We start from the raw sequence: 57,671 nt of genomic DNA on the forward strand, positions 1-57,671 counted from the left end.
CGAAGGATATAACATCCACGGAGAGATACTGGCTCCCCTATCAGGTAAAGATACCCCCCTCTCACCGGGGGAAGGCACCGAGTTATCAGAATCGAACCCCAACCTGTTACTCGCCACGGTCGCGGGGCAACCTGTCGAAACTAAGTCGGGTATGCAAGTTGACGATGTTCTCAATATTAAAGACGTCGACGTCGGTTATGGTAACGTCGAGTTTAAGGGCAGTATCTTAATCACGGGTGATGTTCACGAAGGTATGGAAGTAAAGAGTAGTGGTGATATCACCGTCATCGGCTTTGTCGATTCGGCCTCTCTTTACGCAGACGGCGATGTTATTGTCAGTAAAGGGATCATAGGGAGACAGCTCAAAGAGAGAGAGCTCTCCACTAAGATTAAAGCCAAAGGGCAAATATGTGCTCAATTCATCCAGTACTCAGATTTGGATGCCGAAGGCGAAATCCTGGTGACTAAGCAGTTACTACACAGCCATACACGAACTAAACAAAGACTCACGGTAAGCGATGCTAATAATCGCAGAGGAGATCTCGTCGGCGGTGTAGTCGAAGCCGCGAAGGGGTTAAAGGCTGTGGTCATAGGAGCAACCGCGGGAACTAAGACCGAAGTATTCTGTGCCATGAAGCAGACTGAGTTAAAGAAAGAGCTTAAAGAATTAGATCAAGCCGTTAAAGCTATGGTGGTTGCTAAATTAGACATTGAAGCTCGCCTTAAAAAGTTGCCTCCAAAGAGCGAATGGCAAGATGACGAGATGATGGTAGAACAAGTGAAGATGATGCTGGAGGAAAAAAGTCGCATCACAGAGGAGCGGGCTAAGGAGGAGGTTGAATATGAGCTTATCAAGCAAGAGGTCGAAACCTATTATCATGATAACCGCATAGAGGCTCATAAACATATCTTCGCCAACGTCGAGCTTCATATCGGACAAGCCTTTAACCGAACCCAACGTGAACATGGAACCTGTATCGTATTCAATGAAAATCAAGAAATTAAATTCGATTACAGTAACCGCAGTTAACTAAACTCCTGAGAGGTTGGTGCACAGGCACCAACCTCTCGCTTCCCCTAAGTTTTCCATGCATAATCTCCTCCTGAAATACACATGTCGGCTGAAGTTAAGAGATTATCTGTGGAACTACTAAGAATTGATTGTTTGGGAAAAGAGCTGAGACTGGAAGGTTCTATGGCTGGCTGGCAACAGCTTTTCTGGGGAGACACCTTAGTCTCGGTAAAGCAGGCGAGTGCCGATAATGAAGGACTTAAAACCCACAACTTTGAACTAACGAGCCAAGCCCCGCACCCCATACAAGCAGGCGAGCCTGACGCAGCGCCACTCAATGAAGAGATCATGACTTCGACCAAGATTAAGATAAGCCTTGAGATCGATCTGATGTGGCAGCCTTTTAATATCGACTATCGACTCATTAAAGATGAGGTCGTAATCGCAAAAGGAAGCCGAAACAGTAAAGATATCGAGCGTCAGATCCCAGTAAAACCGATTCAAATAAAAAAACAGTTCAGCTTAGTCGGGCTGGCGTCCCTTGGCTTTAAGTTACTCAAGAGTGCCAAAGTCATCAAGGTCGTACTAGCGGGCGCCAGTATAGCTGCCTACTCCTGGCTATTTTCTTTCCAGTTTGCACTCGCCCTTATCGCCTGCCTGATGTTTCATGAATATGGCCATATTCGTGCGATGAAGCACTTTGGAATGAAAACGAAAGGGATCTATCTCATCCCGTTTATGGGAGGCTTGGCCCTCAGTGATGAGAAGATAAATACCCGTTGGCAAGATGTAGTTATCTCGATCATGGGGCCCAGCTTTGGCTTACTGATGTCAATCATCTCTTTACTGGCTTACTGGCTAACCGGAAATGTATTCTTTGCCGGACTCGCGGCATTCAATGCACTATTAAACCTATTTAACCTGTTGCCCATTCTCCCCCTCGATGGCGGCCATATACTAAAAAGTATCAGCTTCTCCATGAACAGCATCATGGGACTCGGGGCCTGTATCACGGGAGCCGCGATCGGTGTATACCTTAGCTATACTCTAGGCTTAGCGCTATTAGGCTTCTTATTGCTAATTGGTAGTTTAGAGATCGTTTTTGAGTGGAAAACCCGTCACCAGAGCCACCTCTTGCCTTTAGACAGATATGGTCAGATATTCTCAACCCTATGGTACTTTCTAACTGTAGGTGCTTTGGTGGCAATCATCTGGTATCTGGCAGGTTCCGGTGACGACATGCTTGGGTTACCACTGAAAATTCTGCAAAGTTAATAAAACATTGAGAAAGGAAGCTAAGCTTCCTTTTTTATGACTTTATGAAGAGTTAAAAGATAAGTTTCAGGCATAAAAAAACCTGCTAAAAAGCAGGTTCTTATCTCTCAAACGAGAGTTTCTCTAATAAAGAGTATTTGATTGGTACCGGAGGACGGACTTGAACCGTCACGCTCGAAAGCAACGGATTTTGAAAAGAACACCTCTAAAAATACTTAGTAATATCAATAAATAAAAACCAGATGAAACACCTTTGCAAATTCTTTGCAATAACATGCACATCTAATTGTGATGAAAAAGTGAGCAAGCAAATCAAACGTCACAACACCTCAGATATAGTTCATGTGTATCTTCTGAATAACTATAAATATAATGTTTCACACACAATGAGTAGATAAGTCCATTGCTCGAGGTGGGAGAAATCCTTTTCCCCGGGGGAGCGCATTGGGAAGTCGGCCTACTTTTTAAATACTTCAGGTAATTGGTATTGGTTTTTTAATACTGCTTCACTTGGCTCATATAAGCGCATGTGCAGATAGAAGTCATCTTTAGGCGCGGGTAACCAGTTACAGTTGGCTTCGGTTGGTTGCTTATGTTGGATACACAGGGTTAACGTACCGTCTCGGTTATAAACTAATTCGTCAGGTCGATTACTTGAAATGGAGTAGCGATCAATTGGATTTTCAATCATATAGAGATCTTTCGCATCATACATGGTCACTGACCAAAACGCTTTTGCTGGTGCATCTGCAGGCATCGTCATTCTGTATTCATACTTACCATCTAATTGTTGCTCATTAGAATCGGTATATCGGTTCGGATACAGGGCTCTCTCTTTGGTGTTTAGGCCTGCTGCTCTAAAGTTAATACTGGCACGGCTGAGGTAGTCTGTTTCATATACTCCGCCTTCATACATCATCGACCAGCCGTTATTTTTAACCCCCAAGTCACGACCTGCATAAGAGATTATTTGCTGTGCAGAGCTTAATGCGCGCATCAGGCCACGCTTTTGTGCTTCAGATAGGTTCTCCTCATCGAACGGTTGAGCCAGTCCAATATTGATGTACTTGAACTGATCTACAATGGGTGAATCTGATGCAATCGGATTACTGCGTAACTCCTGGTCAATGAGTTTGTACCAATCCAGCCCTTCAGGCCGGGTCATCGGAGGAATGCCGCCCGTAGCTTGACTTAGCTGTACAGGCTCTTGAGGTTGGCCTAGCTGAGTTAACGGGTAGTTAATGAAGCCAGCATTTACCTTGTTCGCCGCTTTTAAGTCTCGCTCTCCTGCAACGCCAACTCTTTGAATATACCAGACAAAAGGAGTGCGCGATTCAATTACTCTGTCGATGTCTTCAGGGACATCACCCTTCCATCCTTTATTGACTAACAGAAATTTACCGCCTTGAGTGCCGACATTTTCGGTAATTAAATTCTCGACCGCTTCGGTATAATTATCCAATAGCTGCACGATAAAATAACGGTTATCAGTCACCGGTACTTCAATGACTAATGGGCCGGTGTCATTGAGGTTGATGTGCGATTGAGAATAGAGTGTATCGTTATTAACTGTCGGCACAATTCTGCTTTCTGGCCCTGATAGCTTAAGGGTTTTCCCCATCTGGTTCATTGGTGCCATGCCATTATTCAGCGGGACAGATGTTGTAGTGGATGTCTTTCTAACTTGTGAGGTTGTTAGCGGACCTGCACCATATATAAAAGCCTGAATACCTAAGTTGTAGGCTAGCTCTTCTTCAGGATCAATTGTGTTTGCCGTTACTGCTGACGTGCTAAATACACTCATTGCAGAGCAGATAAGTGGATAGAGAATTCGTTTCTTCATAGTAAGCCTTGCGTAGTTAATGGCGATGGCCAGAGTGTATGAGACAAGGCTTTAAAAATGTTAAATAGTGAATATCAAGAATCTTAATACTGCGAATCGACATACATAGACTCTTGTTTTAAAACGAATAAACATTCAAGCCGTTGGCGTGAAGAGCTAATGGAATAGCTGAGGGGTTTTCAGGCTATTGTGACAGACTTTATTAATCTCTATTTTAAAATAAAGATGTTTGGAGACCTGTATGAATCACCTTAATTTACCGTTTAGTTTGTTCATTAAATCTGAAGGAGCAAAATGTAATTTAGATTGCAGCTATTGCTACTACTTAAACCACTTAGATGAAGCAGATAAAAACTGCTCAATGAGTGAAGAGTTAATGGAACAATTGATAAAAGAGCACATAAAATCACAGCCAAATAAAGCGGAAAAGGTCGATTTCATTTGGCATGGCGGTGAGCCAATGCTTAGGGGGTTGGAGTTTTACCAAAGCGCAGTGAAGAAACAGCATGAGTCGACCACCCGAAAAGTGGTGATGAACACCATGCAAACTAACGGCACCTTGATTAATGAACGCTGGGCACAATTCTTTTCTGACCATAACTTCATGTTGGGGGTCAGTATCGACGGCCCCAACCTGCTTAACGACATTGCTCGGATCGATAAGAAAGGTCACTCCTCTTTCGAGCGCACAATGCGCGGCATAAAGCATCTTAAAAACTTCAATGTTGAGTTTAATACCTTAACCGTAGTGAATAATAAAACCTATCGCCACGCCAAGCATATCTATCCATTTTTGAAAGAAGCTGGCAGTGGTTATATGCAGTTTCAACCTTGCGTCGATCATGAACTTGATAGCCGCTCAGAGTACAACTGGTCGTTAACAGGAAAGCAGTGGGGCTTGTTTCTCTGTGAGCTTTTTGACCTCTGGAGCGAAAAAGATGTAGGCAAAGTTTATATCCAGTTTTTTGAAAACTGCTTGATGATATTGATGGGCTATAAAAGCCAGATGTGCCACCACAGTAGGACCTGTGGCCAGCAGTTGATGGTTGAAACCGATGGATCAGTTTATAGCTGCGATCATTATGGTTATGACGAGTTCAAGCTCAGTAACAGCGAGTCCAGCTTAAAAGCGATGGCAAACAGTGAGAGGCAAGTTACCTTTGGCGCGGCAAAATATGAAGCATTGAGTAACAAGTGTCGCGATTGTGATTTTCTCGACATATGTAACGGCGGCTGCCCTAAAAATAGAACGCTAAAAACAGCGCAAGGTGAGAATCATAACGTGCTTTGCGAGGGTTACGAGATCTTTTTTAAACATGCTTTGCCTAAGATGCTGTCGATGGTCGATGCGATGAAACAGGGCTATTCACCTGCTTTCTTCCCCATTTTTTAAACATTTGGTAGCGAGTAAATATCGGCAATCCGGCATTTATCAATAACATGAGTATGTTATAGCGGCAAAATGTTCTTATAATGAATTTTTAAATGGAATCGTAATGGTTGTCATGTCGAACGATTATAATTTATTGCGCTTGCTATTGGTCTTAAATGAAACAAGACAAACAGTGCAGGCCGCCAAAGCTTTAAATGTGAGTCAGCCAACCATTAGCGTTATGCTGAAAAAGCTACGTGAGCAGTTTAATGATGAACTATTCGTGCGCAGCAAAACTCAACTTGAGCCCACACCAAAGTGTTTAACTATCATTGCTAAACTACCGGACTTACTTGAGCAGATGGAGCAGTTGTACTTAGATGCAGAGGTGTGGAATATTGCCGATATGTCTGGCGAGCTCAAGTTGCTGCTTCCCTCCCCGTTGATGGCTGTTATCGGTGCGCCGCTTATTGGTAAGCTTACTAAGCTCGCCCCTAAACTCACCGTTGAGTGTGCTCATTGGGGCCACAATGCCGTACAACTTCTAGAGCGCGATCCTAAAGCTTGGGGAATATCTTACTTGCCGATGGATACCAATAAGGTTTTATATCAGCGTGACCTTGGTTACGACAAGTTCATGTTAATTATGCGCAAAGGCCATCCGCTTCAAGACAATACGCTTACCGAAGTTCTCAACTATCCAATCTGCGTTAATACTATTCCAGGTTACACTGAGCCCTCAAAGGCTGAAATGCTGATTAAGAAATATGACCTCGATGGACATATTAACTTGCGCTGCAGTGACATGAGCATGATGCTCAAACTGGTTAAAGACAGCGACTTTATCTGCGTGGCTACTGAAAAATGCGCTACAGTACTGGGAAATGACTATCGCTATGAGGGGTTACCTAAAGAGCTTTATAAGGATACCTTCAGACGCTCGTACGCCTTATTTACCCATCAACGAAATCGACATAATCCATTAACGGACTGGCTAGAGCATGAAATCTTAGCCTTAATGAACCAATAGCATAAACCTAGCCCTTCAAATTCGCATGCGCCGATGATTTCCAAGGCTTAAATCAGTACGGCGCAGGCTCCAACCTTCCCCTTCAATAAGCTGTAACTCGTATATTTACAGCCAGTTCTCCCCATCGATTCAGGCTATTAAATAACGTAATAATCACTATCACCCCTTTTTTATCCGTTTTTATTTATCGTTTAAAAAAACGGAGAAACACTATGATTAAAAGCCATTTAGCTAAAGTCGTACTGGCTATCGCCATTGCAACGTCACCAGTTTGTTATGCAGAGCAAAGTTCGCAAAATACTCAGTCAGAACAGACATTAACCATCCAACAAAGTTTACTCGGTGAAACCTACAGCTTGGGTGTAAATGCCTATCTGTGGGGTTCAGCATTGGTAAGAATGGAGCAGATCTCCCGCCAATATACCGACATCAGCTCGCCTCAAGCAGATACCAGTTATCGCGCCCCCTTAAACGAGTTTGGACACGCCAGAAGACTCAGTTCACCGGCAGACAAAGACATGCCAACGGCGAACCGAGATACCTTGTACTCAAGTGCAGTATTGGACGTTTCTGAGGAGCCAATCGTACTATCCGTGCCAGATGTTGAAGATAGATACTTTGTCATCAACATGTTTGATATGTGGCACAACCTATTTCAATACGTTGGTACTCGTGAAACTGGCAGCCTCGCCAAAGAGTTCCTTATCGTGCCACCTGGCTGGAAAGGGGAAGCGCCTCGCAACACTAAAGTGATCGAAGCACCGACAGACAAAGTCTGGTTGTGGGGCCGCACACAGGTCTTAGGTGAGCAAGACTATGCCAATGTACATGCCGTACAAGACAAATATGAGCTCACACCATTAAGCGAGTATTTAGGTCGACCAGCCAAGCAAGTCGCTACCGAACTTAGCGCAAGACCAGGGCAAGAGGAGGATGCGCTACGCTTCTTCACTGAGCTGGCAGAGTACGTCAAACAAAACCCTCTTGATGAGCGCCAACAGGCACTGTTTGGTCAGTTTGAAAAGATTGGTTTAACTAAGCAAGGTTTTGACGTCACTAAACTATCTCCAGAAATGCAGCAGGTGTTGGTGCAAGCCATGACTGATGCCCAGCAGATTATCAGTGCTCAAGTGGCAAACCCGAATACGCTCGAAGTCAAAGATGGCTGGTTCTATGCGTTTGAACTCGATGATTTTGGTGATGACAACGCCTTAAGATCACTGATTGCCGGACCGTACCTTGGTGGGCAAGGACCAAACGAAGCTATCTACCCAATCACCTACACCGACGGTAAAGGCAAGCCTCTGAATGGTGGTCAAGGCTACAAGATGAGCTTTGATAAAGCCCCACCAGTAGGTGCTTTTTGGTCACTGACGGTATACGACGCCAAAACCAAACTCTTGGTCAGTAATGAGATAAAGCGTTACAGCGTCAATAACCTCACCGATCTCGATAAAAACGCCGATGGCTCATTCGACATCCATCTGCAGCATGACAACCCCGCTGGAGACAAATCCGCTAACTGGTTACCGACGCCAGAAGGCAATTTCTATGTACTCGCCAGGCTCTACATTCCATCGAAAGAGATCCTTGAGATGAAGTGGACAGTGCCTGCGATCCAAAACCTTAAATAACGTTTCTCATTACTCAGTTAAATAGATCTAGGAGCCATTATGGTTAACAAATTAACCAAGTCAGCGATCGCCTTAGCAGTTGTTGCCTCTACCGGTGTGTCAGCAGCATCAACTCAGCCTAACGTCGTTGCCATCATGTTAGATGATGTCACCACCATGGATATCTCCGCATATCACCGCGGTTTAGGCGCAGTCAGTACGCCTAATATCGACCGTATTGCCGAGCGCGGCATGATGGTAAGTGATTACTATGCTCAAGGCAGTTCAACTGCGGGTCGCTCTGCCTTTATTACTGGCCAATATCCTATTCGAACCGGCTTAACCTCTGTCGGCCAACCAGGTTCGACTCGTGGTTTGCAAAAAGAGGACCCAACGCTCGCAGAGATGCTAAAAGACAAAGGTTATGCCACGGTGCATGTGGGTAAAAGCCATTTAGGCGATAATAATCCCCACCTACCAACAGTGCACGGCTTTGATGAGTTCTACGGCTTCCTGTATCACCTAAACGTGATGGAGATGCACGAGCAGCCTGAGTTTCCAAAAGACCCTAACTTCAAAGGGCGCGGTCGCAACATGATCCATACCGTCGCGACCGATAAGTTTGACGATACTGTTGACCCCCGTTTTGGTGTAGTCGGTAAGCAAACAATTAGCGACCAAGGTGAACTGGGTTCTAAGCGGATGCAGACTGTCGATGGTGAGTTCTTAGATTTTGCTATCAACTGGCTAGAAAAGCATGAAGCGACGAATGACGACCAGCCATATTTCATGTGGTACAACCCAACGCGTATGCACCAGAAAACCCATGTGCGCCCTGAGTACCAAGGTGCTAGCCAACATAATACCTACTATGACGGTTTAGTTGAGCTCGATGATCAAATTGGTGTGCTTCTCGACAAGCTAGAAGCGACCGGAGAGATAGACAACACCATCATCCTATTTACCTCCGACAACGGCGTGAATCTGGACCATTGGCCTGATTCCGGAGCGGCGTCTTTCCGTGGCCAAAAAGGTACCACTTGGGATGGCGGCTTCCGCGTACCTATGTTAGTGAGCTGGCCAGCTAAGATCCCTCAAGGAGAATACACCGATGGTTTGATGTCTGCCGAAGATTGGGTGCCAACGATTATGGCTGCGGCGGGTGACGCGAATATCAAGCAAGACTTGCTAACAGGCAAGAAGATTAACGACGAAACCTACAAGGTGCATATCGATGGTTATAACCAACTGGATATGTTGACTGAGGGTGGCAAGAGTAATCGGCATGAGTTCTTCTTCTATAACGAGAATAGCTTAAATGCATTCCGTGTTGATGAGTGGAAAGTACACCTTAAAACCAAAACCGAATGGATTGCCCCTGCAGATGAGTGGCCATTGGGCATGATCCTCAATATTAAAGCGGATCCGTTTGAGCGCTCTCCTGATACCCGCGGTTGGTTCCTGTGGATGAAAGAGAAGACTTGGGTACTGCCAAAGCTACTAAAAGCGGTTGGTAAGCATCAGCAGTCACTTCAAGCCTTCCCTCCTCGTTTAACAAACGGCGGCATTGGTATGAACGACAAGTCTGTCGTTGAAGAAAAGAGCAAAAAATAACCATAGCAGGTGCGCTCAAGCGCACCTCATTCTTGATTTGCAGGGGATATATAGATGGTTAACAGAACATTGCCGGCGCTAATGGCACTCGTGATTTCACAGCTTGTTTACGCTGAAGAGCCCGCTGATATGACTGACCCTATGTCGGTCTATACCGGTGGCGAAATTGTAGCGGGCAACAAAGGGCTGGGCGCGACGTTTCAGTTTGGTATTTCCAAAGGGGATTGGGGCGCACTAGGTAAATTAGAAGCTAAAAATAACTTCGAAAACTATCGGGTACGTTTTTTTACCCCAAATAAGAAGACCGGCACCGGACTTTTTATCGATGCAGGGCATGATTTCTCTGTTGATGGACTCACTAGCAACTACGCCACAGTCGGGGTGATGCAGGTCTTCCCGCTTTCCGACAAAGTTAAATTATACAGTGCATTAACCTACGGCAAGAGTTGGGAGGCAAATGACCAATTCAGAGAAACTCGCATTATCTCCAGTGTTAACTACTTCAAATATGACTTTGCCGAAAAGTTCTTTTTACAGATCGCACCGCAATACAGCTACGGCTTAGATGGTGAAGAAACAAGAAGGTTTTCCGCCGAGTTTCAAATTGGTTACAAGGTCGATCAAGACAACGTTGTAGTGATCACGGGGGATAGTGATAACAACGCCTGGATAACGTATCGCGCCCGATTCTAATGAATATCGCTATGTCACGTAAGACTGTTAAGCCTGTCTCTTAACTGTACCCATTCATAAGGCCGCAGGTATTAGATGGTCAATCCTGGCATGACTACCCACATCCTCCACACAGTAAAAGGTGGAGCTTGGAGCAAGAGATGATTGACGTAAAAAACCACAAATTACTGTTAGCTTTAATGGGCTCATCGGTATTGTTTGGCTGTAAAACTCAACAACAAGAGAGTGCTGAACAGGAGCCTAGCCTTATTCGACCTGCAAAGGTCATTACAGTCGAGGCTGCCAACCCTAATAGTGAGAGACGATTTTCGGCAGTAATCGGGGCAGAGCAAAGCACAGAGCTTGCATTTAGAGTGAATGGGCAAGTGGATTTACTGGATGTAGTAGAGGGGCAAAAAGTCAAAAAAGGAGAATTAATCGCTACACTTGATGATACCGATTTTACCATTCTCGTCGACAATGCTTCAGCCAAATATGATCTGGCGCTCGCACAATATAAGCGTATTCAACGACTCACAAATAAAGGCTTAGCGTCAAAATCTGAGGCGGATACATTACTGGCACAAATGCTGGTTGCAAAAGCCACGTTAGAACAAGCAAATCAAAGTCTTAAATACACCGAGTTGCGGGCACCATTTGAAGGGGTTGTGGCAAAAAACCATGTAGAGCAGCATGACCATATCGCCGTGGCTCAGCCGATCCTCTCATTCCAAAATGAATCACTTCAAGAGGTGAGTTTCGATCTCCCTGAAAAATTAGTTGAACGCTTCGACCCTGGGAAACTTATCAATTTCAATGCAAAAGTGGTGTTGGATGCCTACCCCAATACACAGATAGAAGCTCAGTTTAAAGAGATGCAAAAGAACAGTAGCCATGGCGCACTCAGTTATCGCGTGACTTTCTCTATGTTGTCACCTGACTCCCTGCGAATTCTCCCGGGTATGAGTGCCGACCTATCATTGAGCCTGCCACAAAACTTAGCACAAGCGGAGCTGGTTAAAGTGCCGTTAGCAGCTGTGTTTAGTGATGAAAAAATTGCGCTAGGTGACTCGAAGTCATTTGTATGGGTAGTCGATGATAGTAACCAAGTTGCGCAACAGGAGGTTGAGTTTAACCGCATTGAGCATGACGGTGCCGTTATAGCGGGTGGGCTGAGTGTTGGTCAGCGCATTATTGCCGCAGCACCGACTCGTATGGCACAGGGGCAGGAAATCAAGCCAATGGCACGTGAGCGAGGCCTGTAATGGATACCGGTATCGAAAAGGAAAGTAGCGGCATTGCTGGTTTTTTTATTAAAAATTCCGTCATTAGTTGGCTGATTATCGTTTTACTGGGCGTCGGCGGGTACTTTGCCTTTCAAGACTTAGGTCGACTGGAAGATCCTGAGTTTACTCCGCGTTCAGCCATGATAGTTACCAGCTATCCTGGCGCCTCGGCGGAGCAAGTCGAGGAGGAGCTTTCGCTTCCTATAGAGAACGCGCTGCAACAACTGCCCTATGTTAAATACATAAAGTCGGTTAATACAGCGGGGTTAAGCCAAGTCGAAGTGATGATGGAGTCGCAGTATACCGGCAAGTACCTGCCACAGATCTGGGATGAAGTTAGGCGCAAAATTGGCGACTTAAAGGGGCTTCCCCCCGGCGCCGGTACACCTGTGGTAAACGATGACTTTGGTGATGTATATGGCATGATTTGGGGCATTTCGGGTGAAGGGTACAGTTATGCCGAATTAGAGTCCTATGCCGATTATCTTCGTCGTGAGGTGGTGACGATAGAGGGGGTTAGCAAGGTAAGTGTTGCGGGTACCCAGCAACAACAAGTGTTTATTGAGCTTTCAAAGCGAAAGCTGGCGGCGCTAAACATCCCGGTGAGTCACATTGAGTCGCTATTAGCTCGGCAGAATGTAGTTTCCAATGCGGGCCGAATCAGGGTGCAAAACGACACCATTCGTCTGTCGCCAACAGGAGAGTTCTCCAACGTTGGTGAGCTTAGAGAGCTGGTGGTCAGTCCCAAAGGAAGTGATGCCCGTATTTATCTGAGCGATGTAGCCGATGTGAAAATGGGTTACGCCGACACACCGATTAAGATGATGACCATTAATGGTCAACCTGCACTCGAATTTGGGGTCTCTTTTCTTAGGGGTCAGAACGTGATCACCGTGGGAGAGCGAATTAACACCTTAATCGATTCGCTAGAAAAGTATCGCCCAGTCGGAATGGATTTGGAGCTTATCTACAACCAGCCAGAACAGGTTAAACAAGCGGTAGATGGATTTGTTGTCAGCCTTATTCAAGCCGTTGCCATTGTCATTGTAGTGCTTTTACTGACCATGGGGCTCAGAAGTGGCTTCATTATTGGTACCGTTTTAATACTCAGTGTTATGGGTACCTTTATGGCCATGGAGCAGATGGCCATCGATCTGCAAAGGATTTCACTAGGTGCACTGATCATTGCTTTAGGGATGTTAGTCGACAACGCCATCGTTGTTGTTGAAGGCATACTCATCGGCATGCAGCGCGGTAAAACACGCTTCGATGCGGCGGTGGAGATTGTAAAACAGACTCAGTGGCCCCTACTGGGTGCCACCGTTATTGCGGTAACCGCATTTGCCCCGATTGGTTTATCTGAAGATATTTCGGGTGAGCTGGTTGGTAGTCTGTTTTGGGTGGTTCTGTTTTCATTAACGCTTAGCTGGGTCACCGCAATCACCATCACGCCATTCTTGGCCGACAGGCTGTTTAAGTCGATGAAAGTGGCTACAGACGGTGAGATGGTCGATCCCTATAAAGGTGTCATATTTACCAGTTACCGCGCGATCTTAACGGGCTGTATTCGGTACCGCAAAACCACCATGTTGCTGCTCATTGTGTTGCTGCTCGGCTCAGTAAAAGGCTTTGGCATGCTGAAAAATGAGTTCTTTCCACCAATGAACCTGCCGAAGTTTATGGTTGATACCTGGCTGCCATATAACTCCGATATTAATGCCACCGCTGAACATATGAGAAAGATGGAGCAAGCCGTACTCGCACACCCAGAAGTTGAACAGGTCTCCTCCAGCATAGGTGGTGGGCATGTTCGGTTTATGCTCGCCTATAAGCCAGAGAAGCTCTACAACAACTACGGTAACTTGCTGATCACGGTGAAAGATGTTGCTCGCCTCAAAGAGGTGATGAGTGATGTAGAAGAGATAGTCGAGCAAGATTTTGCTGGAGCTACCTATAACTTTAAACGCTTCGAGATGGGACCTGCACCCGACGGCCGAGTAGAAGCGAGATTTGTGGGCCCCGATCCTGATGTATTAAGAAGCTTATCGGCGCAGGCAAAAGCGATTATGGAACATTCTCAAGATGCATCGGCCATCAGAGATGATTGGCGTGAGCGTACTAAAGTTATCCGCCCGCAATTTAATGATGCTGCGGGTCGGTCGCTCGGGATCAGTAAGGCGCAAGTTGATAGCGTGTTGCTGGCAAATTTCTCGGGAAGAGCCGTGGGATTATACCGAGATGGTAGCGATCTATTGCCCATCATTATTCAGCCTCCTGAGCAGGAGAGAATGGATATTGGCGGTATTAATGAGCTACAGATCTGGAGTCACGAGTTAAGCCAGTACGTCAATCTTGGCCAAGTGCTAAAAGAGGTACAGGTGGAGTTTGAAGACCCGGTCATTATGCGACGAGACCGCAAACGCACTATTATGGCGATGACTGATGAAAGTCCGATGGGCAGTAGTACCACTGCGTCGGTTTTAAACTCATTTAAAGCTGAAGTCGAAGCTATTGAGCTGCCCGAAGGCTACAGCTTAACTTGGGGGGGAAAGTATGAGTCATCTCGCGATGCCATGATTGCCTTGAGTGAAAAACTTGGCGGCGGCTATTTAGTCATGATGCTGATAACCATCTTTTTGTTTGCCTCCTATAAAGATGCAGCTGTTATCTGGACTGTGGTGCCATTCGCTCTTATTGGGGTTGTTATAGGACTCTACTTTGCCAACATGCCTTTCACCTTCTTGGCACTGCTGGGAACCATGAGCCTATCGGGGATGCTGATTAAAAATGCCATTGTGTTGGTTGAAGAGATAAAGCTACAGCTCTCCCAGGGTAAAGAGGCCTACCTCGCTGTTGTGGATGCGTCAGTGTCTAGGGTTCGTCCGGTAAGTATGGCTGCAGTTACGACTGTACTAGGCATGATCCCATTGATTTTTGATGGTTTCTTCCAGGCGATGGCTGTCGCCATCATGTCGGGTCTCACCTTCGCCACGATATTAACCCTCATAGTGATCCCTGTGATGTACACCATGATCCATAAAATCAAAGCGCAGTAGAACTGCGCTAATTGAGTGAGTATAAAATGAATAGAAGTAAAATCCTTTTAGCACTCTCTGCAACAGCAGTGATAAACACAAGTAGCGCCATGGCAGCAGGGCTTAGCCTGTCTCAAATCGGCACCGCTGACAGTGTAGCAACCGCTGGTGTTGCTGGAGTCACCAATAATTCCGATGCCGCAGCAACAATCACTAATGCGGCAGGTTTATCAGGGATAGAAGATTCAAATATGATGCTGGGTGGTCAGTTATTAGATGTGCGCTCTCATTTTGAACCCGAAGAGGGCGAGAGCACCCGAAGCAGTGGCTTACAGTTTATCCCACATCTGTCCTATGCAAAGCGGCTCAACGAAGATTGGGTGGCAGGCATAGCGCTGCACTCGCCCGGTGGCTTAGGCGTTGCTTACAGTAATGGTATTGCCGGTGGCGCACAAAATATTATTAAAGAGAACAAAATTACCATGCTAAGCCTAACCGCTTCAGCTGCGTACCAAGTTAATGAACAACTCGCCTTAGGCGCCAGTATCATCACTAACTATGCCGGCGTTGAAGCATCGGTGTTCGATCGCACTGTGACAGGCAAACAGTTGGCACCAACATTTGCACTTTCGGCTCAATATCAGCTGAGTGAGAAAACACGCATTGGCGCAAACTATCAACATGGTAGCGAACACGATATCGAATTTGATGAAGCTATTCTCGGCATTCAAGGCATGGCCATCAATTGGCCGGCGACGTTTGACATTGGCATCGATCACCAGCTTACCGAGAAATTGAACATTATGGCGAATGCCAAATGGCAATCTTGGAGTGACTACGATGCTAACTATCAAGACACCTATTCAGCCGGTATCGCTGCCGGGTATCAAGCGGGGGACTGGCTGTGGCAAGCGGGCTTCAGCATTGATAGCAGTCCAGTTGATGCCGAATATAGAGATGTGGTGCTGCCACTCGATAAACAATGGCGATTAGGAATAGGCGCTGAAAAAACCTTAGCTTCAGGGGCTAAATTGGGGATCGCATATCAATATCAGAACCTAGGTGATGCCGAGATTGCTTCTCAAGGGAGAGAGTTGCTTCGTCCATCAGGAGAGTACAGCGAGAATCGGGTGCACTTCATCACTTTATCTTATCAATTCTAATTCTTGGCAAGCCGAAGGACGGTATGATGACTGGACTTCGGCTTATCAAATTTCAGGCATAAAAAAACCTGCTCAAAGGCAGGTTCTTATCTCTCAAACGAGAGTGTCTCTAATAAAGAGATATTTGATTGGTACCGGAGGACGGACTTGAACCGTCACGCTCGAAAGCAACGGATTTTGAAAAGAACACCTCTAAAAATACTCAACAATATCAATAGATAAAAACAACACAAAACACCTTTGCAAATTCTTTGCAAGAACAAGCTTTTCTCATTATGATGGTTGTATGAGCAAACAAATCGAACGTCACAACATCTCAGACAAACTCTATGTCTACCTTCAGAGTAACAGTAAATACTGGTACTGCCGCTTCGTGCTGTACGGTAAATGGTACGCTAAGGCCACAAAGAAGACAGATCTGAATGAAGCCAAAGCGATGGCTCACCGTATTTATATGGATTATGAAATACGAGCCGAGACCAATACCTTAATCGACAGTAAACGCTTTAAAGATGTGGCGGAGAAAGCCATCGACCAGATGCAGAGTGAATTAATGCATGGCGGTGGTAAGGTCATCTACAAAGATTACATAGGTGCCCTGCGTAAATATCATATCCCCTACTTCGATCGCATATTCATTACTTCCATTGATCAAGAGAAGATCCGTGAATTTGATAAATGGCGGATTGAAGAGTTCAAACGTATACCTGCTAAGTCCACAATCCAAACACATAACGCTGCTCTTCAGATGGTCTTCAAAGAAGCCATTGTCAGGAAGTGGATGATCCCCATGCAAGTCCCGGTACTCAACAGCGAAGGATTAACCAGCCAACGCCGTGCAGCATTTTCCAAAAAAGAGTACGAAAAAACATACGATGCGATCATGAAGCTCGAAGAAAATAGCCGCAAAGAGAAAACACGCCAAATCAGAGAGCTGCTATTAACTTATATGGAGTTTGCCGTTCACACTGGTATCAGACCCGGCACTGAGATGGAGGGCTTAACTTGGGGTGATATTCACATGGAAACCGATGAGCACAATGTTGTTTTCTACGTCACCGTAACAAAGGGCAAAACAACCAAACACACAGGCACAAGGGAGATAGTTTGTCGTGATGAAATCTTCTCTTGTATTGAAGAGCTGCGTGAACGATTTCCAGACCGGAAACCATCAGATAAGTTATTTAGGCTTGCCGATGGCTCAACGACTAAAGAGCTTGGAAAGGCGTTTGATAAGGCATTAGTTGATGTAGGATTAAAACAATCAGCACATGGTGTCCGAACACTTTATTCATTACGCCACACCTATATCACTTGGCAATTGATGTCCGGTGAGGTGAGCATGGAAGTACTGGCTAAACAATGCGGTACAAGTCTGCAAATGATTGAGCAGCACTACAGCCATGTAGTTCCCAAGATGTTCACTCGCGAACTTTCAGGTGTTGAAGTTAGAAAATCAAAACCTAAAAAAAGAGCTCCCTCACCAACCGCTTTAGCAAAAAACAATGCAAGGCTAGTAAAACAGTTTAATGAGTGGAAGCTTGAGTATAAAAAACGTGGCTGTATCTAAATACTTTAGATAGCCTTGGAGAGTCGGCTGATAAGACAGCTGAGCCAACTCATCAAATACTATTCTATTTAGCTTCATAGTAAGCAATCGCTAATATATGTAACAGATGGTGAAACAAGCCACCATGGTTACTTGTTGATCACCACATAAATTTTAAGCAAGGGTTACTGCCTAAGAAATCCTGGACTATTCAGGTGCAGGGCTCGGCAGCGGTGACAATTTTTTCAGATAGAGATCCATGGCTGATGGGCAAGCAAGGCCGTATGTTCTAATTGCTCTTTCATATCTCCCAGTATCTTTATCTTTATCTTTATCTTTAAAAAGTTGGATAGCAGCATTAAGATATGAAATTATGTCATATAGTTTTTTCGTCGGAGGAAAAGGCACTGTCGCTAGGTCTACGGCCAAAGATGTGTTGTCAGTATACGTAAAATCATAATAGGCAGAAAATGCTATATTTTGTAACGTCTTAAGTTTTGGTATGACTTCATTATCGTACCGTTTCTGGGTTTCCTCATTAGCATTGCTATATTGATCGCTCATTCTGAATTCTGTACTGCAGCGGGAGCTAAGATCTCCAACTCCTTCGTAATCAGTATCATATGCAAGCGATATGGCGACTTCTTTCGCAATATCTTCTCTGTCGTCACCACAAGCCACCAGACTACTAACACAAAGAACCAAAACACCAACCTTTACCAATCCCATTCCCTTCATAAGAACTACAACTCCATATAAGTTAAACCTTTAAGCTGAAAGATAATCCTATCATGTTTTCATATAAATCTGCTGATTGGGTAATCCCCAAAAATAAGCTCTGTGTAACAGAGCCAATCATCAATTACATCTGTAGCTATTACTGTCAAGTTTGACCACACCTTTACCATAATGGCCAGACACCGAATGAATCAAATCGATAATTCAAAAAACGTGGCCAAAATTAGTTGACCACTACACCTATATCACTTGGCTGCAATTGATGTCTGGTGAGGTGAGTATGGAGGTTTTAGCCAAACACTGCGGTACTAGTGTTCAGATGATTGAGCAGCACTACGGCCATGTCGTACCCAAGATGTTCACTCGCGAACTGTCTGGTGTTGAGGTTAGAAAGTCTATTCATAAAAAGGCCACTCGATCGCCAGCTCCTTTAGCGAAAAGCCATGCAAGGTTAGCAAAGTAGTTTAATGAGTGGGGGCGTGAGTATAAAAAACGCGGCTGTATCTAGTTAGCCTATAAGAGTTGGCCGATATGACAGCTGAGCCAACTCATTAATTTCGATTCCATTGGGATTCAACATAAGTAACCACTAACTTTTGTAACAGGTGGTGTGCCAGATAAGTATGGTTACCAGTTTACCACTCACAACAGAAACCCACACAACAAACCCCTGGGAACTTATAAAAAACACCATGGAGCTGTTTACACCAAGTTCTATTAAAGGTATTATCTTTTCAAATCATTATTTAAGGGATAAAAAAATGTACGATTCAAAAGACGGAAACCCAACCCCAATATCTGGTAGCTTGGGTGATATATTAGGTGCTGGCTCAGGGAATGAACTTCCTATCATGACTCAAATAGCTCATAACATGGGTAACCGTACATTTTTATTTTCTCTGCCTATGAAGAGCTTCTATGAACGTTCTATGGTGGCAAATGAGCGTGGGAAAAATGGTGATGTAGTCGCACAGAGACCTTTGAATGTTCCTCATGCATCTAAACTTGCTAAATACATGCTCAAAGGTTTGGTACATGCAGCATCATTTAGGCGAGAATTAGAAAAAAAGCCTGAATCAGAGGATTTAGCGAGCTTAGCAAAGCTCTTAGGTAAACAACCTTATGTATCTATGCAACCATTAGTATGCAACCTGAGAGATATAGACCCAGGTTTAAGTAACCTTCGTGGGGAAAGAGTCTTAGCACAAACAACTGGTGATACGGTTGGCTTTAAAGTTTGGTTATCTCAAAACCATTTACTTTATGTTGTTGATGGTCAGCATAGAAGAAAAGCTATGGAATTACTTTTCGATTTCTTAAATCAATCTATCACGAACCAATCACTAGGAATAAAGAACAACCTTTTAATGCCTATTAAAGGTCAGCTAGATGCAGGCATGGTAAGTGCGTTACAAGAAATTCAGCAGGTGGCTAATACCTTTGCTACAGTTCAATTGGAATGTCACTTGGGGCTTGATATTGACCAAGAAAGACAGCTATTTCATGACCTAAATAATTTAGGTAAAAAAGTTGAAGCAAGCTTAGCCCTACAGTTTGATAATTCAAACCCTGTTAACGTCTTTATTAAAGAAGAGTTAATTGATGACGACACTACATTAAGTTGGGATATTATAGAAAAAGATGTCACTGATTGGCATGATGATCAAGGAGCTATTAGTAGGAAAGATTTAGTATCAATAAATGCTAGGCTTTTCTTAAACAAAACTAGTATCGGCGGGGCTATGCCAGCTCAAGTAGATCCTAGAAAAGAACTGGTATCAAGTTTCTGGAAGCAAGTTTCTCAAATACCTTTCATTGGTGTACCCGGTGCAAAAATGAATACGGTTGCAGCTCAGCCTGTTGTACTTAAAGCTATAGCAAAATTAATTTATGATTTCGCATTTGGCAAGAAGTCAAACTCGCAAGATCTCGACACCTTGCTAAATAATCTTACCAAAATTGATTTCTCGCACAGTAACCCTATGTGGCGTTACTATCAGCTAACCTCTGATGAAGTTGAAGCACTAGAGTTATCAGGACTAAAGGACTACCTCCCTACAGATGATGAAGGTAAGAACCGAGATATTGGTCAATTTGATAATCTTGCCAACACAATGAGATTCGGCGCTAAGCATAATGATATATTCCCCATCATAGGCGATATGATTCGTTGGAATTTGTCACTACCAAATAGACACATTTAGTACTTTCTTATCGGTTAGGGCTAAACCTCAATTAGCCCTATCCTAAAATCGAAATGTGCATATAGAATTTTTAACACAACCCCTTCCCTTATGTGTCATTGTTGACTCTATCTTAAAACGAGTTAACGATAATAGATATTACTATTAAGTTGGCAAGCCATTGGTAAACCTTGCCTTTATTAATAATAATCTCATTGCAAATCAGCATTACTAATGGCACCCGCGAGCCTGAAACCTGGTTAAAAATGGATCTTCCTATGTACACCAAAACAAATTGATTTTTACCTATGGTGTTCTGAATATTAAACTCGAAACGATTGCCATAAAGTCAGAGGAGAAGATAAGCTTATTGATGTTTCGAATAGTGTAGCTTTTTATTAATTAGCTTGGAGAGCAGAGTGATGAAGAGGTCTGATTACGAAATAGTTAGCAATGAACTTTCACATATAAAATCTACTACAGAGGGCACTATCAGAGCACTAGAGCTGAACCTAAAATACATCAATACAATTGAGGCTCAACTCAGAACCAGTATTGATAAGAAAGCACTTATAGCGACATTAACTCAACCCTCTCTAAGCCGTCCTGACCCGAAAAAGCAGCCAAGTGACTTAATAAAAATCAAAGAGGTCACCCAAATTACAAGCTTAAGTCGCTCTACCATTTACACTAAAATTAACCAACAAGACTTCCCACAATCAATTTCACTAAGCAGTAGATCTGTAGCTTGGGTACGAAAAGAAGTAGAAGACTGGATTCAACAAAAAATGGTTGAAAGGCTAAACAAATAAAAACAATGTAAAGCCCAATTACAGGCGGAACTTGTGAAACTAATCCAACTTAAGATTACAAACTAAATACTCTAAAGCTACCTATATTACTTGGCAGTTGATGTATGGTGAAGTAAGCATGGAGGTACTAGCCAAACTGTATGGTCGTATAAAAGTGCTTATTTTTCAAATGCTAGTTATTTTCATTAGCTACTTGGCCCTAAATATAAAGCATTTAAGCCGCCAAGTGACTGTAAAAAGTATCTCTGTTTTAGAATACGAACTACTTTATAAGGGGCATTAATTACTGGGCGCCCAGCTAAGACAACATAGGTACCGCTCGAAAGATTTTCAGGTGCTACTCCCTCAGAGACCAACAGAGCTTTTGAACCAGCAAGAAAAAACTCATAAACTCCCTGCTCAAGAATGCGTGGAGAGCCTCCTGACTGCCGCTCCATTATTCCCGAATGGGTAGCAATATCTTGGCTAACAACAACTGTCTGTATTTTTACCTGTTCTTGGTTTACTACGTTTTTCGCTGTTGCCTCTAACTTTTTCTTCAATTCCTCAGCAGCAACTACATCCATTTTTCGTAATTGTCCAAGAGGGTGCGTACCCTCGGGCATCATAACCAAGTGCTTTTTCCCCTCGATATAAAGCCACTCTACCTGTGGCAAACAAGCCATGATGGTTTCTGGCTGATTACGGCTAGACCCGGAACCGCCAAAAACACTATCTACATGAGCAAAACCCTCTTGACAAAAAGCGTCCCAAATACGTTTCAAATCATTGAACGGACGTGATTTATTCTTCCCCTTGGATGTTGTCAACCAAACCCGTTTGGCTTTTCTATCGACTTGAGTAAGCTTTATTTCTGCACCTGGACGGATACTTTTCAATTCTAAACCGACCATCGATTCAACTTGGCCTATAACATCATCAAACGTCATGTCGAAAGTTACCTCTTGTTAAATGACGGTGGAAACTTAAGTACTGAAGCATCTTCATTGGCTTCTTCTATTGCGGCAACATCATCGAGCCACTGCCGTAAAAAAGTCTCAGTCTTTGGGTCTTCCCCACCAACCTTACAGAATGAAACTTTGTAAGGCAGGCGGACACGGACAGGGCGACCAGGCAGCGGGCCACCATCTTCTCCCAGCGAGTCTTTTAGACTGATCCCTGCGGCAAACCTTCTAATATCAGAAACAAAATCTAAGACAACAACCTTATCTTTTCCAGGGCTTAATCGAAGTCCCCTTCCTAACTGCTGAATGAATATTCGCCTACTGTGAGTAACCCGTTGAAATACAATGATGTTAACATCTGGGACATCAATCCCTTCATTAAAAATGTCAACGGCACACACCACTTGTATCGCTCCATCATTAAAATCGCATAAGATTCGGTTTCGCTCATAACCTTCAAGTACCATTCCCCCCATTGTTCTGGAGTAGATAGCTTCAGCACGGCAGAACCCTAGCGCATTAATCCGGTCACGCATCGTTATAGCGTGATCGACCGTCCCACAAAAGACAATGGCACGGGGAACCTGCTGCTCAAACCATGCCTTTTTCAGTTCAAGGACAACGGCATCATCCCATTCGGAAATAAATAGGGTCCGGTTGATTTTCCTAGGTGAAAAGTTATCACCTTTCAAATCCCGCAAGGCATTCCAGTCAATATTGTCAGTAAACATCCGGTAGTCAACATTCGACAAGAAACCACTTTTCAGCCCTTTAACAAGATCAATGCTAACAATTGGGTTACCGAATACACCCGTCAAATCGGTTTCATCGGGCCGCCACGGCGTCGCTGTTGCACCAACAAGGAAAGGACCACCAGGGCGACCTGCATCTGCAGCATACAAAATATCGGCATACATCCCGTCGTCCCCTACGTGATGGCATTCATCAACAAAGACAACATCGAACGGCGGTAGCTGATGCCCATTTTGTACATATGACGACACGGTATTGAGGCAGGCAAAGACAAACGGAACCCGCTCAAGCTCATCCGCGCCGGGACGTTCATAACCATTCCATACCAGCGTTTCCTGCGATGTTTTCAAGTATGGCCAAAACGAGCGCTCGAGCTGGTAAACAAGATCGTTGGTGTGGGCTAGAAAAAGGACCCTAACCTCTTCCCCTAACAATATTCGACGAAGAAATTCAAATGTGACATGCGATTTACCAAGGCCTGTTGCCATAACGACCAGTGCACGATTTGCTTCAGGTCGATGGTATTCATGGACCAATAGCTGAATAGCGTTTTCCTGGTAGTCACGACGCTCAAACACTTCGCTCGGGCAGCCATAAGGATAGTCATCAGAAAGGTGTGACGTATTTTTCACCAGCTGGTCTGCGCTCCATAATTGAAGCGGGATCCCCTGCGCCATCAAGGCCTGCTGCTGCCTTACAGCTTTCTCCTGAAAGCCGTTCAGAGCCACTATTACAGGTACATCGGCACGGTAATAACGCAAAGACTCAAGAGTTGTATCGACCACATCAACACCGATCCTAGTTTTCCAATGCTTAACTTGGATAAGCCAACGCTTTCCGCCTTTGTGAGCGATAACATCCGCCCCTTTGTCGCGGGTCTGACCAACCAGCCTTACACCGGAAAAGCCTTTATGGGCCAGATAACGGCAAACCAGGCGCTCAAATGCCTGCCATGAGCCATAAATACTTACTTCGTTAAAAAACATCCTACCCCTCAAGCCCTTTTTTTAAGAACTCCAAGCTAGCACGAGTCCTTTTCACCAAGACCGGATCAATGTTCTGAGAGCCTAGGAAGCTGGCACAATCTTCAAGGCAGTTCAGGTATCTATTTCGCGTCTGCTGCCTAATATCATCCATTATGGAGTCCTGAATGCCCGCAATAGATGAGAACCGATCGCCCCAAACTGCTCCGTCAAAAAAGTACGCCGTATACTTATCAAAAATAGAAACTATAGTGCTGACACCAATAAAGCGCATAAAGGATCCATCAGATTTTAACTGCTCCATTTTCGATATGTCTTCACCTTTGTCGATGAGATTCCCGACTAGCACCTTCTTGTCTTTTTCAGCCAGCTCCTCAAAAATTTCTTCAGAAGAACTGACCAAAATACCAGGAAGGCGAGTAGACAGTTCAGCAAAAAGTGACTCTACATCTTCCCTAACGCTCACCGAACTATCTGATAGTGATTCTGACCAATATTTATTTAAGATTCCCCACTCAAGATTGTTCAGGGAATGAGCTGGCTGGAACGCTGTGCCTGTAAGGCGACCATTAGAGACATGTTTGTAATATGCCACCTCACTGGCAATAATTTCTTCAGGCTTAACTGCTAATGATTTAAACAGCGGGTGTGTTTTATCAACAAAGATTTCTACGGCTTCACCTTTGCTCACAATAGCCGGCAATATCGTACCTTTATCATTAAGAACCATTGGCCTATGTACTGAATAGCACTCAACATCAATCGGCTGGCTATTGCTATCATCCGCCAGCCTAATCGAGCACCCCGATATAGAAAGTGACTCGTCATAGTCCGAGTTTGCCTTTAGGTACTCCGGCGAGAGCTTATTGGGGGTACCGCGGGCAGAGTCACATTTGGAGCAGTTTTCAGCTATAGCTAGATTTTTCGTATTACAGACTAGGCATAACCAAGGCTCTACAACCTCGGGGATTTGAGAAGAACCGCATAAATCGCATGACAGGGCGGATAACGGAATTTCTCCTTCACACGCGAAGCAGGGTTTACCAATCAATATGGCATCGCATACAAGGCACTTCTCGGCAGACTGGAGGTTCTCAGCCGAACATTCCGGGCACTCAACCAATGACTCGACAGGTTTAGTATCAGCCCCCTCAACCAAACTCCACCATTCATCATCATCAAAATAGCCAGGTACCCCTTCATTAAACTTTCTGAGATATTCTTCTTCTGTTTTGCGTGGAATACGCTTCGCTGTATTCGCCGTTTCATCCCAGTACCCCATATAGAGATCTTTCTTACCAAACTGACGAACACGGCGAAAGCCTTGGTATAATGTATAGATCGGGGAGTCGTTTGAAACCCCATTGGTCTTGCCAGGCTGAAGTGATGTTTCACCACGGATGAAAGAAACAGCAGCCTGCCACTCGGGGCTGCTACGTTGGAAATCTTGCTTCATGAAATCTACCGGAACGTGGTCCATCTGGATCTCACCTACAATACGACCATAGGTACCATCTATCGGGTAGTCCTTGATCGATTTACCGAACTCATCAATAAACTCAAAAAAAGCGGCTTTTTCGAGCAACCTGATAGCCCTTCCGTTTCTGATCAAGTCAATTCCAAAATGGGACTCATCATCATAGCGCTGTATCCCAACCCAGCCCTTAACGGTTTCATCAATAGTCCTTAGCGACAATGAGGAACACACCGGGCATACATCACTTTCCTTGGAGACGAGCGCAAAGCATTCAGTACAACGGCTCTGTTTATCGATAACTACAGAAAATTCACGCTTTGCATAAACCCGCCCACTCCCTTTGCGCTCGACGAAGCGTTTGCTGCCCCAAACACAGTGATGAAAAGGCTGGCAAGGCTCTCCATTAACAACAATATTGACGAATTTTTGCTTCAGCAAAGTGGAATAACGACGGCCAATTTCTGACCTAACCTTCGGACGGCCGTAGCTAATTAGCTTTTGGATGAAGCCTGAGTTCGCGTTACCTTTTGGCCACCAATTCGATACTTCAATAATCGTACCGTTTTCAAAACCATCAGGTTTATCTACCAATTCAGGAATAACCTCAAAGCTGGCCTGCTCCTGAATGGCAATAAGATCGACAACAACTTTCAGTGCCTGTGTATCCCCCTTACGGGCTGTTATCACCGTTGTCCGACTACCGAGCTTACCCGTAGCAATATTGAGCCCCATCCCGAACAGGCCAAGGCTATCGTATGGGTTGTTGCCAGAAAAGCCTGCTTTTAATGCTTTTTCTGCCATTTCAGGAGACATACCTATACCGTTATCACGGACACGGATAGTCCCCAGGTTATCCTCCAGTTCCTTGCGGGAAGGAAGATCTACAATGGCCATCGGGTTCGATACCTCAAAACCCGAGTTTCTTGATAGGGAAAAGGAATCAATGGCATTGTCTATCAGCTCAGAAAGCGCATCCATTGGCTTAAGCGGTGTATGGGTTAAGGCAATAAGAACTTTTGGATCCGGCGTCAGGTCAAAAGACTTCATTTATTTAATTCCTCGAGAAAACTTAAAATAGCCCCTGAAATAGCAGCAGATAGCTTCACAGGAACACCATTCCCTATCGTTTTGAACTTGTTAGTTAGTGTCATTTCTTCAGGGAACCTATATTCATTTGGTACAGACTGGAGCAACATTGCCTCGCGCACAGACAGTCGCCGTGAAAGCGTCGGGTGCAAATGCACCTCATTGTTGCCATAAGCCGCTGTAGGGCTGTATCGATAGCGATGAAGACGCTTGAAGCTTTTGCGGGAAACATCACCTTCAAGAACTTCGCCTATTTTACTACTTTTGGGAGATAGCCACTCATCGCTGTTTGGCAGCAAAAATCGGGCTTCGTCACAAATATACGTTCCGACCATCAATGATGCTGGGCAGGGAGGTCGATTGGGTACACATCCTTTTTCAACAGGCTCATTGGGCCAGCTAAAGCGATACTTGGCGCCATTGAATTCAGGTACTTCTGGCCAGGGAAACCAATTTTCATATATTTCAAAAAAAGCATTTGTCGCGTAATTGCGTAACTTAGGAACCGTACTCGATATCGAGACAAGCTTCTTTAAGCGTGACGATGATACTAGGGGACGCAGATAGGTCTTCCGGAAACCAACAATAAATACACGCTCACGGTCCTGAGGGACCCCAAAATCAAGCGCGTTGAGTATTTTTATGTCAATGACATAACGACTGGTTAATTTGTCCAAGAGGTTGGCCAAAAACTCTCGATGTTTGCTTGTGCGCAACAGTCCAGGTACGTTTTCAAATAAAAAGAAGGCAGGATTAATTTCAAGAATACGATTTACATACACTTCAGATAGTTTTCCGTTGCTACCTGTTTCCCCACGATTTTTACCTCCAACCGAGAAGTCCGGACAAGGCGGACCGCCAATGATCCCGAACAGCTCTGGTACCTTACAGCTACCAAAGGCCTCACTCAGAATTTCATTCGGACCAATTTCCAATATTGACCTAACATTTTGAATTTTAGCTAAATGGCCGTGATAACCTAACGAAGATATACCCATCTCAAATCCATTAACAAAAGGTAAATGATTTTCGTTATGCCACAAAGTATTGAACCCTCTTTGCAGGAAACCTATATCGAGAAAGCCAGCGCCTGTAAAAAACGATAACAAAGGGATACCATCTAGCTTCATATAAACTTTAACGTTTTGAAAATATAGTTCATATTAATATGTCTTTGGTTATGCAATTGCAAGTCATTGCTCTTAAACGGTGAAAAAACCAGATTACTCTAAAGTGAGTCAATTTACGGCAGCCAATTCTCCTGCAGAAACCAGTAAAGCAACTACGTATAATTGTATTACAAGGAAAAACATCTCATTTCTACTTACTTACGATTTAACCTAGCTGTACATACTTGTTATAACTGATAAATTTAAGGTATAACTGTATCTATTCACTATAGAAAGGGAGACTACCACGATGGATTATAATTTAAATGTTTGTCAAAACCTTACAAGTCACGAAGACATAGAGCTCCAGAGCATTTCTGGACGAGCTGATATAGTACTGCATAAAATTGATCAAGCGGGCTATCACCTTACATGCGCTGACGGAAAGCATTTCACGGAACCTCATAGCCGAGTAGAGAAAGTCTTTCAAAAACTACTTGAGAATGGAGTAATACATGTTGATGCTGCTTTAGAAAATAGCGGTACCAGAAGAAATATACCCGAAACTTTACTTGCGAATTTACCTTTCGTTGAGCACGGCAAAATAGAACACAGAAAACACCTATATTTGCAAGACGGTCATACTCATGATAAATGGACATTGAAATGTGCTGACTAGCAACAACTTCTGTGAATGCACTTCTTAATCCCAGAACGGTTTAAGCCACAACTGAAATCACATTTAATTCTACACTTGTGATAATGAGTTATGGCTTTTCTAATTTAACTTGATGAGCAACCTCCACCTCTCCGAGCTTCTGTTTATCACACTAATTTTAGCTACATGATTAGAGGTGGTATCATCACATTCCATTGATAAATCATTAGTCTAATGACGCTCTAATGTGAAGCTCAGCATGACTCGTACGATACTTAACTCCAACTTAACGATAATGATTATTACCATCAAGTTGGCTAGCCATTAGTAAAAATTGAATTTTCGAATAAAAACCAGTTAAAAGTAGGCAAGACTAATGGTTTCTTCGAGCCTGAAATCCGGTTGAAAATGGCTCTTCCTACGCACAAAAAAACTAATTGGCTTTTACCTATGATTTTCTGAATATTAAACTCGAAACGATTGCCATAAAGTCAGAGGAGAAGATAAGCTTAATGATGTTTCGAATAGTTTAGCTTTTTATTAATTAGCTTGGAGAGCAGAGTAATGAAGAGATCAGATTACGAAATAGTTAGTAATGAACTTTCACACATAAAATCTACTACAGAGGGCGCTATCAGAGCACTAGAACTAAACCTAAAGTACATCAATACGATTGAGACCCAACTCAGAGCCAGTATTGATAAGAAAGCACTTATAGCGACATTAACTCAACCCTCTCTAAGCCATCCTGATCCGAAAAAGCAGCCAAGTGACTTAATAAAAATCAAAGAGGTCACCCAAATTACAAGCTTAAGTCGCTCTACCATTTACACTAAAATTAACCAACAAGACTTCCCACAATCAATTTCACTAAGCAGTAGATCAGTAGCTTGGGTACGAAAAGAGGTCGAAGATTGGATAAGTATGAAAATGAACGATAGATAGGGCCTGTTATTACACTAGCTTGTGTTAGTCATCGAGCAGAATAAAGCTGATATGAAGCGTGATGCCTGAGACACTCATTGCTCCCTAGCTTTATCATGTATTTTTAATTCTTTGGACAACCTTTGGATCATATTCATTCCATTGACCATCAAGGTATGCGTATTGAGTGTACCCAATCACTGCAACGCGATTAAGGGCACTTCCACCAAAAACACGCTTCAGGTGATTTTTATAAAGTACTGCTTCTTTATATAGATTCCATATACCCACTTTATGAGCATAATTTGTGGGACACATAATGATTCCTCTGCCTTCGGGATCCTCTTCCAGTTTAGTTAGAATTTTTATGTAATCAAACCAAAGCGTTTTCTTGTTGCTCTTTTCAATTTCCATATAGTACGAAATACCCGCATCATTATGAAATACAACATCCAACTCTCCAACCTTGTCGCCATCAGCATGCACAAGTAATTCAGATTTAAGCTCTGCTACATTGTAATGCTTTGACAATGCCTCAATAATCATATCATCAATATTCGAATCTAGCTGATTACTGTTGGTCTTTTTAACCATCACAGAAAAGCTCATATCTTCAAAGACACCTGAAATTTCTTTAAAGTCTCTGTCTGATTCTCTAGTTTGAATATTAGCAATCTTGAACATATTTTCCTTCATGACACTCCATCTAATTGATTCATTCTAGCAATTTACAGCTCTTTTTAGGAAAAGTGTGATAGACCTATGCATAACAAAATACTTAAGAATATTAAAGTTATATATCCATTACATATATAAAGATTAGCCAATGACATTAGAAACATTTGAGCAGAAACTGGACTCTCTTAACGACGATGAAACCCCGTCAATTTTGTTGGCTAACGGTTTTTCACAAGCTTGGAATCACGATATTTTTAACTATCAGAACCTACTTCAACAAGCTAACTTCGGTGCTCGTGATGCAAATATTAAAGACATCTTTAACAAGTTTGCTACTTACGATTTTGAACGTGTAATGAGAGCGCTTGAAGCTGCTGAAGCTGTTTGTGAAACTTACGGTGTAGATCCGCTAAAAATTGACGAGATTAGTACTGACCAAATACAACTAAAAGAGTCATTGATTCAGGTTATATCGCAAACCCATCCATTGAGATCTAGTCGCGTTACAACGGTTCAATTTGAGAAAGCTAAACCGTTCATAATTCAATTTGATAAAATTTTCACTCTAAACTATGACCTGCTCCTCTACTGGATCGTTAACAAATTCAACATCACTCCAGAAGGTTACTTTACTGATGATGGGTTTCGACGCACAACCTGGGAAAACGTTAATTCTCAGAACGTCTTCTTCCTACATGGCGGTCTGCATATTTACGACTCTGGCACTACGATCAAAAAACAAACGTTTAGAGGAGATGCAGATGAGAGCATTGTCGATCAAGTTCGAGACAACCTCAATCAAGGAAAATTTCCACTCTTCGTATCAGAGCCTACACATCAGAAGAAACTGGCGAGAATTGAACACAACCCATACTTAAACGCTTGCTACAAAGCACTAAAGAAACTGAGTGGTACACTGTTCATTCACGGACATTCTATGGCTGAAAACGATAAGCATGTTTTTGACCAAATTAATAAAAGTGATGTGAACAAGGTATTTATAAGTATTTTTGGTGATGAAAACTCTCAAGTGAATAGAGAAACAATGGCAAACGCAAGACGTTTTATTGAAGCCGATATAGCGTTCTATGATGCAGCAACAGCACCTATTTGGCCATAAGCAACTAACACCTTGTAGTGCCGTAGTTAGTTCTCCACCTAATAAGAGGTGCAAGTAAGCACCTCATTACATACAACCAAATAAACAAACCTAAGGTTAATTGTCGTTACCATGAAGTTTGCTTTGAATACTTACCTCCAGATTCACTTACGCCTTGCTAAGCCTTAGTTTTAACACCAAATTTCTTGAGCTTAAGATCAAAATGCGGAATCAAAATTTCATCTTCGAACATTTTCAATTCAGCCTCTGGTACTTTTATGAATGTGGAGTTATCCATCGGAGACCACCATTTGTGCTCTCCATCATATGCCCCACGAGTAACACCTGCACAAATAAATTTAAAGGGCCGTTCAACCCAACCATGACCATGTTTAGAAAAAATATCGGCTGGCCCTGTAAATTGACCTATACAATATATTCCTTGATTGCCGTGTGTAAGGTAAAAGTAATCCCCAATAGGAGCATTTACGAAGTCCTCGCCCTGCGCAGACTCGCTTCTTCCTTTCGCTTTGGTAGATTTATGCACATAAACTACGCCTGAAGCTATAGACTCAAGAATTTCTGCATAACTAAACTCTTTAGTTCCTTGAGACAGCTTCCAAAATGATACTTTCATTAATTACTCCGTTTTTGAATGTAGACACCGCAGATTGAGCATTGTTATGCTTTTCATAGCTTACCACTACGCGCCATATCTTTGGCCATATCAACAATTCGTGGTGAATGTTCTAAAGCCCTTGGCAGCATTATTATTTCGCCCGTACGACTTAAAGAACACTCAATAAGCCTGTTTGATTTTTCCTTATTGCTGACAATGAATGCCCATGTTAGTCCTAAAAACAAAAAACAGTACACCTTATGGCCTTCGATTTCAGAGACATAAGGCGTAGTAATCAAGTCCTCTTGGATCTTTCCATGGTGATACATCGGAAACAGCATCAAAGGATAATCAGATTCATCTCCAGGTGATTCAGTAAGCAGCATTTGATGGATGATACTTTCATGGTGTTCCAAATTTATTTCTGCGAAGAACTCCAGTTTGGTTACACTTGCCCGCCATAATATCGATAATGCGAAAATTTTAAGTTTGTTGTAATCGAAACCTTTAAGGTGAAACAAATCGCCAACTTGTCTGAACTCTAATGATTTCCTATATCGGGATATAACCGTGCTGGCATACTGCTCATATTTAGAAAAAAACTGTTCACATTGTCCACATAGAAGCCTCTCTCGAACACCTTTTTGCTTGAAGCGGTTTCGTCTTTTTACATCCAATGATATCTCATTAAATCGATGCTTCTCATCGTAAAGCGGAGAAAATGCAAATTCAGGGATAATGTGGGATTGTCTCAATGGCCTCTCTTTGCCGCACAACTTACATTTCATTAAATTTCACCTATAGTAATCTCTAAAGAATTACCAAGTTAACCGAACCAATACACTCAGAAAGTATGGGGAAAACCATTAGCCAAAGACAATACCATGATAATAACGATTACCGTGAAATCAAAAGTATGTAGGGAGTCTATGTAAAGGTGAGTTGAAACTTTCAACTCAGTATTTAGCTAATCAAGGGGAACCAGAATATATAAATGTTCCTTATCTTTATACTCCACCAAATCACACTCATCCCTTGGATTTAAAAAACCAACATGCACAAAGCCAGTATCATGCAGCTTATCTAGATTGTCAGAAATTGTACTTATTGGGACATCAATAGAATCTACAAATGTTGAAAAGTATTCAGAAAACTCGCTATATGTTTCAACCATAAATTCGGCATCACCATCGCAAAACTGCTGCTTCGTTAGCTCAAATATAAAATACAATCCCATTTGATAGGCCATGAGTGGCGTCTTCCCGTCAAAAACCAGACTATTTAGCTGCCTAATAAGGGGGAGTAATTTTGTATCTACGAACTCATGACGCATAAAATCATACCTGATGCAGTCATCAGGGTATTCATCGCGTAAAGATTTAAGATCAATGTACAGTTGCAAGTACTGCTTTTTTTTAAGGCCTATAATTTCCACTTCTTCTAGGGAGGGTTTAGATGATGCAGTTTGCAGTACGGCTGCTTCACTAAGCTTATCAAATGCAGATTTTAAAGACGTACGAGAACGAGGTACGTCACGTTGTTCAAACTCTTGAAATTGTCTCGCAAAGTCTGTTGACGACTCATACTCAACAAATATGCAGTCTTTTCGGTATAGCCCTTTCGGGTGTTGCCCTAATATCACAAAGAGAGCTATTTGATAGGCTAGTAAGCTTTCCACTCCCATGATAGAAAACCTATGATTTATATGTCGAATCAATATTTCTCTTATATCTTCACTCATCACTAACCTACTTCCCTGAATAGTTTTAATTCCAATGTATAAGCACTCTTTTCGAGGTGCCTATGAGATGCAATCAAGGCAGCCTATCACCTAATTAATTGGTACGTAAGTTCGGATGTAAGAAACATCGAGGGGTACAAATATAGATACTTACAACATCCAAGCAGGCAACCAGTTATAGCGCCTTATCAGGTCACTAATTGGTACGTAAGTTCGGATGTAAGAAACATCTTAGGTTCAAATATAGATACTTACAACATCCAAGCAGGCAACCAGTTATAGCGCCTTATCAGGTCACTAATTGGTACGTAAGTTCGGATGTAAGAAATATCTTAGGTTCAAATATAGATACTTACAACATCCAAGCAGGCAACCAGTTATAGCGCCTTATCAGGTCACTAATTGGTACGTAAGTTCGGATTGATCGAGTTCTATCGGGACAATTATTTAACAATATTCACGAATTCAAAAATCATCACTCTACATAAGGAATTAAAATGAAGAAGGCGAAGAAGCAAGTATCACCAACCAAAGCAAAGGCTAAGAAGCCTGTATCCCCAACCGAAGCGAAGGCAAAACAACTTCAACAACAAATCGTAGCTAACTGTCGAGGTAACCAGAAACCAATATATGAGTTCTGTATTAATAACTATTTTTTAGACCTTGGTTTTAATAGTTTAAAGGAGTGGGCAGTTAAAAATCAGGATGCATTGGGCCGTAGTTACGACTCTATAAACAATGACTTCATAACTGCAACCATTACAGTAAATATGTGTGGCGAGGAGAACATAGGTAAATTTAGCTCTTATGCCTTTCTTCAAATGAAAAAACTATCAGCAGAACAACGCAAAGAACTATTCGAACACGCACAAGAACACTTTAATGAAAAAGTGCTAAATGACAAGCATCTAACCCATGAAAATATAAAAAAGTTCATGGAAGAAATGAAGCTCCGCCCCAAAGATGACGATAGCGACAATGAAACTAAACAGAAAGGTGACATCTCTATCCACGACAAAAAAGTACTGAAATTTCAACAAGCTTTAGAAAAGGCAGACTCAAAGATTTTTGCCAAGCGAATTGCAATAGCTGTCAATGAGACAACTAAGCCGTTATCGCAATTATCCATCTGTAAGGTGATTCTCAAAACACACAATAACCCGGAAGTTATCACTCTCATAAACAATATGATTGCTGAATTAAAGAAATAGACTTCAGATCCAGAAGCTTAATCACGAAGTTCACTGCTGAGAGAACTGTAATTTTAAATTGCTCATATACATCATTCGACTTAACCATTACCGAAAGTCATCTGGATAGTGATGTATATGAGCACTAGGACACTTCAAAGGTTATAACAGATGAAAATTCGAAATAACTCTTCTAATAGCACTGTCACTAAGCTTATTACTCCTAAGCCATGTCCCCTTAAGCTTAGCCTTGCTAAGCACCAGTTAAGATCAGCGATCAACAAGTATCCCTATTTTTTTGAGCCACTGGCCGAGCTACCCACTTCAGTAGACAAAGAACTGCTCCTTGAGTTATCAAGCAAGTACACAAATTTTTATCATTCATCAGGAAAGTTCAGAGAACTAAGTGATGAAACAATCTCTAGCTTTGTACAGAACGATGAATACATTCGGCACGCTCACCAGTTGCTAAGTTCAACACTTGGATCCCCTGCAGAGCATTTAGAAGTTAGCATTGATGATTGCTCCTTTACCTTAGAGTTAAGTTCAGAGGTGTGGAAACAAATGGGAGCTCAAAGCTCCAAAAAGCCTAAAGGCAAGCATGCTGAATTAATGCGTCTGGTAAAGGAGAACTCACACGGAGAAGTAGTACTAAAGATCAGCCATGGCTCGGGAGGAGAGCTTGCCCACCTCTACGGGCATCACTGGGTATATCGCTTTAGCGCAGGAGGAGAAATTCGTTTTCATTATATGCCTGTTGATAACAGCTCAAGTAGCCCAAACGGAAAGCACAAGAATAGCGAAACCATACGCTCATCTAGAATATCTTTTCGCCTTTCATCACTTGGCATTAACAACCTTAGAATATTCCTTAGCTGGCTCAGAAGTTTATCCATACAAGAATATGATAGAGCTGTTTTTCATAATGACTCAAAAACAAAAGGAACTACTAACGGGGCATACATAACCAGAATAGATTTTGAAGCCAAGTTTTATGCCCTTCCATTTCCCTTCTTGATGCTGAAAGACACTCATCATTCAGTTGAGCACTTTGCTATATTTCCGAAGAATTCGAGCAAGTCAATGGCTAGCTCGGCCTACTCTGGAGACCACGCTAACAACTCACACTTCATCCTTTATGATGCTGTACTCAAGCTTATCGATAAAGGGTTAATCACGCTCGAGGAGGCTGGGTGCTTTGTAGAACTTTGCAAGATTGAGCGGCGCTTGTTGCCAAGTAAAAATGGGAATGGTGGATTGTTAGTTACAGGCCTTGATAAAGTTAACGCGAACTTTGAACGTCTGTACATCTACTCTCCAAAAGTATTCCAACACTTACCAGAAAAAGTAGCAGTTAAGCTTGCACGTTTTAAGTCTGATGCTGTCTGGGGCAATTTGGGAAAGCGAGAAACGAAGCAGCTAGAAAAGGTACTCAATGACCATCAATTCAAAATCCCAATCAATGCCGATGAAATTAATTTGAAATGTTACCTGCTGGCTCAACAACTTCAACGAGTCATAATGGAACCAAGCCTGAATACACACCGAATAACAGAGGGAAATTCAGAGCCATTAAAAAGGAGTGTGCTTAAATCTCTAAGTATCGAGCCACGCTAATTAATTTTGCATTTAGCTCATTGCTCACTAGATTAGTTTTCGCAATAAAAAGCTTCTACAAAGCGCTTAATTCATACTCTAGGGTGTGTTTTAAGCTGTCTTTGATGGCCTGTTTTTTCATCGTGTGTAGTGATACAGAAACTCTAATGCTCGGCTCTTTTCGTCGATGTCAGGCAAAAATGCAGTCCACTTCCGGTTAGTGTACGTTACCGTGAAGTTGAGGTTTCCTATGAAAACCAACCGTCTGAAACGGCCACTAAAATCGCTCTCAACAGCCTGATATAATTAAGTTATCAGCACGAAGTTCTTTGTGCTCTATCTAGGCTCCCCATATGAATAATCAAACTCCGACGGCGTTGTTTTTGTCACGCCTTGCGCCCAGTGGGCGTAGACCTTTGCGCAGTCAACTAAACACAGTACTCAAGCTGTTCAAATGGAAAGGTGAAGTGGAAGAGCAACCATTTCACACGCTGAATTACGCTCAAATCGAATATGTGAAACGCCATAGATTGGATGAGGGTAAGTCTCCCCGAACCGTCAACTTAGTGGTGTTCGCACTTAAGGCCATTGTTAAGACGGGCTTCCTGATGGGAGTGGTGGACGATGTTCAATGGCGGCAGGTTCAAGCGGTTAAGCGACTACCCACCAACCCGAGTAGCCGAGGCAAGGCGTTATCATCCAGCAGTGTTGGTCAGTTAATTAACATCTGTTATCTGGACAAGCGGTACATCGGCAAACGGGACTGCTGCATATTGGCCCTGTTTCTCAGTACTGGCCTAAGGCGCTTTGAGTTAGCCAACCTGACGGTCAGTGATATCCACCTTGATAAACGTACCTTAACGGTCAAGTCCGGCAAGGGGAAGAAGCCACGTAAACAACCGATACCTACATGGGCGTTAACCTATATCGACAACTGGCTTAGAGTGAGAACTCATCAACCTGGGGACTTGTTCAACCCTATTTGGAACAATGTCATTAAGCATGACCGTGGTCTCAGCAGTGCCGCCCTCTATCAGATAGTCAAAGCACGTACATTAGCCGCCACTGGCATAACCATTTCCCCCCACGACCTACGCAGAACCTTCATTACCGAACTACTCAACCAGAAGGTCGATTTAAGTACCGCCAGCAAACTGGCAGGCCATGCCAACGTCACTACCACCCAAATCTATGACAAGCGTGATGAGTCAGTAATGAGAGAAGCCATTGACCAGCTGGACTATCAGCTTAATGACCAACTTAATGGTCCGCTAGATGGAGGCGAACATGACTAGAATCCATCTAGAACCCTTTTATTCTTTTGATAACTTAATAGTTGAAGCATCCCCCATACGGGGACACCAAGGCTGTGCAACCACCTATGCCTATAACGCCCTAGCCTCTGGGTTTATCGGCAACTCAGACCTTGAATACGTCACAAGCCGCATGATTAAAGTGCTGTGTGGTAAAGGCTTTGATAAGAGTTCAACCAATAAGCTCAAGGCTATCCAACGCCATTTAAAGGCTCGGTTAACCCCGACCAAGACACCCGACTTAGACCACAACTGCCAACTGCTCGCGAAAGGACTCGGACTACCCAATGATAGCTGGAAGGTGGTTAGGTTTATCGTGGTGATGAACGCTAATCGCGGCCTATTCGACTTCATCAACAAAATACTGCCAGAGGATAACTATGCCAATGCCATGTTCGCATCAATGCTTGACCTTGAGGAAGGCCTGTTAATACTTATTCTAAAGGCGTTAGCCACCACGGGCTTGTTTGACCAATTCTTCGATAATGAATTGATTGATTTTATGAATATACCGCAGCCCATCGTTAACCTGTTGCTCGGTCCCAAGGTGAAATATTACGTCAATCTGATTGAGCCATTTATACAATCCAAAACCAAGTCAGAGCTGAAATTGCGTCACTTCAGCCACCTTGAGTGTGACACCTTGCTCCAGTTCCTCGAAATCACGATTAATCACTCCACGCCGGGTATCAATATTCTGCTCTATGGGTTGCCCGGTACGGGGAAATCTGAACTCGCCAAGGTGTTAGCCGATAGAACTCACTCACACCTTATCGCTATTAAACCCGTTGGGAGTGAGCTGAAGGATATCAAACCCAAATACCAAAAGGAGGTCTCTAGTGCCAGCCTCAGGTTGCAATACCTCACGCTAGTGCAAAGGCTCGTATCTCCCGATGAGAAAACTCTGCTATTGATTGATGAGTGCGAAGACGTCTTTGAACAAAGTATTTCCCATCAAGGCTGCGGCAAAGACATTTTGCATGAGCTGATGGAGCAAAACACCATACCCACGGTTTGGATTACCAATCATATTGATGCTATCCCCAATAGCTGTATTCGCCGTTTCTCCTACATCCTCAATGTCAGTATTCCTGATAACCGAGTGATGGAGAGTCTGATGGATAACAGCTTCAAAGGGCTAAGGGTATCCAAAGTATTTAAGAAACAGTTGGCGTCACGGCCTAATGTCGCCCCCGCCAACGTCACTAATGCCGCATTTGTCAGCCATGCTGTAGGGCTCACGGGTAAGGCTGCCGAACACAATATCGATACGATGGTTAAAAGCAACTTAGAAGCCTGTGGCTACAACTTCCATACCAATAGCTATAAGCCACAACTTCCCTTCTCTACCGACTACCTCAACATCAAAGGTGGCAACCAAGCCATTGGTCAGCTAGAGAAAACCATTAACCAACAATGCGATATACGCACCTTGTTAGTGGGTCCACCGGGAACAGGAAAAACAGCGGTAGTTGAGTACTTGGCCAATATCAGTAACCGTGAACTGGTTACTATTAGATGCTCTGATGTACTCGGTAAGTACGTAGGAGAGAGTGAGAAGAATATCGCCCGTATCTTTCAACAGGCCGACAATAACAACAGCATCTTGTTCTTCGATGAGGTGGACAGTCTACTGCTAGATAGAGGCGGCTTAAACGCCAGTTGGGAGATACAACAAGTCAACGAACTGCTGACACAGATGGAGTGTTTCAATCAGCCTTTCTTTGCTGCGACTAATTTCTCAGAGCGTCTAGACAGAGCTGTACTGCGTCGATTCGACTTCAAGCTATCGTTTGATTATCTGACAGAGAAACAAGCTCAGAATCTGTTTAGGAGCGTCACAGACACAGATACGTTAACGACTCAGACAGTAGACTCAATTAATTCACTTAAGCTACTGACTCCCGGCGACTTTTCTATCTTAAAACGACGGCTAAAGCTAAGTAATTTCAAACTAAGCACCGATGAGTGCTTGGCCATTCTCACCATCGAGAACAACAATAAGCCCGGTAACAGAACCATCGGCTTTAAGTAGCAACACCAACCTTAATTTATACCTGATTAAACACCATGACGTCTAACCCAACACAGGGCTAGGCCATTCATTAGTACGCCCATCAACCAACCACAAAAGGTAACCACCATGACAACAGCATTATTGAGTTCACTCAAGGTCACCGTTCGCCCAGCCGACGGCAGCAGCAACCCCCTCATTCAACGAAGGGAAAAGCTACTCACCAAGCTCAGCCAGCAGAAGATATTGGCTAATGCACTAGTCGAGAACGAAACCCACACTTTCTACCGTGAAAAATGGGTCAAAGATGAAGAGACTGGCGAGAGGGAAAAGGTACAGGTGCCGAAGAAGGTCAGCCCTTGGTTCTACAAACGCAACAATCGTTACTACCTTGAGGTGCGTAGTGGTAACAAACCATTGGAGCTGCAAAAAGGGATGCACGCCATTGAGGTTGGCGAAGAGGAGGAGTTAGTTAACACCATCGAAACCATTATCGAGGCTGTAGTGGCAGGTGAGCTAGACCCATTGCTTATTAAGGGAGATAAGCCGGGCACAAAGAAGGATAAGACTAACAGTAAGAAGTGATAGGCAAGCAGCTACCACAATCATCCATTCCAACCTTAACCACCAATGCACAAAGCAAGTGCCTGATATTCGTCAGGCCACGCTTTCTTTCACACCGCCAACTGGACACCACTATGACTATCAAGATAAAACACCAAGATCTCTGCCTACCCATATCACCCATGTTTGCCATGCACTTGGCAGAGCTTATCAGCGACCATAAAGCTGCTTCAGCCGTTACCGTCAACTTCAGAGATCCTAATTACTCGGCCGAACGTGGTTGCTTTCATCCAGTTGAAGTTAGGCTAGAGAAAGAGGCTAATGCCGAGCATGGCGAGCAATGGCGTATCTGCTACATCACCGACTTTAGCTATGTCGGTGCTGGCTACATGGCTGAACTAACCAAAGAACTAGACTTCGATTTTGACAATGGCATTTTCCAACACCTGATGCGGGCAACACCACTAGAACAAGCAAGGGAGATTCACCCGATATGGGAGCAAAACTTCCTAGCTTATAGCCTGGGTATAAAAGCTTACCAAGTTGAGGTAACAACAGAGTAGCGATTACCAGCTCCCCCCCTCTAGATAACTTCATAAAAATTGGTATTCTAGGCGCGTGATTTAATGCCAAGCTAAGGAAAAATATGGAACTATATAAACAAGAATTTGGCCAAAACTTTGACCTAGGCTTCGACTTATCTCTGTACCCTTGGTTAGTAGATAAAAGCTGGCACAATGATGTCTCACCTAGCTTCTACTTTAAAGCTCCAACAGGCTTTATGGTGCTTTGGGTAGATTATGAAGATCCTGTTCAAAGAGAAGACAGCGAACAAGATCGCTATGTTGTGATGACGGCCGTTAACAGCGGTACAGACAAATATTCTGAGATACATCATGATGAAGATAGCACTATCATTTTCTCATCAAATCATACCGATAGTTGCTTAGTTTTTTTGCTAACAGCTCATGAAAGCGAAGTAACGCCCATATAACCTTCAATAGCTTAGCTGCACTCGTCATTTCTATCGCAACATTTGCTTAAACCCACAGTCAGAAAAGTGTTAGCATACACAGCTTCACTGTTGATGACACTTCACTAATTCTTAATTTCGGTTGCATTACTTCATGAACAAACCAATTCTATTTTCATTTTTCTCAGGCTCAGGGTTTTTGGATCTCGGTTTTGAAAACGCCGGATTCGAGGTGGCCTTTGTAAACGAATTCCACCCACCATTTTTAGAAGCCTACAAATTCACTCGTGCGAGTATGAAACACGATATACCTAATCATGGTTACAGCCAAAATAGTATTGAAGACTTTCTGGTTGGAGAGGAAGGACAGAAATTTAGCGCTAAAGTCGATGATGCAAAATCAAGTGGACGACTGGTAGGCTTTGTTGGTGGACCACCTTGTCCCGATTTCTCTGTCGGAGGAAAGAACAAAGGAAGTGAAGGCGAAAACGGTAAGCTAACTCGCACCTATATCGACCTTATAGTAAAAGACAACCCTGACTATTTTATCTTTGAAAACGTTAAAGGGTTATGGCGCACAACACGCCACAGAGAGTTCTACGATAGCATGAAAGCCAAATTAGAAAATGCAGGCTATGAACTCACTGATAGGCTAACTAATAGCATTGAGTACGGTGCGCCGCAAGACCGAGATCGGATATTTTTATTCGGCATTAAGCGTAAACACATAAGTAATAAATTGAATGGCTCTGAACTAAGCACGGCCTTTGATTGGGACAAACACCTAAAAGTCGACTTAGACTCTGTTATGGGTAAAGGTAAATGGCCTGATATGCACCCTTTCGTAGAAAGTGAAATGACTGACTTTTCTGACTACATTAGTCAGAAACAAAAAGAGTTATCGATCCAGCATTGGTTCGATAAAAATGATGTGTTAAATCATCCAAACGCAAATCACCACTTCCAACCTAAATCAGACAAATTCAAGGTCATTCAGGAAGGTGACGATTCTAAAAAGTCGTTTAAACGGCTTCACAGATGGCGTTATTCACCAACCGCCGCATATGGGAATAACGAAGTTCACCTTCACCCATACAAGGCTCGTAGAATTAGCGCCGCAGAAGCTTTGGCAATTCAATCTTTACCAGCTGAGTTTCATTTACCAGCCAACATGACTCTTAGCAATATGTTTAAAACCATTGGTAACGGTGTTCCATACCTTGCAGCCAAAGGGCTAGCCGATACCGTCAATGATTTTTTAAAGAAATGTACATAAGTTAAACCTTTACACTGGACATTAGGCTAAAGAAAAAAGCATACTCCTGAACAGTCTTAGTAGTGCATGCCGACTAAAACGGCGTCAACCACTACTAAGCTTTTCAAGCTTATATATGGAGTAAAACCTAATGCCACAGTTAGTGAAGAAAGATCGCAATGACAAAGCGATCGTAGATACAAAAGCCGCCTTTATTGCGTCAATCAACGGCGTTGTCCCTCAAGACGCTTGGAATTATGAATCTCACCTCGATTACATCCAAAAATTAGTTCAAACCGAAGACTCAAGAGTTACCTCAGGTGCTATATCTAACTGCCGAGGAACTTGGTTCGAATGGATGATAGCAATAGATATTTATAACCATTGGTGTACCAATGAACATAACCTCTTAATGCTACCTTTACCGAATATTAGCCGCTTTGATAGTGCCACTCTTTACCAAGAAAGTGTGTGTGAATACATTTTCGATCTAAGGGCTAAATTAAAAGCATCCCTTGATATCGAGTTAATCACTTCAAACCCTGATTTCGTCATATTTGATACCACAAACTTTAGCGAACTATTGCCAAGACAGCCAATTACAGCTGTTGATGACCAAGCTATTGACTTTATTGACAACGTATTTCGAAAATTCATAGGTGAATGCAGCTTTACTGATATTTTAGGTTATATGGCCACTAAAACATCACTGCGGCCTGATCGAAGATTACAAATAGTCCATGAGGGCAGCTTAACCAAAGCGCTATATGTTCATCTGCAAACTAGACTATGGATCGATAAACCACGCTCAATAAAATATTTCGGTGCATCATTAAAATTAAACAACAAAGACAGACAAGCATTGAAGACTGTCGCGACTCACTCGATCACAACTGTTTTATCAGAGCCTGAAAGAGCTGTAGACGAGTGCTTTGAACTGTCATCAAGAGACAAACTACTTGAAGCCATACAAGAAATGAGTAGTTTGCTGTTCCCAAATTCAGATTATTGATGATTTGAGTATTTTCTAGGAATACAGGGGATTTGCCATCCCCTATGAAACTCCGCTTTAGTTCAATATCACAAGTCTATCCATCACAAGCAATACATGACTAAATCCAGTCGAGTTATGGGTGCATTTATCAGTAATACCAAGCGAGCTTATTTCGTGACCTACCACCTGCTGTACTAGGTTTACTTGCTTCTAACGGTGATTATCACGGTCAAACTCCGGTCATGACAGAACTTAACATATTCGATGAGACTGCTTAGATACCAAGGTGAATGGTCTCATAGCTTGCAAAAATCTCATGCAAAGGTGACCATTCTGATACTTAAAAATGAGAAGGTAGAAAGGGGGGGTGAATATTTACTATACGTCAGATACGAAAAAACCCTGCGTTAGCAAGGTCTTAAAGTTTGGTACCGGAGGACGGACTTGAACCGTCACGCTCGAAAGCAACGGATTTTGAATCCGTCGTGTCTACCAATTCCACCACACCGGCAAAGCTTTAGTAGCTGTATATCTCATTGCAAATCATAAAATTCTTTGCAAACCTTTGCAAGATAAATCGTATCTAAAAAGGATTTTTAACTTCGACTATTCAATATGTTATAGCAAATCAGAACTTAGAGACGCTATATTTTGAATCCGTCGTGTCTACCAATTCCACCACACCGGCTTAATCAAATAGACTAACTGAAGCTAAGACCTCAGTAAGTGACGGCGATTATACCTTTGCAGATGATAATGGCAAGCCTTTTAAAAGAGGAATAGTGTTAAGCGGACAAATTTAGCGCAGATAGTTCAGGGCTCTCTCTCAGGTAGGATTCAACTTGTTCATATTTATGCCAACTTTATTGATCGAGATCAGTTTATTGACAGCGAAACAAGACTAATTTAGGGGAGAGTAATGAATACTGATGTTTGGAAAGAGGATTTCGCCCATGGCTTTCTGGTTAGATTTAATGTTTGGTAATCCGATAGGATTAATGTCGATGATAGTCATCTTCACCACTATAGGCATCATGTCCTATCTCATCTGGCTGTTCATTGACAAGTCTAAGCCGGAATAAACACAAGGTTTCGATGAAGCAGCAAGATTTTTGCTGTTTCTAATGCAATGGGGGCAATGAAGCCCCCATCTTTTTCTCTGTTTCTCTGTTTCTCTCTAATTCTCACTATTTTTCGCTGAACGACAATCCCAGGTTAACCAGGATTAAGCCGCATGCTTACGGGCAGTTACCAGATTGTGAGCAAAAGGCGGTCTTGCCTTTATGAGGTTTTGCATCTCCTCTTGACTTGGTTCGCCTGCAGGCAACCTTAATACCTGTCGATTAAGATAGACTCTAGCTCTCATCGATATCTTATAGTCTGCCGTTGGCCCTTGAATAGCATAGTGTTTCTGATTACCAAGGTGTTCAATAATATTCGTTGTAAGTAAGCTACACACTGCAGGTTCATTTTGCGGCAACGTCAGAACGGTCTCGCCTTGGAGGAAAAACTCTCTCAAAAGGGCCCGCTCGGTTGGATCGAGTAGCTTTACTTTCTCCTCGATGATCTCTGTGTTACGTTTGTTCTTTAAATAACCAATCGCTTCATCCAGAAAATAGTTAAGTACTTGAGTCATAAGATAGGCAACACCAATAATTAAACCTAAGCCTATAAAATGAGAATTGGCTGTCACGGCCACATCCAGATTCAATGCCGATAGCAGTGTCTTAGGTATAAGCAACAGCGCTCCGCTCACGATAGCTAACCAGAGCATCGAGCTGAAGATAAACTGTTTAGGGGTCGATTGCTTATTGAATTGAAATTTTAGTTTCTGCATATGAAGACCTAGTGTCAAAAATCCGTACTTACTATGAAACAAAGCAAAAATAATGCCATAAATTAACGAAGTTGTTCCATTGTCTATTTTTCGGCTTTTATCTTTGTTTTTAACACACTAACTTGATCAATAACGCTAGAAGCGGTCTATGCTTATAGCTACAAAAGGCAGCACAATTTATGGACCGCAGACACCATAATTGAGCAAAATAACTTACCTCGAGGCGCAGAAAAGGGTTCATGCAGACATTTACAGGCCGGTTAATTAAAAGCCCCATAGGTCGAAAGCTGACTTTGTCGATAGTCTTGTTTAGCTCCATCATTACCCTACTGACAACAGGCTTTCAACTCGTCAATGACTATAAGGGCGATGTCGATAGAATATCTCGTCAATTTACCAGTATCGAAAAAGTTAACTTAGATGTACTGGCTGCCAGTATCTGGGTCATCGACGAACGTTTGATCAACACTCAGCTCAATGGCCTGATTCAACTGCCTGATATCACCTATATCTCGATCAACGATGATAGTGGTCAGGTATGGATTGCCGGTAAGCCTACACCAGAGAATACGATAGAGAAGTCTTTTGAACTATTTTACAGCTCAGGTAGTGACAGCATCCCCGTAGGCACTCTATTGGTCCAAGCAGATCTCAAAGCCGTTTATGAAAAGCTACTGGACCGCGCCATTATTATCTTGCTTTCAAATGCGATAAAAACCTTTATCGTTGCTGGTTTCATCCTATTTTTAGTCTGGTATTTCGTAACCCGACACTTGCACCGTTTAAGTCAATATTGCCAACAGATAGATCTCGATTCCCCAGCAATCCCCCTTACGTTTGATAAAAATGACAAGAAAGAAGATGAGTTCCAGCAAGTATCGCTTGCGATTAATGGCATGCAAAATCAAATTCGTCGCTCCTTCTCCGATATAAAAAAATCTAAACAGGAGCTTCAGGAGTCTCTGGCAGACAGAGAGCGTTTACTCGAGTTAGAAACCAGCTATAAAGACGAATTATCGAGGCAAGTGAAAGAACGCACCCAGGAGTTAGAGCAGTCTTTACTCGTGCTTAAGCGTGCGCAGGAAGTTCTGGTCGAACAAGAGAAGATGGCCGCTTTAGGTGGTCTGGTATCCGGTGTCGCACATGAAATAAACACACCTATTGGGATCTGTTTGACGGCTGCCAGCTCTCAGCTCATTCACATCCAAGAGTTAATCAAGTTAATCCACAGCGAGAACGCCACTCTGGAGGAGATAAATTCTATTCTGGAAGAGTATCAGGAAAGCTGTGAATTAATCGTCAGTAATATTACACGAGCAAGTTCGCTTATCCAGAAATTTAAAACCGTTGCCGCACAACAGAGTTTAGAAGAGAAGCGCAGCTTCAATTTAAAACAGAGCTTGGTTGAGAACCACGAAGCCATGAAGATTCTATTCGGTGAGCAACATGTAGATGTTCAATTCGACTTAGATCCAGAACTTGAAATAATAACCAACCAGAACCTATTAAAGCAGATAATCACCAATATCCTCTCAAATGCTTACTCGCATGCATTCAAACAGAAAGATCATGGTGTCATTTTAATCAAGGCTCAGTTGAAAGGGGAGCAGCTCAATATTTCGATACAGGATAATGGTTCCGGGATATCTAAAGAGGCCTCCACTCATATCTTTGAGCCGTTCTATACCACTAACCGCAGCCAGGGTGGCACAGGCCTGGGCTTATCAGCTGCATTTAATGCTGCCACTTTACTGAAGGGAAATATAAAACTTGAATCTGAATGTGACTTGGGTGGAGCCGGCTTCTTTATTTCTTTTCCGGTAACGGTTCCCCATCATGATCCTGACACAGACTTTCTACCTGAAACTTTCAGCTGACCATAACGATCAGTCGAAATGACTCAATCAACCTATGCCCACAGCTCTTCGGCGGTGAGTTTACAGATATCTATGGATTACAGGCACAATGGCCTTCTCCGGATGAGATGAACGTACTCGGCTAAGGTAAACAACTCCCTTAGCCAGCACGTAATAGAGCCCCCTTTAATAGGACGTTAAAACTAAACCTGTTGTTCTTTGGCGGTGAGTTTACATATGTCTATTATCACGTCGACAGCCTTCTCCATTGACTCAAGGCAGATGTATTCGTGCTTGCCATGGAAATTGTGTCCGCCGGTAAAGATGTTGGGGCAAGGTAACCCCATATAAGATAGCCTTGAACCATCGGTTCCACCTCTAATAGGCTTAACCAATGGAGTCACACCCTGATTGATTATTGCTTTTTCAGCAATATCGATAATATGAGGATAAGGTAATATCTGCTCCTTCATATTAAAATAGCTATCGGTGATATTTATCTCTAAGCTACCAAGAACAAGATCTGCATTATAGCTCTTGACCCGCTCCGTTAACCAAGTCTTCCTTTTTTCAAATAGTTCCAGATCGAAATCACGAATAATATAGGTAAGCTCGGCTGCTTCGGTTTGCCCCTGCATATTGATTAGATGGAAAAAACCATCATAATCTTTACTTCCCTCTGGCGTATCATGCAGTGGCATCTTTGCATGGAAGCGAGCGGCCATGGTTTGGGCATTCACCATCACACCATAGGCAGTTCCCGGATGACAATTATTACCTTTTGCAGTGATCACCGCCGTTGCGGCATTGAAATTTTCAAATTCAAGCTCACCAAGCTGGCCACCATCTATGGTATAAGCCCACTGTGCACCAAACTCTGGCACATCAAAATGATCGGCACCTCGTCCAATCTCCTCATCGGGAGTAAAGCATAGGCGTACCTCTCCGTGCGGGATCTCGGGATGTTGCAGAAGGAAATGTAACGCCGTAATTATTTCAGAGATACCCGCCTTATCATCACCACCTAACAAGCTGGTACCATCGGTAGTGATTAAGGTTTTACCTAAGTATTTGAGCATGTCAGGAAACAACTCTGGGCTCAATAATTCATCTTCCCCCAGTTTTATTTCGCTACCGTCGTAATCATGGATCAGCTGAGGAGTCACATTCGCACCACTGAAATCCGGAGCGGTATCCAGATGGGCGATAAATCCTATACAGGGAACCCCCTCAATGGTTTTAGGCACACTCGCAGACAAGTAACCTTTATCGGAGAGCTCAACCCTATGGAATCCCAACTCTTCCAGCTCCAGCTTTAGCAGCTTGGCAAATTCAAATTGCGACGGAGTACTAGGGGACTCAAGATTTTGACCATCAGACTGAGTATCAATCTTAATATAACGCAGGAAACGTTCTAACAGTGCTTGTCTCATAAGAAGACTACCAAAAGTAAAAGTGACCAGAGTCTATCAAGTCATTTTGGGCAATCATTAGATTTTGATCAAAGTTTGGTTAATTTAAAGTGTGCGCGAAGATACGGCAGAGTTAACAGGCAACGTCATAGTAATGACGCCGCCTGAATCTGGTACTAAGGATTGAGGGTCTGCGAATCAGGATCAACAATCGGTAGTGATATTTTTTACTACTTCACCCTTTTATTATTTAGAGCGCTTTTCTTGCCAGCTTAGTCAACACCCGACTCGCGGCAACAAATCCGAATGTACCGGTAACCACTGTCACCGCACCAAAACCGGATGCGCAGTCCATACGCATGCTGCCATCGGCATTAGCCTTGGTATTGCATACGCTGCCATCTGCTTGCGGATAAACCAACTGCTCAGTTGAGAAAACCGCTTCGATACTAAATCGTCGTTGCACATTTTTAGAGAAGTTGTGCTCCCGGCGTAGCAGGTTTCTCACCTTGGCCAACAGAGGGTCTTGATATGTTTTCGCTAAATCCGCCACCTGAACCTGCGTGGGATCGACCTGACCACCCGCACCACCTACAGTCACTATGGGAAGCTTCTGCCGCTTACACCAGGCAATAAGTGCCGCCTTAGGTTTTACGGCATCGATGCAGTCCACTACGTAGTCGAGTGTGCCATCCTGTTTCTTGCCGATGAAATATTCCCCCAGATTTTCCACTGTGATGAAATCCTCCACCTGATTGACCTTACAATCCGGGTTTATCTGCAAAATACGCTCAGCCATTACCTCAACCTTTGACTCACCTATCGTCTCTTTTAAGGCATGGATCTGACGGTTGGTATTGGTCACGCAGATATCATCGAGATCGATTAAGGTGATCTCACCGATCCCGCTTCTTGCCAACGATTCAGCGACCCAGGTTCCCACACCGCCAATACCGACAACGGCAACATGTGACTGCGCGAATTGAGCTAATGCCTTTTGACCATATAAACGGCCAATACCTGCAAATCGATTTATATATGCTTCAGAAAGCACCAATTCTTCCAACACAAACTCCAACAAGGCTAATAGTCATCTATCACATCTGCCACTTTGACATTTTCAAATCACAACGGCACCGTTCGGCGCTCAAATTGCCACAACAAGACGAATAGTTAAGTAGAGTAATTTTATCTCATTTCAACTACAAAAACTAAAACAAGTTTAATTCTCAACCTTCTCACACACTTGTTAATCAAGATCACTAAAATTCATCCTAACTTACCGAGCCTGTTCAATTCTGTTAATCAGATATTTAAGCAGGTATAACTGCTTGTAAATAAGAATGATTAATATCACACAAGATCCACTCAACGTGACGCGCATCACAAAATAAAGTTCCCTATCTATGACAGACTCCGGCTCGACAATTACAGATTCAACAGGCTTGTGTGCACTAAATAACGCAGCCTTGACCAGCGTAAATTTTTCAAGCCTTACTCAACGCTCGACAGCGAAAATGCTGTTAAAACAAATAGCCACAGGAAGACAAAAATGAAGAAAACGGTTCTGTCTGCATCAATCATATCGACACTAGCAATCACCTCTTTCTCAGCTCTCGCTGACGGCCCAAATTTCTACGGGCGTGCTGATCTTGCATTCACCAACTCTGATCTTGGTGTCGCTACACAAAACCAGAAGTCGGGTACCATAATTGAAAACAACTTCTCATGGTTAGGTGTAAAAGGCACAGAGAAGATCAATGAGAACTTTGAAGTGATCTACCAAATGGAGTTTGGTGTAACTAACTTCGACAACTCAGGAGATACGTTCGGCGCCCGTAACACCTACTTAGGTCTTAAAACCGTTGCCGGTACTGCACTTGTTGGTCGTAACGACACCGTATTCAAAGCGGCCGAAGGTGGCTTCGACCTTTTCGGCAACACTAATTCAGATATCGACCTCCTCGCAGCAGGTCAGTCTCGCAGCGCCGATGGCATCAGCTATTATTCACCAAAGATTGCCGACTTAGTGACATTCAACGCAACCTACCTGGTTGAAGATAACTATGTTTCCTATGATGAAACAAGCAATGAGCGTATCGATGCGGGTAACATGTACGCGCTAAGTGCAACTATTGGTGATAAAGCGCTGAAAGCACAGAACTACTTTGTATCTGGTGCCTATACAGATGGTATCGACGATATCAAGGCCTATCGCGGTGTGGCACAAGTGAAACTGGGTGATGTGATCTTAGGTGGCTTCTATCAGAACAGTGAGCACTTAGACGATAAGTATTCTAATCTTGAAGGCGACACTTACTTCGTTAACGCCGCTTACGTTATGGGTAACCTGAAGTTAAAAGCCATGTACGGTAACGACAACTCGGGCCTTGGTAAGTATGTCAGCAGATTCGTTGGCAATACCGAAGGCGGAGCGATGGAAACAGTTTCTAATGTCGATCTGCAGCAATTTAGTGTCGGTGCAGACTATCGTGTCAGCAAGAGCACACTGTTTTACGGGCATTACACTAAATTCGATGGTGACATGATGCTAAACAGCGTCACGCAGAGCCTGAATGACGATATCATCACGGTTGGTATGCGTTACGACTTCTAATCTAACAGGCTAACCCTAAATTCTTCTAATCGAAAAAAATCGGCAATAGCACTAACAAGTTAGTATGAATTTATATAAAAAGCGGCCATTGGCCGCTTTTTTTCAACGTAATCGATAAAAGTTCGGTTTAAACCAGCCACAAAAACCGCTTTCATCTATTGTTTCTCCGAGCCAACCATTGTTCCAAATAAAATACAATGAATGACCGCCACACTTCTGGCCATGGCATATATCATTACTTCAAATTATTAAAACGCCTCGCAGACCGCTGTATCACCAGGTTTACAATTTTAGCACTTTCTTAACAATGCCGCATCCCATTCTGTATATAATTGTTAGCTCACTTAGATCTAGGTAGATATAAAGTAAGCACTTTAATCATTCAGCCTGTTTTTTAAACTTTGAGTGCAAACTTGTGACAAAAACGCACGCTATGGATACTAGAGAAAGCAAAAGTATGATCTAGCCCACAATTTTATTGACATAAAACTGTAAAATCCGAGCTCATGATTGTTACAAGAATGGACCCTTGTAGCAAAATTAAAAACCATAAATAACCATTTATAAATGGAGAAGAACTTAGGTTCTTGGGAGCACTCAAAACATGAAAAAAACACTAATCTCTGCAACAGTTGCATCTGTACTAACTATGGCTTCATTTGGCGCGCTAGCCGATGGCCCTAACTTCTACGGTCGTCTGGATCTGTCAGTTACTAACTCTGACAATGGCCTGACTTCACGCGAAGGTAAAGAAGGAACAGTTCTAGAGAACAACTTCTCTCACGTAGGTGTTAAAGGTAGCGAAACTATCGCTAACAACATCGACGTAATCTACCAGATGGAATTCCAGGTTGAAAACACATCTTCTAACAGCGATGTTTTCAAGGCTCGTAACACTTTCCTAGGTCTTAAGACTACTGCCGGTACTGTACTTGTTGGTCGTAACGACTCTGTATTCAAGCAATCTGAAGGTGGCATTGACCTATTCGGTAACAGCAACGCAGATATCGACCGTCTTGTAGGCGCTCAGTCACGTGTTGCCGATGGTATCTGGTACTACTCTCCAAAGATTGCCGACCTGGTAACGCTTAACGCAACTTACCTGATGACAGACAACAACCAAGCTGGTGTTGAAGACGCTGATGATCAGTACGCTTTAAGCGCGACTATCGGTGATAAGAAGCTTAAGGCTCAAAACTTCTATGTTGCTGGTGCATACAACAAAGGTATCTCTAGCATCGATGCATACCGTGGTGTTGCTCAAGTTAAATTGGCTGGCTTCAAGCTAGGCGGCCTGTTCCAAAACTCTGAGCATGTCAGCAAGACTAACCTCGAAGGTAACACTTACTTCGTAAACGTTGCTTACAACCTGAACGGCGTTAACCTTAAAGCTGAGTACGGTAAAGATGAAGCGGGTCTTGGTCTATACGCCAAGCGTTCTGGAATCCAGACTGCTGAAACAACTGATGTAAACATCACTACTATCACTGTTGGTGCTGACTACAAGATCGCTAAATCAACTATGGTATATGGCCACTACGCTATGTACGAAGGTGATTACAAGCTTTCAGGTATTAAGATGGACCTAGAAGATGACAACGTATTCACTGTGGGTGTACGTTACAACTTCTAATCGATGAGTCTCATGACTCTATAAACGATGTAGCGGTATTAAGAAAGGCGACCTAAGGTCGCCTTTCTTGTGTTAAATGTCTTATAAAGAGCCAAGATGACGCTACTAGGTAGCTAGTCGACGCTTCGCTGTAGAATCTAAGATGACACCCTTCGGGTTAATAGACGCTACGCTGTAGAAGCTAAGACGACGCCCTTCGGGCTATTGGAAAAGATTGCGGTTCAGAAAAAACAGGCGCAGCCGTCGAATAGGCGCAGCCGTCGAATAGGCGCAGCCGTCGATCTTCCCTAACCCTTTCTTACAAGCCGGTAGACGGACTCAGTCAACCAGGGTACCTCTTTCTTGATAAACCTTGGATTTTCACTGAGCACATCTTCGCAAGACAATATTTCGACTTCAAAAAACTCTGCCATATTTGTCATTATCCAATCATTCGATACGGCAAAGGGGGGACCTTTCAACGCCTCTTGGGGGTAATCTAAGGTAACGAGCAGGCCGACACTTTTTGGTGGAATAAGCGCAGCCAGCTTCTGTACATAATCCTGGCGCATCTCTTCGGGCCAGGCGATGAGTGCAGCCCTGTCATAGAAAGCACCGATTGTTTGTTCTTCTTGACCGGACAAAGTCTCAGGGGAGAGAGAAAATAGATCACCTTGATAGATACTCACCTGTTCGGTAACGAACTTTTGCAGCCCACCTACCCGATTCCTTGAATAACTCAGGTCATTTTCGGTAAAAAATTGTTCTACTGCTGTCTCATTGAGTTCACAGCCGATAACATTATGACCTAACTCGGCGAGAAAACAGATATCCAACGTCTTACCACAAAGTGGAACAAACACACTGACATTAGCTAATTTGCTCAGGTTCAGCCGAGGCCAATACTTCATCAGCAGCGAATTAACCTCATTTTGATGAAAGCCTATCTGCTGGGTATCCCATTTGCTATGCCAAAAACCGGGTTCCATAATTTGTCCTGTTCGCCTCAACATACGTATGACTAACGCCAAACATAAATGTTGGAAATATGAATTTTTCCGATACTCTAATGGGAACAAAACGGAGATGCAAAATTTAAGTCTTTAAGACTAAATCTTTAAAGAGGAGTTTTTCTAACTGAGTTAAGCGCTGCAGCTACTTTTATCTATAAAAAAATTAGATCTTTATTTTATCGCTAATACTTTCTGGGCCCTTCTCAGCCACACGCAATTTTCACACTCGCAGTTTCTTCTGGAAAGGTGGTGTGGAGTTAAGCTGGAATCAATAAAATCTACAGCGATCAACAACTGTTGTTTAATCTCCTGAACTGATTTTTTTTCAACCGCGACTAACTCGTCGTTGTGATTCATCCAGGTACATTCCATCCCCTGATGGCAATATAGGCACTGCTCATCACTGGTATTGAAAAAGCCTGCATGAGGGCAAAATTTCAACTCCATCGATTGAACGATGCGCTTCCTCGGGTATTCGAGTAACTCTATTAACAGGGCTTTGTCTAACTCTGTCATATGCCCCTCCTCACTTTCAATTACGCCTCTGTGACTAACGAATGAGAGGCTTATTTATGTTTATAAAGATATATTAGTTCTGCCTAAGAGGTTACCTGTGAAATTTTGTAACAGAATTGATATAGGTCAATATCATCACCGAAAATGTTCGATAGGCACCTTTTGATCTAACAAATATGGTGTTGATCAACTCAACTATGAACCACTTGATAGCCTTATAATTAACGATAATAAATGTTGGCTTATTCCCGGCTTATTGATTTAATGAATCCAGTACTCAAGAAAGCGTGTATGACCTAAGATGCCAACAAGCCAGCTACCCACACCACAACTGCAACACTTCTATATCTCTGAAGAGCAATCGATCTATCTGCTTAAAGCCGATGATGCGCGTAAGCACAGGGCCTGGATACGTCTGTGTAAGCAACAACTGGGTAAGTTAGGCTACAAAGAGTTGGAGCTCGTTGGTAAAGGCGCTTATGGGTTCGTATTTGCAGGCATAGACCCCAAGGGCGAGGCTCATGTTTTTAAATTTTCACGAGTCACTCTGCCACAACACGTTCAGGACAGGTTGGAAGAGGAGGCGTTTATGCTTGCTCAGGTCAAACATCCGAATGTGCCTCCCGCCATCAAGTTTGCCCACGCCGGTAAACAAGGCATCTTGGTCATGGCGAGGGCGCCGGGTGAGGATCTTGAACAACTCTGCTTGAAACGAGGCGCACTGCCTGTTGCCATGGTTATGAATATCGCCAGACAACTTGCCAATATTCTGCAATACCTGCACCACGGTCGTCCTTTGGTACATGGCGATATAAAGCCATCCAACTTAGTCTACGACATAAAGACCAATCACCTTTCACTTATTGATTGGGGCTCGGCGGTATTTGCCCAGCGAGACGCTCTGGGTAACCCGGTCAATGGAAATGTGATGGACCTGCTCTCTAATGATCAGCAGCATACTAACGCCAGAATGGGCGATGTCTATTTTATTGGAGAGGAACAACTAAATGGCTCCCTCTCCAGTACCCGATTCGATGAACAGGGTGTCGCAGCAACCTTATATGCCATAGCATCTGGCCAGGCGAGTCGTTTCGGCAGCAAGGTGATAACAGCCACCAGCATAGGTTTACCTGTAGAGCTGGCTAAAACCTTAGATGGCATGCTCAGTGATAATCCACAGCAGCGAAATAAAGCCGGGGACTACTTCCTCAAGAGTATGCTTCATAGCCACCGACTCCACCTGCCCGATATAGTTAAACCACCGCTGATAGGGGATATCCCGATTTGGGAGCTCACCCGGGAACGCGATGTAGAGACCGTTATCTATAGCTCCCGGAAATCATTCCTGAAAGAACATAACACGGAAGATCCCATCGAAAAGATGGATGACCTTCAGTTAGAAAAATATTATCGCAACTTTATGGCGGGAATGGGCGATACAGAGAAAGGTTTTATCGCCGCTGTCGGTCGTATCGGTCAATACTCGATCGTGGGAGGTCTGGCGATCCACTGGCGAGAAACCGGCGTTTTTGTCGACTCGAATCTGGCCCTGTATCGCGCCGAGGAAAAAGCGGCACTGACTTTAGCGGTCAACAACATGGTGACCCTGGCCAGAGGAATAAGAAGGATCGGGGTGTTTAAGGCTTGCTTCTTCAATGCCAGAGATACCTTGCACCTTGAGCGTGATGATACCACACAGCCTTTTCATATCGGTCCGGAGCAGCAGTTACCTTTCGAGGTAGGAAGCGTGCCTTCACTGGAAGATAGATCCCGCTTGCACTCTTACTTCGAGGATGGACGAGACCCTGACGAAAACCTGGAGCTTCCTTCAGAGATAATAAATGAACTGGCATGGATCAATAAGATCCATCATACCGGCTGCATCATCTTCGAAGTACTGCCTAACCATATGAAGATCCACAGTTATCTCAGGTTATTAAACCCCAGAAAACAAGCGGCATTCCGTGCCAGCCTCGATAGAATATTGAGTCACGTGGATAAGATTCAAGGGAAAGGGGTATCGGGCTTTATGAAGTTACCCTACAAAAACACCAGAAAGTTCAGTCATATAGATTGTAAAGAGGAAAACTATTATCCGAGGAATCCGAAGAACAAGGTCCTAGAACCTAGAACCTAGGTCCTGGGATCTTCTTTATCATCTATCTGATGGCTTTCCGGACGCTTGTCGCTGGGATCATGCTTACGCTCAAAATCACCATCGAATGTATCTCCGCCTTCAGGGTTCTGACTCTTACTGTCATCGAATGGTTGATGCCCGCCAAAGGGACCTTGAGCACCATTGGCACCGGAACCAAAACCGCCATGAAAACCACCATTATTGACGACTCTCATCTTCATTCGCTTGTAAAGAAAGCCGGCAACCGGGATGCGGGTCAGGGGAGTCAACAGCAGTAATCCAATGGCATCGGTAACAAAGCCCGGAATAAGTAACAGCAGGCCGGCAACGGCCAGCATCATCCCCTCGACAATCTCCTGACCGGGTGCTTCGCCCCGTGCAAGCTTTTGCTGCACCTGCATTAGTGTAGTGATCCCTTGGCTACGAACCAAAGAGACACCGACAATAGCAGTAAAGAAGACTAAACCAACGGTGGTCCAGCTCCCGAACGACTCTCCGACACGGATCAGTACATTTAGCTCTATAACCGGAACTAAGATGAAGATAACTAACAGAAAGAAAAACACACTGACCTCACAACTACTAACCAATGAGCAAACCAATTACTCATATATGAAAACTATTTTATCCAATATGAAAACTATATGGGGCTTTACGGGTCTATTTTCAAGTAAGCAGCTGGAGTTTAGCTCATATAGTGATTCTGTTTACTTGGATAAGCTCACTATTTTAGCAATGCCTTAATGCAAGCCGATATGAAAAGACGTAAAGTATGCTCCATAAATAACCACGAACTACCTAAACGAATAGCTCAGGATAGTTTATCGACGCCGGCTTAAGCCAGCTTTAATTTATTAGACGAGATGGCAGCAGATACTATGCAAGATGATTTTCTGTTAGTGATGACAACTTGCCCCACTAAAGATTCGGCCACCGAGTTGGCTAAAGCCCTGGTCGAGGCAAAAATTGCCGCTTGTATACAGATCTCCGCTCCGGTGACTTCAATCTACAGCTGGGAAGATGAGATCTGTGAAGAGAGTGAGTTTAGCTTGCATATCAAATGCATGGCAGACAACTACTCTGCACTCGAGAATAAGGTAAAGCAGCTGCACCCCTATCAAGTACCTGAACTCATTGCCGTCTCCGTGACCAACGGGTTACCCGCATATTTTGATTGGATAAAAGAAACCACAACACCATGAAAAAAACACTTACCCTAGCTCTTACACTAGTTTTCTCAACCTTACTTCTGTTATCGCCTTTGGCACACAGTGAAGGCGTTTTCAGCAGCAGTAAGTTCAGCTTCCTCAAAGATGAACCTAAGCTGATGCCTGTCGATGAAGCCTTCGTTTTCGACTTCAAGCAGCAAGGTGAACAGCTGAAAGTAAGTTGGGTCATTGCAGACGGCTACTACATGTACCGTGATAAGCTGAAGTTTGAAGCAGACGGCGCGACATTGGGTGAAATAGCACTCCCTCGCGGCAAGGCGCACACTGATGAATAT

General features: G+C 43.3%; 48 protein-coding genes and 1 tRNA gene (2 of these 49 running past the window's edge). 32 read left to right on the plus strand and 17 right to left on the minus strand.

Features of this window, described 5'->3' with window-relative positions; all coding sequences use genetic code 11:
- Positions 1-1,030: the 3' portion of a flagellar assembly protein A gene (locus tag EKG39_RS13055; protein ID WP_126506186.1), read on the plus strand. Its footprint begins 641 nt before the window's first position; the window shows 1,030 of its 1,671 coding nt (coding positions 642-1,671); its start codon lies beyond the left edge, outside the window; the stop codon is at positions 1,028-1,030.
- Positions 1,031-1,114: 84 nt separating this feature from the next.
- Positions 1,115-2,287, plus strand: a complete 1,173-nt coding sequence (locus EKG39_RS13060) for a site-2 protease family protein (protein ID WP_185817595.1) — start codon at positions 1,115-1,117, stop codon at positions 2,285-2,287.
- 457 nt (positions 2,288-2,744) lie between these two features.
- Here the strand turns inward: EKG39_RS13060 and EKG39_RS13065 are convergent, their stop codons facing one another.
- Entirely contained in the window at positions 2,745-4,130 is a 1,386-nt protein-coding gene (locus EKG39_RS13065) for a DUF1254 domain-containing protein (RefSeq protein WP_126506188.1), read from the minus strand.
- A gap of 241 nt (positions 4,131-4,371) precedes the next feature.
- Here EKG39_RS13065 and EKG39_RS13070 point away from each other — a divergent pair, with 241 nt between their 5' ends.
- The 9 genes from EKG39_RS13070 to EKG39_RS13110 all read left to right on the plus strand — a co-directional run bounded on the left by EKG39_RS13070 (position 4,372) and on the right by EKG39_RS13110 (position 17,485).
- Positions 4,372-5,523, plus strand: coding sequence for an anaerobic sulfatase maturase (locus EKG39_RS13070; RefSeq protein ID WP_126506189.1), 1,152 nt, complete (start codon positions 4,372-4,374; stop codon positions 5,521-5,523).
- Between the two features lie 103 nt (positions 5,524-5,626).
- Positions 5,627-6,532 (plus strand): LysR family transcriptional regulator, encoded by a 906-nt coding sequence (locus tag EKG39_RS13075; protein ID WP_126506190.1) that lies wholly within the window; start codon positions 5,627-5,629, stop codon positions 6,530-6,532.
- A 212-nt stretch (positions 6,533-6,744) separates the two neighbouring features.
- Positions 6,745-8,166: a DUF1254 domain-containing protein gene (locus EKG39_RS13080; RefSeq protein WP_126506191.1), complete on the plus strand. Its 1,422-nt coding sequence runs from the start codon at positions 6,745-6,747 to the stop codon at positions 8,164-8,166.
- A 39-nt stretch (positions 8,167-8,205) separates the two neighbouring features.
- On the plus strand, positions 8,206-9,759 hold the full coding sequence (locus EKG39_RS13085; RefSeq protein ID WP_126506192.1) for an arylsulfatase: 1,554 nt from the start codon (positions 8,206-8,208) through the stop codon (positions 9,757-9,759).
- Positions 9,760-9,813: 54 nt separating this feature from the next.
- The gene (locus EKG39_RS13090) at positions 9,814-10,452 is read left to right on the plus strand and encodes a hypothetical protein (protein WP_126506193.1); all 639 of its coding nucleotides are present in this window, start codon (positions 9,814-9,816) and stop codon (positions 10,450-10,452) included.
- 140 nt (positions 10,453-10,592) lie between these two features.
- Positions 10,593-11,696 carry an efflux RND transporter periplasmic adaptor subunit gene (locus tag EKG39_RS13095; RefSeq protein WP_126506194.1) on the plus strand — a complete coding sequence of 368 codons (1,104 nt, stop codon included), beginning with the start codon at positions 10,593-10,595 and terminating at the stop codon, positions 11,694-11,696.
- Entirely contained in the window at positions 11,696-14,773 is a 3,078-nt protein-coding gene (locus tag EKG39_RS13100) for an efflux RND transporter permease subunit (RefSeq protein ID WP_126506195.1), read from the plus strand. Before EKG39_RS13095 ends, EKG39_RS13100 begins: the two co-directional genes overlap by 1 nt.
- A gap of 26 nt (positions 14,774-14,799) precedes the next feature.
- Positions 14,800-15,915: an OmpP1/FadL family transporter gene (locus EKG39_RS13105; protein WP_126506196.1), complete on the plus strand. Its 1,116-nt coding sequence runs from the start codon at positions 14,800-14,802 to the stop codon at positions 15,913-15,915.
- A 286-nt stretch (positions 15,916-16,201) separates the two neighbouring features.
- Positions 16,202-17,485 carry a tyrosine-type recombinase/integrase gene (locus tag EKG39_RS13110; RefSeq protein WP_126506197.1) on the plus strand — a complete coding sequence of 428 codons (1,284 nt, stop codon included), beginning with the start codon at positions 16,202-16,204 and terminating at the stop codon, positions 17,483-17,485.
- Between the two features lie 186 nt (positions 17,486-17,671).
- Here EKG39_RS13110 and EKG39_RS13115 read toward each other — a convergent pair whose 3' ends face one another.
- Complete coding sequence (locus tag EKG39_RS13115; RefSeq protein ID WP_126506198.1) at positions 17,672-18,202, minus strand: hypothetical protein; 531 nt, start codon at positions 18,200-18,202, stop codon at positions 17,672-17,674.
- 623 nt (positions 18,203-18,825) lie between these two features.
- On the opposite strand from EKG39_RS13115, the gene EKG39_RS13125 reads away from it, so the two are divergent.
- The gene (locus EKG39_RS13125) at positions 18,826-20,406 is read left to right on the plus strand and encodes a DNA sulfur modification protein DndB (protein WP_126506199.1); all 1,581 of its coding nucleotides are present in this window, start codon (positions 18,826-18,828) and stop codon (positions 20,404-20,406) included.
- A 401-nt stretch (positions 20,407-20,807) separates the two neighbouring features.
- On the plus strand, positions 20,808-21,197 hold the full coding sequence (locus EKG39_RS23835) for a helix-turn-helix transcriptional regulator (protein ID WP_126506200.1): 390 nt from the start codon (positions 20,808-20,810) through the stop codon (positions 21,195-21,197).
- A gap of 185 nt (positions 21,198-21,382) precedes the next feature.
- On the opposite strand, the gene EKG39_RS13135 is transcribed toward EKG39_RS23835, so the two are convergent.
- From EKG39_RS13135 to EKG39_RS13150, 4 genes are read right to left on the minus strand one after another with little or no spacing between them, the layout of a single operon-like run.
- Positions 21,383-22,126, minus strand: coding sequence for a hypothetical protein (locus EKG39_RS13135; RefSeq protein WP_126506201.1), 744 nt, complete (start codon positions 22,124-22,126; stop codon positions 21,383-21,385).
- Positions 22,127-22,134: 8 nt separating this feature from the next.
- Positions 22,135-23,880 carry a DEAD/DEAH box helicase family protein gene (locus EKG39_RS13140; protein WP_126506202.1) on the minus strand — a complete coding sequence of 582 codons (1,746 nt, stop codon included), beginning with the start codon at positions 23,878-23,880 and terminating at the stop codon, positions 22,135-22,137.
- 1 nt (position 23,881) lies between these two features.
- Positions 23,882-26,401 (minus strand): ATP-binding protein, encoded by a 2,520-nt coding sequence (locus EKG39_RS13145; RefSeq protein WP_126506203.1) that lies wholly within the window; start codon positions 26,399-26,401, stop codon positions 23,882-23,884.
- Positions 26,398-27,570, minus strand: coding sequence for a DNA cytosine methyltransferase (locus EKG39_RS13150; RefSeq protein WP_126506204.1), 1,173 nt, complete (start codon positions 27,568-27,570; stop codon positions 26,398-26,400). The genes EKG39_RS13145 and EKG39_RS13150 overlap by 4 nt, the downstream gene beginning before the upstream one ends.
- A 289-nt stretch (positions 27,571-27,859) precedes the next feature.
- Here EKG39_RS13150 and EKG39_RS13155 point away from each other — a divergent pair, with 289 nt between their 5' ends.
- Both EKG39_RS13155 and EKG39_RS23840 read left to right on the plus strand, forming a co-directional pair.
- On the plus strand, positions 27,860-28,228 hold the full coding sequence (locus EKG39_RS13155) for a hypothetical protein (RefSeq protein WP_126506205.1): 369 nt from the start codon (positions 27,860-27,862) through the stop codon (positions 28,226-28,228).
- A gap of 543 nt (positions 28,229-28,771) precedes the next feature.
- Positions 28,772-29,152 (plus strand): AlpA family phage regulatory protein, encoded by a 381-nt coding sequence (locus EKG39_RS23840; RefSeq protein WP_126506206.1) that lies wholly within the window; start codon positions 28,772-28,774, stop codon positions 29,150-29,152.
- 93 nt (positions 29,153-29,245) lie between these two features.
- On the opposite strand, the gene EKG39_RS13165 is transcribed toward EKG39_RS23840, so the two are convergent.
- Positions 29,246-29,827, minus strand: a complete 582-nt coding sequence (locus tag EKG39_RS13165) for a hypothetical protein (protein WP_126506207.1) — start codon at positions 29,825-29,827, stop codon at positions 29,246-29,248.
- Between the two features lie 130 nt (positions 29,828-29,957).
- On the opposite strand from EKG39_RS13165, the gene EKG39_RS13170 reads away from it, so the two are divergent.
- Complete coding sequence (locus EKG39_RS13170) at positions 29,958-30,929, plus strand: DUF4917 family protein (protein ID WP_126506208.1); 972 nt, start codon at positions 29,958-29,960, stop codon at positions 30,927-30,929.
- Positions 30,930-31,086: 157 nt separating this feature from the next.
- Here the strand turns inward: EKG39_RS13170 and EKG39_RS13175 are convergent, their stop codons facing one another.
- The 3 genes from EKG39_RS13175 to EKG39_RS13185 form a co-directional block, all read right to left on the minus strand.
- Complete coding sequence (locus tag EKG39_RS13175) at positions 31,087-31,545, minus strand: hypothetical protein (protein ID WP_126506209.1); 459 nt, start codon at positions 31,543-31,545, stop codon at positions 31,087-31,089.
- 53 nt (positions 31,546-31,598) lie between these two features.
- Positions 31,599-32,315: a hypothetical protein gene (locus EKG39_RS13180; RefSeq protein WP_126506210.1), complete on the minus strand. Its 717-nt coding sequence runs from the start codon at positions 32,313-32,315 to the stop codon at positions 31,599-31,601.
- Positions 32,316-32,494: 179 nt separating this feature from the next.
- The gene (locus EKG39_RS13185; RefSeq protein ID WP_126506211.1) at positions 32,495-33,268 is read right to left on the minus strand and encodes a hypothetical protein; all 774 of its coding nucleotides are present in this window, start codon (positions 33,266-33,268) and stop codon (positions 32,495-32,497) included.
- Between the two features lie 497 nt (positions 33,269-33,765).
- Between EKG39_RS13185 and EKG39_RS13190 the strand changes: the two genes are divergently transcribed.
- The 9 genes from EKG39_RS13190 (at position 33,766) to EKG39_RS13225 (ending at position 43,185) form a co-directional block, all read left to right on the plus strand.
- Positions 33,766-34,479 carry a hypothetical protein gene (locus EKG39_RS13190; RefSeq protein ID WP_126506212.1) on the plus strand — a complete coding sequence of 238 codons (714 nt, stop codon included), beginning with the start codon at positions 33,766-33,768 and terminating at the stop codon, positions 34,477-34,479.
- A gap of 150 nt (positions 34,480-34,629) precedes the next feature.
- Entirely contained in the window at positions 34,630-36,075 is a 1,446-nt protein-coding gene (locus tag EKG39_RS13195; protein ID WP_126506213.1) for a hypothetical protein, read from the plus strand.
- 332 nt (positions 36,076-36,407) lie between these two features.
- Positions 36,408-37,349, plus strand: a complete 942-nt coding sequence (locus EKG39_RS13200; protein ID WP_126506214.1) for a tyrosine-type recombinase/integrase — start codon at positions 36,408-36,410, stop codon at positions 37,347-37,349.
- Positions 37,342-39,402 carry an AAA family ATPase gene (locus EKG39_RS13205; RefSeq protein ID WP_126506215.1) on the plus strand — a complete coding sequence of 687 codons (2,061 nt, stop codon included), beginning with the start codon at positions 37,342-37,344 and terminating at the stop codon, positions 39,400-39,402. The genes EKG39_RS13200 and EKG39_RS13205 overlap by 8 nt, the downstream gene beginning before the upstream one ends.
- Positions 39,403-39,510: 108 nt before the next feature.
- Positions 39,511-39,966 (plus strand): DUF6641 family protein, encoded by a 456-nt coding sequence (locus tag EKG39_RS23405; RefSeq protein WP_185817596.1) that lies wholly within the window; start codon positions 39,511-39,513, stop codon positions 39,964-39,966.
- Positions 39,967-40,079: 113 nt separating this feature from the next.
- A complete protein-coding gene (locus EKG39_RS13210; protein WP_126506216.1) occupies positions 40,080-40,508 on the plus strand; it encodes a DUF2787 family protein in 429 nt (142 codons plus the stop codon).
- Positions 40,509-40,591: 83 nt separating this feature from the next.
- Positions 40,592-40,939: a hypothetical protein gene (locus EKG39_RS13215; protein ID WP_246028493.1), complete on the plus strand. Its 348-nt coding sequence runs from the start codon at positions 40,592-40,594 to the stop codon at positions 40,937-40,939.
- Between the two features lie 133 nt (positions 40,940-41,072).
- On the plus strand, positions 41,073-42,194 hold the full coding sequence (locus tag EKG39_RS13220; protein WP_126506217.1) for a DNA cytosine methyltransferase: 1,122 nt from the start codon (positions 41,073-41,075) through the stop codon (positions 42,192-42,194).
- A 130-nt stretch (positions 42,195-42,324) separates the two neighbouring features.
- Complete coding sequence (locus tag EKG39_RS13225; RefSeq protein ID WP_126506218.1) at positions 42,325-43,185, plus strand: Cfr10I/Bse634I family restriction endonuclease; 861 nt, start codon at positions 42,325-42,327, stop codon at positions 43,183-43,185.
- A gap of 408 nt (positions 43,186-43,593) precedes the next feature.
- On the opposite strand, the gene EKG39_RS13230 is transcribed toward EKG39_RS13225, so the two are convergent.
- Positions 43,594-43,678, minus strand: a tRNA-Leu gene (locus EKG39_RS13230).
- A 442-nt stretch (positions 43,679-44,120) separates the two neighbouring features.
- Here EKG39_RS13230 and EKG39_RS13235 point away from each other — a divergent pair.
- Entirely contained in the window at positions 44,121-44,249 is a 129-nt protein-coding gene (locus tag EKG39_RS13235) for a DUF3149 domain-containing protein (RefSeq protein WP_012144337.1), read from the plus strand.
- Between the two features lie 143 nt (positions 44,250-44,392).
- Here EKG39_RS13235 and EKG39_RS13240 read toward each other — a convergent pair whose 3' ends face one another.
- Positions 44,393-45,004, minus strand: a complete 612-nt coding sequence (locus EKG39_RS13240) for a superinfection exclusion B family protein (RefSeq protein WP_126506219.1) — start codon at positions 45,002-45,004, stop codon at positions 44,393-44,395.
- A gap of 239 nt (positions 45,005-45,243) precedes the next feature.
- On the opposite strand from EKG39_RS13240, the gene EKG39_RS13245 reads away from it, so the two are divergent.
- The gene (locus tag EKG39_RS13245) at positions 45,244-46,881 is read left to right on the plus strand and encodes a sensor histidine kinase (protein WP_126506220.1); all 1,638 of its coding nucleotides are present in this window, start codon (positions 45,244-45,246) and stop codon (positions 46,879-46,881) included.
- 182 nt (positions 46,882-47,063) lie between these two features.
- Here the strand turns inward: EKG39_RS13245 and pepT are convergent, their stop codons facing one another.
- On the minus strand, positions 47,064-48,293 hold the full coding sequence (pepT, locus tag EKG39_RS13250) for a peptidase T (RefSeq protein WP_126506221.1): 1,230 nt from the start codon (positions 48,291-48,293) through the stop codon (positions 47,064-47,066).
- A 229-nt stretch (positions 48,294-48,522) separates the two neighbouring features.
- Positions 48,523-49,338, minus strand: a complete 816-nt coding sequence (gene tcdA, locus EKG39_RS13255; RefSeq protein ID WP_126506222.1) for a tRNA cyclic N6-threonylcarbamoyladenosine(37) synthase TcdA — start codon at positions 49,336-49,338, stop codon at positions 48,523-48,525.
- A 486-nt stretch (positions 49,339-49,824) separates the two neighbouring features.
- On the opposite strand from tcdA, the gene EKG39_RS13260 reads away from it, so the two are divergent.
- Positions 49,825-50,889, plus strand: coding sequence for a porin (locus EKG39_RS13260; RefSeq protein WP_126506223.1), 1,065 nt, complete (start codon positions 49,825-49,827; stop codon positions 50,887-50,889).
- Between the two features lie 604 nt (positions 50,890-51,493).
- Entirely contained in the window at positions 51,494-52,522 is a 1,029-nt protein-coding gene (locus tag EKG39_RS13265; protein WP_126506224.1) for a porin, read from the plus strand.
- A gap of 287 nt (positions 52,523-52,809) precedes the next feature.
- Here EKG39_RS13265 and EKG39_RS13270 read toward each other — a convergent pair whose 3' ends face one another.
- A complete protein-coding gene (locus tag EKG39_RS13270) occupies positions 52,810-53,490 on the minus strand; it encodes a thiopurine S-methyltransferase (RefSeq protein ID WP_126506225.1) in 681 nt (226 codons plus the stop codon).
- Between the two features lie 195 nt (positions 53,491-53,685).
- Positions 53,686-54,030, minus strand: a complete 345-nt coding sequence (locus EKG39_RS13275) for a hypothetical protein (RefSeq protein ID WP_126506226.1) — start codon at positions 54,028-54,030, stop codon at positions 53,686-53,688.
- Between the two features lie 301 nt (positions 54,031-54,331).
- Here EKG39_RS13275 and EKG39_RS13280 point away from each other — a divergent pair, with 301 nt between their 5' ends.
- A complete protein-coding gene (locus EKG39_RS13280; RefSeq protein ID WP_126506227.1) occupies positions 54,332-56,167 on the plus strand; it encodes a protein kinase domain-containing protein in 1,836 nt (611 codons plus the stop codon).
- On the opposite strand, the gene EKG39_RS13285 is transcribed toward EKG39_RS13280, so the two are convergent.
- The gene (locus EKG39_RS13285) at positions 56,164-56,733 is read right to left on the minus strand and encodes an FxsA family protein (RefSeq protein ID WP_126506228.1); all 570 of its coding nucleotides are present in this window, start codon (positions 56,731-56,733) and stop codon (positions 56,164-56,166) included. The genes EKG39_RS13280 and EKG39_RS13285 overlap by 4 nt on opposite strands.
- A 312-nt stretch (positions 56,734-57,045) precedes the next feature.
- Between EKG39_RS13285 and cutA the strand changes: the two genes are divergently transcribed.
- Both cutA and EKG39_RS13295 read left to right on the plus strand, forming a co-directional pair.
- Positions 57,046-57,369, plus strand: a complete 324-nt coding sequence (gene cutA, locus EKG39_RS13290) for a divalent-cation tolerance protein CutA (protein ID WP_185817597.1) — start codon at positions 57,046-57,048, stop codon at positions 57,367-57,369.
- Positions 57,366-57,671: the start of a protein-disulfide reductase DsbD gene (locus tag EKG39_RS13295; protein ID WP_126506230.1), read on the plus strand. The gene runs 1,530 nt beyond the window's last position; the window shows 306 of its 1,836 coding nt (coding positions 1-306); its start codon is at positions 57,366-57,368; its stop codon lies beyond the right edge, outside the window. The genes cutA and EKG39_RS13295 overlap by 4 nt, the downstream gene beginning before the upstream one ends.

Origin of the sequence: Shewanella atlantica, assembly GCF_003966265.1 — a bacterium.
Lineage (GTDB): Bacteria > Pseudomonadota > Gammaproteobacteria > Enterobacterales > Shewanellaceae > Shewanella > Shewanella atlantica.

What these genes read in the sequence shown, in the direction of transcription:
- EKG39_RS13060 (WP_185817595.1), top strand. Translation starts at nt 1,115, where the DNA reads ATGTCGGCTGAAGTTAAGAGATTATCTGTGGAACTACTAAGAATTGAT.
- EKG39_RS13065 (WP_126506188.1), bottom strand. Translation starts at nt 4,130, where the DNA reads ATGAAGAAACGAATTCTCTATCCACTTATCTGCTCTGCAATGAGTGTA.
- EKG39_RS13070 (WP_126506189.1), top strand. Translation starts at nt 4,372, where the DNA reads ATGAATCACCTTAATTTACCGTTTAGTTTGTTCATTAAATCTGAAGGA.
- EKG39_RS13075 (WP_126506190.1), top strand. Translation starts at nt 5,627, where the DNA reads ATGGTTGTCATGTCGAACGATTATAATTTATTGCGCTTGCTATTGGTC.
- EKG39_RS13080 (WP_126506191.1), top strand. Translation starts at nt 6,745, where the DNA reads ATGATTAAAAGCCATTTAGCTAAAGTCGTACTGGCTATCGCCATTGCA.
- EKG39_RS13085 (WP_126506192.1), top strand. Translation starts at nt 8,206, where the DNA reads ATGGTTAACAAATTAACCAAGTCAGCGATCGCCTTAGCAGTTGTTGCC.
- EKG39_RS13090 (WP_126506193.1), top strand. Translation starts at nt 9,814, where the DNA reads ATGGTTAACAGAACATTGCCGGCGCTAATGGCACTCGTGATTTCACAG.
- EKG39_RS13095 (WP_126506194.1), top strand. Translation starts at nt 10,593, where the DNA reads ATGATTGACGTAAAAAACCACAAATTACTGTTAGCTTTAATGGGCTCA.
- EKG39_RS13100 (WP_126506195.1), top strand. Translation starts at nt 11,696, where the DNA reads ATGGATACCGGTATCGAAAAGGAAAGTAGCGGCATTGCTGGTTTTTTT.
- EKG39_RS13105 (WP_126506196.1), top strand. Translation starts at nt 14,800, where the DNA reads ATGAATAGAAGTAAAATCCTTTTAGCACTCTCTGCAACAGCAGTGATA.
- EKG39_RS13110 (WP_126506197.1), top strand. Translation starts at nt 16,202, where the DNA reads ATGAGCAAACAAATCGAACGTCACAACATCTCAGACAAACTCTATGTC.
- EKG39_RS13115 (WP_126506198.1), bottom strand. Translation starts at nt 18,202, where the DNA reads ATGAAGGGAATGGGATTGGTAAAGGTTGGTGTTTTGGTTCTTTGTGTT.
- EKG39_RS13125 (WP_126506199.1), top strand. Translation starts at nt 18,826, where the DNA reads ATGGTTACCAGTTTACCACTCACAACAGAAACCCACACAACAAACCCC.
- EKG39_RS23835 (WP_126506200.1), top strand. Translation starts at nt 20,808, where the DNA reads ATGAAGAGGTCTGATTACGAAATAGTTAGCAATGAACTTTCACATATA.
- EKG39_RS13135 (WP_126506201.1), bottom strand. Translation starts at nt 22,126, where the DNA reads ATGACGTTTGATGATGTTATAGGCCAAGTTGAATCGATGGTCGGTTTA.
- EKG39_RS13140 (WP_126506202.1), bottom strand. Translation starts at nt 23,880, where the DNA reads ATGTTTTTTAACGAAGTAAGTATTTATGGCTCATGGCAGGCATTTGAG.
- EKG39_RS13145 (WP_126506203.1), bottom strand. Translation starts at nt 26,401, where the DNA reads ATGAAGTCTTTTGACCTGACGCCGGATCCAAAAGTTCTTATTGCCTTA.
- EKG39_RS13150 (WP_126506204.1), bottom strand. Translation starts at nt 27,570, where the DNA reads ATGAAGCTAGATGGTATCCCTTTGTTATCGTTTTTTACAGGCGCTGGC.
- EKG39_RS13155 (WP_126506205.1), top strand. Translation starts at nt 27,860, where the DNA reads ATGGATTATAATTTAAATGTTTGTCAAAACCTTACAAGTCACGAAGAC.
- EKG39_RS23840 (WP_126506206.1), top strand. Translation starts at nt 28,772, where the DNA reads ATGAAGAGATCAGATTACGAAATAGTTAGTAATGAACTTTCACACATA.
- EKG39_RS13165 (WP_126506207.1), bottom strand. Translation starts at nt 29,827, where the DNA reads ATGAAGGAAAATATGTTCAAGATTGCTAATATTCAAACTAGAGAATCA.
- EKG39_RS13170 (WP_126506208.1), top strand. Translation starts at nt 29,958, where the DNA reads ATGACATTAGAAACATTTGAGCAGAAACTGGACTCTCTTAACGACGAT.
- EKG39_RS13175 (WP_126506209.1), bottom strand. Translation starts at nt 31,545, where the DNA reads ATGAAAGTATCATTTTGGAAGCTGTCTCAAGGAACTAAAGAGTTTAGT.
- EKG39_RS13180 (WP_126506210.1), bottom strand. Translation starts at nt 32,315, where the DNA reads ATGAAATGTAAGTTGTGCGGCAAAGAGAGGCCATTGAGACAATCCCAC.
- EKG39_RS13185 (WP_126506211.1), bottom strand. Translation starts at nt 33,268, where the DNA reads ATGAGTGAAGATATAAGAGAAATATTGATTCGACATATAAATCATAGG.
- EKG39_RS13190 (WP_126506212.1), top strand. Translation starts at nt 33,766, where the DNA reads ATGAAGAAGGCGAAGAAGCAAGTATCACCAACCAAAGCAAAGGCTAAG.
- EKG39_RS13195 (WP_126506213.1), top strand. Translation starts at nt 34,630, where the DNA reads ATGAAAATTCGAAATAACTCTTCTAATAGCACTGTCACTAAGCTTATT.
- EKG39_RS13200 (WP_126506214.1), top strand. Translation starts at nt 36,408, where the DNA reads ATGAATAATCAAACTCCGACGGCGTTGTTTTTGTCACGCCTTGCGCCC.
- EKG39_RS13205 (WP_126506215.1), top strand. Translation starts at nt 37,342, where the DNA reads ATGACTAGAATCCATCTAGAACCCTTTTATTCTTTTGATAACTTAATA.
- EKG39_RS23405 (WP_185817596.1), top strand. Translation starts at nt 39,511, where the DNA reads ATGACAACAGCATTATTGAGTTCACTCAAGGTCACCGTTCGCCCAGCC.
- EKG39_RS13210 (WP_126506216.1), top strand. Translation starts at nt 40,080, where the DNA reads ATGACTATCAAGATAAAACACCAAGATCTCTGCCTACCCATATCACCC.
- EKG39_RS13215 (WP_246028493.1), top strand. Translation starts at nt 40,592, where the DNA reads ATGGAACTATATAAACAAGAATTTGGCCAAAACTTTGACCTAGGCTTC.
- EKG39_RS13220 (WP_126506217.1), top strand. Translation starts at nt 41,073, where the DNA reads ATGAACAAACCAATTCTATTTTCATTTTTCTCAGGCTCAGGGTTTTTG.
- EKG39_RS13225 (WP_126506218.1), top strand. Translation starts at nt 42,325, where the DNA reads ATGCCACAGTTAGTGAAGAAAGATCGCAATGACAAAGCGATCGTAGAT.
- EKG39_RS13235 (WP_012144337.1), top strand. Translation starts at nt 44,121, where the DNA reads ATGGCTTTCTGGTTAGATTTAATGTTTGGTAATCCGATAGGATTAATG.
- EKG39_RS13240 (WP_126506219.1), bottom strand. Translation starts at nt 45,004, where the DNA reads ATGCAGAAACTAAAATTTCAATTCAATAAGCAATCGACCCCTAAACAG.
- EKG39_RS13245 (WP_126506220.1), top strand. Translation starts at nt 45,244, where the DNA reads ATGCAGACATTTACAGGCCGGTTAATTAAAAGCCCCATAGGTCGAAAG.
- pepT (WP_126506221.1), bottom strand. Translation starts at nt 48,293, where the DNA reads ATGAGACAAGCACTGTTAGAACGTTTCCTGCGTTATATTAAGATTGAT.
- EKG39_RS13260 (WP_126506223.1), top strand. Translation starts at nt 49,825, where the DNA reads ATGAAGAAAACGGTTCTGTCTGCATCAATCATATCGACACTAGCAATC.
- EKG39_RS13265 (WP_126506224.1), top strand. Translation starts at nt 51,494, where the DNA reads ATGAAAAAAACACTAATCTCTGCAACAGTTGCATCTGTACTAACTATG.
- EKG39_RS13270 (WP_126506225.1), bottom strand. Translation starts at nt 53,490, where the DNA reads ATGGAACCCGGTTTTTGGCATAGCAAATGGGATACCCAGCAGATAGGC.
- EKG39_RS13275 (WP_126506226.1), bottom strand. Translation starts at nt 54,030, where the DNA reads ATGACAGAGTTAGACAAAGCCCTGTTAATAGAGTTACTCGAATACCCG.
- EKG39_RS13280 (WP_126506227.1), top strand. Translation starts at nt 54,332, where the DNA reads ATGCCAACAAGCCAGCTACCCACACCACAACTGCAACACTTCTATATC.
- cutA (WP_185817597.1), top strand. Translation starts at nt 57,046, where the DNA reads ATGCAAGATGATTTTCTGTTAGTGATGACAACTTGCCCCACTAAAGAT.